A 57,671-nucleotide genomic window follows, 5' to 3' on the forward strand; every position below is an offset into this window, starting at 1 on the left:
AAGCGAAATTCTGCAGCGGGCAATTATTAAAGACGCTCGATGAACAACCACCATTCGCGAAGGTGGGTGTGAAATGAGACAGAGAACAGGAAAGGGCAGTTAGATTTTTCATAAGACAACCAGTAACGCAAATTCGTTGATCCATCGCAACGAAAATGTGCTCACCTGATCACATTAATAGTCACTATTAACGCCTACTGACAGTCAACGACATCGGCCACATTAAATGAGAACACCCAATCAAAAATAGCCCTTGGGCAGGCGAAAAAGCATGTTACGTCGAATTTGCAAATAACTTTCTACCTTGCCCTCTGAGAGGGCCTCTAAAAAGTCAATGGGTCTTCGCCTTCGGGGCACCCGCAGAGACCACGTTTCACCATTTGAGTGCAATGTGGCTCGCGCCTCCCTCTAACATTTCGCCCAATTCGCATGCTGACCGCACAACTCATTAACACCACAGTCGCCACTCCTAAACAGGCTTTGCTGGCAAATCTAGATGCCGTGCGAATCGAGCCTGGAAACGTGCTTCGATGCCTCGGGGGCGGCGGAAAAATCATCAGCTTGGCAGTAGCGGCAGACTTGCGAGGAGATTGCGTGGTCACCTTTGTCGATGGGCGCGGGCAGGAGCAGTCAGTTGCCGCCAGCTACGCATCACATGCGCAGCGCATACGGCTGCTAATGCCAACGGGAGGCGATGAACTACGCGTATCAAAAGTCACGGGCGAGGCCGAGCTTTGGATTGCCACACAAGCGCCGCTAGCACCCATCACCATTGACCCAGACGCAGACTTGCCCACCCGCCGCCAACATGCGTTCACCAGACTGCAAACGGATGCCGTGTGCCAGTTCAGTTGGATGGGCGGCTGCGTGCTCGACGGGCTAGCGCAGCTACAGCGGGCGGCTCCTCACGCAGGCTGGGCCGTAGCCATTGACGCGTGGTTGGCGCATTTTTTCCAAGGCGATGAATTGGTTTACCAAAACCCTCGCGGGCAAGAAGTGCACAACGCTTTTCATGGCGTCGAAAGCACCCTGCCCGTCTCCGTACTCGCGGCGCGCGATCCCTATTGCCCGGCAACTGACTGGGCACTCGCCAATTGGCGCGCCGACACACGAGCAGATGGCCTCATCGCCGACCACTGCGTGACAGCCGAAGGCAACTATACGGTTGCCTATCCACTGGCGGTGATCGGCGCGGGGCGAGGCGATACCGCCTTGATAGAATCTGCGCTCACCCAACTACGCGCACGCCGGAACGAGCTCTGCATCGACGGCGATCTCTATTTACGCAACCGCGAGGGTGCCCTCTCCTTCCGCAACTGGACGCGCGGCATCTGCTGGTATTTGCTCGGGCTGACCCGGTGCCTCGAAACGCTCGGCGTGGACAGCGATGCCGCTCTGGCCGCCCACGCCGCCGAGCGCGGGCAGTGGATCATCTCCCGCCAACGCTCCGACGGACTGTGGGACAACTTCCTCGACGAAGCCGGGCAAGGCTTTCCGCCGGACAGCTCTGGCTCCTCTGGCATCGCCACCGCGCTGATGGCCCTGCACCAACTCGGCCTACTTGGCGATGAAGCCCTCGCCTCCGCCGAACGCTGCTGGGATGGCCTGGGCAATTGCCTGGAGCCCGACGGCTGGCTCGGCTCCGTCGCCCCCAACAACAAACGCGGTGAAGCCGAGCAGCACACACACCGCCGCACGATTGAGCCCTTCGCCCTTGGCCTCTACGGCCAGCTCGCCGCTGCCTTGAAGGAATTTTAGTCATGATAAAAAAGCACCCTTACCTCTTTGTACTTCTAGCCTGCGCGCTGATGCTGATCGCGGGCGTCACGATCTGGATCGTAAGTGACGAGGAACCGCTGGACTACAGCAGCATGAACGTAGAAATCGGGCCTGAGGATGCGGCGATCAACGGCTACACCAAGCTGCGAGAAGTGACCGAAGGCATGGAGTGGGAAATGGGCAGATTGGAAGCAGATGATTGGGACGAATGGGTCGACATAAATCCATTCTATCCATATGAGAAGCCACTGACGGTGGACGAAATCCAGGTAATGCTTGCGACTAACCAAGCGAACATGGACGCCATCAGCGACGCCCTGTCGATGGAATTATTCCTCTTCGACCAAGAACCAACTTATGAAAGATTTATCCCTGAAAGCAAACATATCTTATCCTACATAGAAATGCGTGCGCTGCAGGCAAGGATTGTGGCAATCGACGGCAACCCGGCCGGAGCCCTCAATTCATTACTCGAAACGGCATTGAACGTTAAACAGTTCCAAAAGGCAAAGGGCGGCGTGGTTAACTTAGTCATCGCCACCGCCGCCCATAAGATAGTTAATAACGAGATTGCTTATCTCGTAAGCCATTATTCTCTGCCGGATTTGGTGCTACAAGAAGTCCTTGCTCGCTATCCACGAAACGAAGACTCGCAGACTAGTTTAACTTATGCGCTCCAGTGTGAATTTCAATTTTGCCTGAGTGTCTTAACTGCCATTGAAGGCGACGCTGATAATTTGGACTACGCAATTGGCACATCCAATGAATATCCCAGACCGTTACGCATGCTTGCCTATAAGCCCAACACCACTCGAAATTCCTTTTACCGATTGTATGAATTGTTGATCGCGCAATCGACGCTACCCATCGAGCAGCACGATTATAGTTTTTTCGATAACCTCGAGCACAAAGACTTATTCAAAATGCTAAGATCAGGCAATTTCGTCGGCGAAAGCATGCACCATATACTGATTCCTGCGATTCAGACCTTAACAAATTTATTGGCAAAACTCGATTTCCTCAGTGAGTGCACCTATCTGTATCTCGTCATTCGCCTTTACCAACTGGAGCATGGCACCCTGCCCCCAACGCTTGATGCGCTGGTGCCGGCCTACATTGACGCCGTGCCTCTAGACCCCTTCGACGGCAAACCAATCCGCTACAACCCCGCGCGGGCAATTATTTATTCGGTGGGAAATGACTTCATTGACGCAGGAGGCAGCAGCTATCCGTCGCGCTTCGATCATAACGCAGCCGATTTCATAGATCGTTACGATTCAAACGAAATTGCCGAATGGGACAACACTGAACCCACGTTCCATATTCGTTTTGACGTAGAGCCTGCCGCCGCTAGTCCTTCGGAGTAACGATGGGCAAGGAACGAATTTCGGCAGGTTTATTGATGTATGACGACTCGGGCGACGAGCTACGGGTGTTTATTACGCATCCTGGCGGGCCCTACTTTAAGAAGAAGGACGCGGGGCATTGGTCGATCCCCAAGGGCGAACCGGACCCCGGAGAAGACAATCTGCTGGAAGTCGCGCGGCGGGAGTTTGCCGAGGAAATCGGCCTGACGCCGCCGCCCATTGTCGATCAGCGGGTGATTTTTTGGCCATTGGACACGATTACGCAAAAAGGTGGCAAAGTCGTCCATGCGTGGGCATTTCGTGGGAAATGGCCAGCAGGGCGAGAAGTCGTCAGCAACCAGATTGAGATTGAATGGCCACCGAAATCCGGCAAAAAGATTTTTATCCCAGAGGTAGACCGAGCAGAAATGGTCACCGTGGAGAAGGCTCGGCGCATGCTGAAAGCGGCGCAAACGCCGTTTCTGGATCGACTGGTAGGTCTACTGGCGGTCCAATAAGGAGTTTGCCTCAATAATAATTAGCCGATGACCCAAAAATGGATTTGCCGCCGACGGCAAAAACCTGTGTCATCAACGCATGTATTTCGATTCGCCCCCTGACTCCATGAAATCACTGGCTAAATCTAGGGGGCGGACCTGGGTCAATTCACTCGGTTGAGCGCGAAAGCGCCAAGTGATAAGGACTTCTGCGCATTTCCTCCTTTACACGGCGCCCTGAAAGACGAAACTTCGGGGCTTGCCCACAATTTGAACGACGATAATCTACTTTATAGCTTGTGACATCCGCTGACGACTTTGTTCTCCAACTAATGCAGGACCGCGGCCTGGTGGACGCGGACGCCGTGGACCAGGCATTGGCCGAGGTCGGCGCCCAGGAAACCCCGCCCGACGACCTTGACGGTCAAGCCATTGAACACATTGTGGCCAGTGGTGCCTGCACTCATCTCCAGATCATCCAGGCCTTGGCCGAGGAGTTCAACATGGAGACGATCGACCTCAACGACATCCGCGTTTCCCACGAAGCGCTGGAGCTGGTTGATCGCGACATGGCCGCTCGCTACCACGTATTCCCGATCGAAGTAGACGGCAATACGCTGGAGCTGGCGACCTGCGATCCGCTGGACGTCGACTCGATCGACAGCCTCAGCCATGTGCTCAAGATGAGCGTCAATACGCGGCTGACCACTCCTGAATCCATTTCCAAAGCGATTGAGAACTATTACGACAGCCCCGAAGCTCAGGGCATGTCGGGCATGGACAATCTCTACCGCGATGTGCTGGAAGACGCCGACATCAAAGTCGAGCTGCCCACTGGCGACGAAGGCGACTCCGACGAAGAATCCGCCCCGATCATCCGCTACGTGCACATGATCATCACCGAGGCCATCAAGCGCCGCGGGTCGGACATTCATATGGAACCGCTGGAAAAGCGTTTCCGCGTCCGCTACCGCATTGACGGACGTTTGCAAGAGGTGGAAAACCCGCCCAAGCGCCTCCAGCCCGCCATTATTTCTCGCATTAAGCTGATGGCCAACGTCTCGATTGCGGAAAAGCGCGTCCCGCAGGACGGCCGCATTCAGATGAAGGCTCAGGGCAAGGAAATTGACTTACGCGTCTCCGTTCTGCCAACGGTTTACGGCGAGTCCATTGTCATGCGTATTCTTGACAAGGAAGGCCTGAACCTTGGTCTGCCGCAGTTGGGCTTTTTCTCGGACGACCAAGCGAATTTCGAGAAGATCATCGCCATGCCAGACGGCGTGTTCCTGGTCACTGGGCCAACTGGTTCCGGTAAGTCCACCACGCTTTATTCCGCGCTGAATTACGTGAACCACCCGGACCGCAAGATCATTACGGTGGAAGACCCGGTGGAATACCAGATGACGGGCATCAACCAAGTGCAAGTGCGCAAAGACGTGGGGATGACCTTCGCCGCCGCACTCCGCTCGATGCTCCGCCAAGCGCCCAACATCATCATGGTTGGGGAAATTCGTGACTTGGTGACGGCGGAAATCGCGATCAATGCATCGCTGACCGGTCACATGGTGTTCTCCACTCTGCACACCAACGACGCCCCCAGCTCGGTGACGCGTCTGGTGGATATCGGCGTGAAGCCTTTCTTGGTCTCGGCCGCGCTTCGTGGCGCGCTTGCCCAGCGTCTCGTGCGTCGCATTTGCCTCGGCTGTAAGAAGCCTTATCTGCCGGAAATCAGCGAGCTCAACGCCTTGGGCGTGCCGCAGGCACAGCTGGCCGACATTGAATTCTTCAAGGGCGAAGGCTGCGCCAAATGCACCAACACTGGCTGTAAAGGCCGCATGGGCATCTTCGAGTTCTTTGTCATCACCGAAGAAGTGCAGCAGATGATTTACGAAGGCCGTTCGCTCGTCGAGCTGCGTTCTAAGGCCCGCGAAGCTGGTATGCGCACCATGCGCGAAGACGGTTTCCGCAAGGTCGCTGCTGGCATGACCACCATTGAGGAAGTCCTCCACGTGACCGTGGGCGACATGAGCTAACCCTTATTCACCACCCGCCAACGCCAACCCAAACACGCCAAAAGACATGAGCTACGAAATGAATGAACTGCTCAACTTGATGTGCGATGAAGGCGCGTCAGACCTCCACATTCAGGTAGGCCAGCCCCCCACATTGCGCACTGGCGGCTCCATGGTCCCGGTTGACGGGCCAGACCTCGAACCGGAAGACACCGAGGAGCTAATGTCCGCCATCACCTCCGATGGCCATCAACAGAAGCTGAAGACGATCGGCGGCGCAGACTTTGGTTTTGCCTTTATGGACCGTGCGCGGTTCCGCGTATCCGTGCTGAAGGCCAAGGGTAACTACGGCATGGTGCTCCGGCAAATCCCCAACAAGCTCTTTGGGCTGCGAGAAATTGGTCTGCCAGACAAAGTGAAGGACCTCCTGACCCGCCCACGCGGGCTCATCCTCGTCACCGGACCAACGGGTTCCGGTAAGTCCACCACGCTGGCCTCGATGATCAACTGGATCAACGAAAACCAGGACGGGCACATCATCACCATTGAGGACCCGATTGAATATTTCCACCCGCACAAGCGTTGCATCGTGACGCAGCGCGAAGTCGGCATCGACGTGCCGAGCTTCGCAGACGCCATCCGCGGTGCACTTCGCCAAGACCCCGACATCATTCTGGTGGGGGAAATGCGTGACTTGGAAACGATCGAAGCAGCGGTCTCCGCCGCGGAAACCGGTCACCTCGTCTTCGGCACCCTGCACACCACCGGTGCCGCCCGCACGGTGGACCGTATCGTAGACGCCTTCCCGGCGGACACCAAGGACCAGATTCGCACGCAATTGGCCTCGTCCATCGTGGCAGTTATTTCGCAGGTGCTTTGCCGCAAGATCGGCGGGGGTCGCGTAGCTAGCTACGAGATCATGATCACCACCGATTCCATTTCCGCACTGATCCGCGAAAATAAAACCTACCGCATCAGCTCCGACATCCAGACGGGCGCAAACTTGGGTATGATCTCCCTAGACGCTCATCTGCTCAGCCTTTTCAACCGCGGGTTCATTACGGGCGAAACCTGCATCGAAAAATCACAGTTGCCCGATGAAATGCGCAATAAAGTCGCCTCCATGGCGGCACAGAAATCTTAATCAGCCCGCTTCGTTGCCCACCCATGTTTGAAGATCACAACGACACCATTTACGAAATCCTGCAAGAAAGCGACTTGATCGACAATGCGCAGCTGGATGACCTAAACCAAGCCCACATCAACACCGGCAAAGCGCTGGCCGAAGAGGCCATCGACTCCGAGTTAGTGGAACGACACGAACTCCTGCAGCTTGTGGCCGACTACCTCCAGTATGAATATCTGGAAAAGCCGCCCGAGCGCATTGACGAGGAGATCGTCCAGTCAGTCAAAGCCTCTGTCGCCCGTATGTACGCTGTGCTCCCGCTACGAGTGGACGACAGTTCGATCGACCTGCTGGCCAAGGATCCGTTCAACAACAACATCATTGATGACCTGACGTTCTCCCTCAGCAAAGACGTCAACCTCATCGTCACGGACCCCGATTTCATCGATAATCTGATCGTCCAGCACTACGGTAGCGAGGACGCCTCCATTGACGACCTACTCGACGAGATTCGTTCGTCCGAGGCCGAAATAAGCGCTTCTACAGACCTATCTGCCAGCGAACTGACCAATCTTGCCAACGAAACGCCCATTATTCGTTTCGTCAATCTGGTGCTCCAGCAAGCGATCCGCGACAAGGCGTCCGACATCCATTTCGAGCCCTTCGAGAAACAGTTTCGCATCCGCTACCGTATCGACGGTGCGCTCTACGAAATGGCCCCCCCCCCCTCCAATCTGGCAATTCCGGTCATTTCCCGTATCAAGGTGCTCTCCAGCCTGAACATCGCGGAGCGCCGTATTCCGCAGGATGGCCGCATTAAAATGACCATCGCGGGCCGCCCAGTGGACTTGCGCGTATCCACGCTGCCCACGCAGTTTGGCGAATCGGTGGTGCTTCGTGTGCTTGACAAGTCCGTGGTCAACCTCGACCTGGACAACCTGTCTATGCCGGAAGACATCCTGCATACCATCCGCTCGCTCGTGGCGCGCCCCAACGGCATCTTTATCGTCACTGGCCCCACCGGCTCGGGCAAAACAACTACGCTTTACTCCGCACTACGCGAGGTTAACCAGATCGACACCAAGATCCTCACAGCCGAAGATCCGGTGGAATATGAGATCGACGGCATCATGCAGGTGGCGATTAATCACGTCGTAGGCCTCAACTTTGCCGCCGCCCTACGCTCCTTCTTGCGCCAAGACCCGGACAAAATCATGGTCGGTGAGATTCGCGACCTGGAAACCGCCCAAATCGCGGTGCAAGCATCGCTCACGGGCCACGTGGTACTTTCTACGCTTCACACCAATGACGCTCCTGGCGCGGTAACGCGTATGATCGACATGGGCCTGGAGCCCTTCCTGATTTCCGCCTCGCTGGAAGGTGTGCTCGGGCAACGCCTCGTCCGCCGCATCTGCCCATCCTGCCGGATTGCCTACGAGCCAGACGGCGAGCTGATCGATATTCTCGGCATCGACCCGCTGGAAATCGCAGACAAGCAATTTTACTACGGCAAAGGCTGCTCCGAATGTAGCCAAACCGGCTATCGTGGACGCCAAGGTCTCTTCGAAATGATGGGCATCAGCGACACCATTCGCGACCTCATTACCCAGAAAGCTCCGACTCTTGTGCTCAAACAAAAAGCACTTGAGCAAGGTATGCGCACTCTGCGCGATGACGGCCTCCGCGCGATCTTCGATGGCGCAACCACCATCGAGGAAGTGTTAAAGTATACATAGAAACTCAATAGATTTAAATTGTCACTGGCACCAATCATTCACTACCTTGGCCTGCCTTATACATATCTGACCCGCTTACGACCCCATGGCAAAATTCAGCTACACAGCAATCGATCCCTCCGGTAAACAAAAATCCGGGGCCATTGACGCCGCCTCCGAAGAGGACGCGCAAAGCAAGCTTTCGGGCATGGGCCTGATGGTGAGCAAAATCAGCCAACAGGCTGATACCAGTAAAAAATCTCGTCGCGCCGCCTCTGCTGCCAATACAGGCGGCAAAAAATCAGGCGGCTTCCGCTTCGGCCCGATCATCAATCAGGAAAACCTGACGATTTTCACCCGTCAGATGGCTACATTGCTCCAAGCAGGCCTTCCGCTGTTGCGCAGTATTGAAGTCATGATCCGGCAGGAAAAGAACCCCGCTTTCAAGGATGTGTTGGTGCAAATCGCCGATAACGTCCGCTCGGGTAATAATTTTTCCGATGGCCTCGCCCAGCATCCAAAGATTTTCAAGCCACTCTTCATTAACATGATTAAGGCCGGTGAAGCTGGCGGCGTGCTCGACGTGGTGCTCACCCGTCTGGCCAAATTCATGGAAAAGGATCTGAAGACTCGCAAGAAGATCCAGTCTGCGATGATTTATCCAGCCGTTATTATCTCGGTGGCCATGATCATCGTGCTCGGTTTGCTGATGTTTATCGTGCCGAAGTTCCAGGAAATCTTTGAAACAATGCTTAAGGGCCAACCGATGCCTGCGTTGACCCGCTTTGTCATCGACGCTGGTAACGTGGTTAAGCCCACAGGCTTTATCGATGCCTTGATCAAGATCGTGGTCGCAGTCGGCCTGTTTTTCCTCGCCCGCTTCCTGATTAGCACCGGACCTGGCCAAAAAGCCAAAGATTGGCTGGCATTGAATACTCCTAAGGTTGGCGAACTCGTCAGCAAGGCGGCCATTTCTCGCTTCACCCGCACCTTCGGTACGCTGCTCTCCTCCGGCGTTCCAATCCTGCAAGCGCTTAACATTACCCGCGATGTCATCGGCAACAGCCGTATCGCCAGTGCGCTGGACCGCGTTCATGACCGTGTGCGTGATGGTGAAAGCTTGGCCACCCCGTTGGAACAACAGAAGATTTTCCCGACCATGGTCACCAGTATGATCGACGTTGGTGAAGAAACCGGTGAGCTCGCCGAAATGCTTAATCGAATCGCGGATAACTACGATGAAGACGTCGACAACGCGGTGAACAGTATCACCTCGATCATTGAGCCAATCATGATTATCTTCCTCGCCGTGATCGTCGGTACAATTGTTATCGCGCTCTTCCTACCAATTATCGGCATCATTCAGGGACTCACCTAATAGAGGTAGAGACAGTATTTTCTCCAATAAGGCCCGGTCTTCCGGGCCTTATTTTTTTGCTTAAGTCCGATCAAATCGATTGGGGATTCACCACTCGGTCCTAATCATCCGCTCTCCAATGGCTTACACCTGAAACCAGACGAAGATGGAGCTTGTCTCTCTTCAATTTAAAAGAAAAATTGAAGCCATGCTTGAGGCAAATGAGGACATTGAGCCAGTTGCCCCGAATTACGTGACTGACCAAACGATGGAGCAAACCATCACTTTGGGAAAGCTCGCTCGGGGAATTGCACACGACATCAATAATCTCGTAACGAGCATTCAAGGTAATGCTCAACTGGCCGAACGAGCCCTAACGAACCAGAATGAGCTGAAGAAATCCCTGAGTAACATCAAATTGGCTTCACGTCTCATTACAGAGCTGACCGGGCAGATTCAGACCTTTAGCCGCACTCATCAGATGCCTATTGCGGTCTTCAATCTGACCAAAGTCGTCAATGAAATCATTCTACTGATCCGCTCCACCCTGCCCCCCAGCATCCAATTAACCTCAGCCGTTTCTCATGAGCGCATCTACGTAAATGGCGCTTCAAGCCAGCTCGCGCAGGCCGTGATGAACCTATGCACCAACGCCCTGCAAGCTCTCGGACGCAAGGAGCGCGGCCAACTCAATATCGAGCTGGAAATCCAAAATGACCAAGCGCGCATTATCGTAGAAGACGATGGCCACGGCATTAGCTCCGATAAGCTTGATCGCATTTTCGACCCTTTCTACACGACCAAACATTTTGGTATGGGCAGCGGCCTCGGACTCGCAGTTGTCAAAAGCGTGATCGACTCTCATCAAGGCGATATCCAAGTCACCAGCACGCCAGACCACGGTACCCGCTTTGAAATCCTGATCCCCATTGCGCCTGAAGGCTCCGTAGAGGAAGTCACGCCAATGATTGAGCGACTCGCCAGCGCCTCAATGACCCGTAGTCAAACAGTCCTCCTAGTCGATGACGAGCCCACCATTCGCAGCCTTGGCGTAGACATCCTCCACTCCCTTGGCTACCGTGTTACCGTTGCTCGGGATGGGCGCGAAGCACTCGAGATTTTCCAACGACGCCCCGAATACTTTGACATCATCTTGAGCGACTCCCGCATGCCCGAGATGACCGGGCTTGAGCTGGCTGCCGAAATTCGGAAACTGCGCCCAGAGATGCCATTCATCCTGATCACGGCCTTCGATGACACCAAGGAAAACCCCTTGTTCAATCAGCTTTCGATCACCGACATCGTTCCCAAGCCATTCCGCATCGAGCAGCTTCAACGCAGCTTACGCCAAGCCATGCTAGGCGTAGAAAGTTGAGCCAAGAATAAAGCCCACTTGGGTGCCTTAATTTTTAATCTTCAACTTCGCTTCCAAAAGCCGCTTCATCGCGGCCAGCGTTTCATCACTGATGTGGTGCTCCAGTCCTTCCGCATCAGCGTGAGCCTGAGTTTCAGAAACTCCGATCGCCCGGAGAAAATCGACCACCAGATTGTGACGCACCGCAGAGGCAGCGGCCATTTTTCGGCCTTCATCGGTCAACTGTAATCCATCGCCGGAACGATCCAACAAACCTCGTTTCTCGAAGCGTTGTAGAGCACGCACGACCGATACATGCGTAACCCCAAAAATCTCCTGTAAGTCCGTGACCCTCGCGACTTGGCCGGCCTCAATCAGATCGTAGATTGCTTCCACGTAATCCTGAGCCAGTTCGTTGGAATGCTGCCGTCGCACACGCTGGTGTCGTCGGGCTGCCGTCTGGTTGTCATTACCCGTCGCCATCATCCTCACCAAACCGTAACGAAAATATGTTGACAAGCAAATAATGTAGCACAGGCTACATAACCAATGTAGCACAGGCTACATAACCAATGTAGCACGCGCTACATAAGCATGATTCTACCAAAACAACTTACCACTAAAACATTAACGCTCATGGCTTTCTTCATCTGTTCGGCGCTTTTGGCAACACCCGGCAGCAATGCCGACCCTGCCTACGATGAGCTGCGCCTGACCAATGACGCCTTTGGTGAAGATTGGATGAAAGCCGAAGGTGCCACGGGCTCTTGGGGTGGCTTACGGCCACAGCTCGAAGACCATGGACTCTCCCCTTTCGCCTCTGCAACGGGCCAATTCCTTGCCAATGTCGATGGCGGCTACGACGACGATTCGGCCTGGGAAATTCTCATCGACTTCGGTCTCGAAGTGGATTTGGAGAAGCTTGTCGGCTGGACCGGTGGCGCATTCTTTATCAACGCATTCTACTTCCATGGCAACGACTTGAGTGGGAACGGCATCGGAGATTTCAACGGCGTGAGCAACATCTACACGGGGACCGACGTCAACGTCTTCAATCTTTATGCATCGCAAAGCTTATTCGAGGGCAGGCTCTATCTGAAAGCCGGGCAAATTGCGGCAGACGATGACTTCATGGCGGCTGATACTGCGCTGATCTTTATCAATTCATGCTTTGGGCCCATCCTCACGGAATCCGGCAACATTGCCGCGCCAATCTACCCACTCGCCGCACCCGGGGCGCTGGTTAACTACGAACCGTTCGAGGGCTGGCAAGTTCTCGGTGCCGTTTACGCTGGCGATGCCGGGCCGAACCAGCCCAGCAATCATGGTTTTGAGTGGCGCACTGGCGGCAGCGCTGGCTGGGCTTGGTTTGGCGAGACTGGCGTTGATTATAATCTACTCGGACACGGCATTTTTAAACTCGGCGGTTTTTACGCCACGGGCGACTTTACGAATTTCTCCACGGGTGGGACGGAAGATGGACTCGGCGCGGTCTATGGCATCATTGACCATCAATTGCTCGATCCCAAGGGTGATCCCCTCGGCCTCAGCTTATTTTGCCGGGGGAGCTTCTCTCCCGACGAGTCACTGGCCACCGTCACTGCTTTCGTCGATGGAGGCTTTTCATTGCAAAGTATCTTTATTGCGTCCGATGCCTTTGGTGTCGCTGCCTCGCATGCTTGGTTTGGTAACGACTACCGAAACGCAAGTTTACTGGGAGGAACGCCGGTTACTGCCAGCGAAACAGTCGTCGAGGTCACCTACACGGCTGACCTCACCAGTTGGCTGTCCATGCAGCCCGACCTGCAATACATAATCAATCCGCACTACAGCGAAAGCGATGCCCTCATCATCGGTATCCGTTGTGCCATGAATCTTTAATCTCCATATAAGTATGTACCGGCAACTCATTCAAACAATAGTCCTTTTCATCGTGCTCATGGGTTCCCTGCACGTGCAGGCCGTGCCGAAAAAATATCCCTATCAGGCGGTCACCACTGTGGGCATGATTACCGACATCGTCCGAAATGTCGCAGGTGATAAAGCCGACGTCGAAGGCCTGATTGGCGAGGGCATCGACCCTCACCTCTACAAGCCCACCCGCAACGACCTGATTGCTCTCAAACGCGCGGACATTGTTTTCTACAACGGCCTTATGCTCGAAGGTAAGATGGCCGATGTCCTGATGAAAATTGCCCGCAGCAAACCCGTTTATGCTGTCACGGAAGGCATCGAAGACGAGGGTGACTATGTGCTGAACACTGAAGCCCAGCACTTTGACCCACATGTATGGATGGACGTGAGTGGCTGGATTCACGCTACACGAGTCGTCGCTGAGAGCCTTTCCGAATACGATCCGAAGAACGCGACTTTTTATCAGGAAAACGCTAACGCTTATATTACCCAGCTCAAGAAGCTCGACAACTATGCGCGGGAAGTCCTTGCAACGATCCCCGAAAACCAACGTATCCTTGTCACCGCACACGATGCCTTTAATTATATGGGACGCGCGTATGGCCTTCAGGTCAAGGGCATTCAGGGTCTCAGCACTGAGTCCGAAGCGGGCGTCCGCGACATCGAACATCTCGTGTCCTTTTTGGTGGAAAATAAAATCCCGGCGGTATTCGTCGAGACTTCGGTGTCCGATAAAAATGTCCGCGCCCTAGTCGAAGGAGCTGGTGCCCAAGGACATATGCTCGTCATTGGCGGCTCACTCTACTCTGACGCCATGGGCAAGACTGGTTCCTACGAAGGTACCTACATCGGCATGATCGACCACAATGTCACCATTATTTCCCGCGCCCTCGGCGGCTCTCCACCGGAAAATGGCATGCAAAACAAATTAGCAACCGCACACTAAGCGGCTCGATTAAACATCCGCCACTCCCGACCTGCTCCATATGAAAACTAAATCCTACAACAGTGCGAAAACACTGCCAGCGGATGACCATTCACCGCAGGCACCGCTGTCCATCCACGATCTGACCGTCGCCTACCACCGCAAGCCCGTGCTCTGGGACATTGATTTGGACATCCCCGAGGGCAAATTAGTGGGCATCGTCGGGCCCAATGGCGCGGGTAAAAGTACCCTGATCAAAGCCTGTCTCGACCTCATCCCGACGGCCTCCGGCCTAGTCCAAGTTTACGGCCAACCCTACAAGAAACAACGCGCCATGGTCGGCTACGTGCCACAGCGTGAAAGCGTCGACTGGGACTTCCCCGTCAGCGCATTGGATGTCGTGACAATGGGCCTTTATCGCGACATTGGCTGGTTCAAAACCGTTCGTAAAAAGCACAAAGAGATCGCCCGATCCGCCCTCGATCGAGTGGGCATTGCCCATCTTGCCGACCGCCAGATCAGCCAGCTTTCAGGCGGCCAGCAGCAGCGAGTATTCCTCGCCCGCGCCCTCGCGCAGGACGCTACGCTTTACTTTATGGACGAGCCCTTTGCTGCGGTTGACGCCGCCACGGAGCGCGCCATCGTCACCTTGCTCAAAGACTTAAAAAATCAAGGAAAGACCACGCTCGTCGTCCACCATGACCTCGCCACGGTCTCACAATATTTCGACTGGGTCATCCTGCTGAATATGCGCGTGGTCGCCGCTGGCCCAACGGAAGAAGTCTTCACCGCTGAGAATCTCCACCGCACCTACGGTGGTAAGCTGACGTTGCTCGCCGAAGCCGGACACGCCCTCAGCCAGATCAAACGGCCATGATCCCCCCCCCCTTAGCCGCACTCACCAGCCTGCACGACACCGGCGCGGACTGGCCGTCGTTGGATGTTGTCTGGCGCGTGCTTACCTTACAGGATTACAACACGCGGCTCGTCGTCATGAGCACAATGATCTTGGGCTTGGCCTCAGGTCTGGTCGGTTGTTTTTTACTGCTGCGCAAACGCTCGCTGATGGGTGACGCGCTGTCTCATGCGACTCTGCCGGGCATTGGCTTGGCGTTTATTGTGATGGCATCGATGGGCGGGACGGGCAAACACTTGGTCGGGCTCTTAGTGGGTGCCACGGTTACGGGCGTCATCGGCGTGATCATGGTGCTAGTCGTGCGTAACACGTCCCGCATCAAGGATGATGCCGCAATGGGCATCGTGCTGAGCGTATTTTTCGGTCTAGGCATGGTGGTGCTAAGCATGGTTCTCAGTATGCCAAGCGGCCATGCCGCGGGGCTGGAATCTTTCATCTACGGCAAAACAGCGTCGATGATCATGCAGGATTTCCTGCTCCTTTCAGGCGTGGCGGCAATCGCCCTGCTCTGCTCCCTGCTGCTCCTCAAAGAATTCACGTTGCTGTGTTTCGACGAAGGCTTCGGACGTAGTCAGGGCTGGCCGATTCATGGGCTGGACATAATCCTGCTCGGCCTAGTCGCGCTAGTCACCGTAGTTGGGCTGCAAGCCGTCGGACTAATCTTAATCATCGCGTTCCTTATTACCCCTGCTGCAGCGGCGCGTTTCTGGACGAATGACTTGCGAAATATGCTAATCTTATCCGCCCTCATTGGCGGGGTTAGTGGCTGGTGCGGCGCGTCGATCAGCGCCTTGTTGCCCCGGTTGCCAGCAGGAGCCGTCATCGTGCTCGTTGCGGCGGCTTTTTTCGTATTCAGCCTCTTTTTCGGCAAAACGCGAGGCGTGGTAAGGACCCGGCTGGCAATGTACCGCCTCAAGCGAAAAGTTGGCCGTCAACACCTACTGCGTGCGGTGTATGAGATCCAGGAGGCCGCTTGTGCCGAGACGGGCAAGCCACCAGCGAACATCGCCATTCCCTTCCGCGACCTCCTGCTTCATCGCTCATGGAGTCCCGCACATGTCCGCCAAGACCTGCGACGCGCCAAAAACGAGGACCATATCGACCAATTTGATGGCCAGTCTCTCCGCTTATCTGAATCAGGCTTTGGCGAAGCGGCGCGTATCACCCGAAACCATCGACTTTGGGAGATATTTCTGATCACCCATGCCGACATCGCCGCCAGCCATGTGGACCGCGACGCCGATTCCGTCGAACACGTTTTAAGTCCGGACATGGTCCGTGAACTTGAGCAACGTCTCGACCTGGACTCCATTCCGGAAAGCCCACACTATATTTCACCCCAAAAAGATCGCCCTCATGACATGGTTCGTTGACGACACTTGGATTGTCATTATCGGCGCGTTAACCGCCATCGCCTGCGCTCTGCCCGGCTGTTTCCTGGTGCTGCGGCAAATGAGCATGATGGGCGACGCAATTAGCCACGCCGTCCTCCCCGGCCTCGCAATCGCATTTCTCGTCACGGGTGAACGGGCAAGCTTCACGATGTTCATTGGCGCAGCGGTTGTTGGTGTGCTGACAGCGGTCTTCACTCAGTGGATCAGCAGCTTGGGAAAAGTTGATCGCGGGGCCTCCATGGGCATCGTGTTTACCACTCTGTTCGCGCTCGGCCTACTACTGATCGTGCAGGCGGCGGACCATGTAGACCTCGACCCCGGCTGCGTGCTTTATGGCGCAATCGAAATGACCACACTTGATGTCGCCTGGGAATTTCAACTCGGCGAGACTTGGATCGAAGTCCCCCGCGCCGCTATGGTGCTTGGCTCCGTTGCGCTGTTTAACCTGATCATCGTGGTTGCGTTCTTTAAGGAGCTGAAAATCAGCGCCTTCGATCCCGAACTGGCAACCACGCAAGGAATTAACGCCAACTTTATGCATTACCTGCTGATGACGCAGGTCGCGGTCACAACCGTGGCAGCGTTTGAGGTTGTGGGCAGTATTATTGTCATCGCAATGCTAGTAACGCCTGCCGCCACCGCACATTTGCTGACCGATCGGCTCGGCCTAATGCTGTTACTGAGCGCGATCATCGGCGCATTAGCAGCAGGGCTTGGCCATCTGCTCGCAATCGTGATTCCGCCACTGATCGGCTTCGACGGCACGACGACTTCAGGTATGATGGCCGTAACGACAGGGCTCCTCTTCGTCCTAGCCTGGCTCTTCGCGCCACGCTACGGCTGGATATCGCGTTTAGTCTCCCGCAAAGACGTCAAATCACCCTTTTCCGGTCCCCTCCCCTCTGATTGACGAACGCTCCGCTCGATCCAGAGATTGCCTCCCACACAAAGAAGCGCCGGAAATGCTTGGCGAGACGGACATTTTGCGACTCATTAGCGCCATGCGACTCGGACTTTTCGGCGGCAGCTTCGACCCCATCCATTATGGGCACCTACTGCTTGCCCAAGATGTGCTGGAGAACGCTCAGCTGGATCGGGTGGCGTTCATCCCAGCGGCCCAAGCCCCGCTTAAAGCCAGTGGAGCACCAGTTGCCAGTGCAGATGATCGCGTCGCGATGATCAATGCCGCCATCGCCGGACGACCGGAATTTTCCGTGCTACGGGACGAGATTAACCGCGGTGGGGTCAGCTACACCGTCGACACAGTGCGTCGCCTGAAGGCTCGCCAGCCAGACGACGAGCTGTTCTGGATTCTGGGGGGGGATCAAGTCGCCCAACTGCATGAATGGCGGGAAATTAACGAATTACTGGAGCTGGCGGGTTTCCTCTGCCTGCAAAGGCCAGACTTCACCCCTATTCCCCCAGATAATATCTCCGCCAAATCACTCCACTGGATATCGGCACGGCAAATAGATATTAGCTCAACCGAAATTCGAAAGCGCGCCGCCTCAGGAAGCCCCCTCGACTTTTTCTTGCCGCCAGCAGTGGCGCAGTTTATTACAAATAATCGACTCTATCGACGATAAAGATCACTCATGCCGACCACAAAAACGAAAACGAAGCCCAAACTGGCCACTCTCGCCCTGATGGCGATCTGCTGTGAAGCCCTAGATGACAAGAAAGCCCTTGATCTGAAGATCCTCGACGTAAGAGGTGTCTCCACCGTAACGGACTACCTTATCATCGCTTCAGGTAATTCCCAGCCACACCTTAAGGCCCTTCGTGGCTCAGTAGAACGTGCCCTCAAGAACGCCAAGGCTCATATTATTGGAGCTGAAAGCGGCGAGGCCAGTGGCTGGCAAGTCGTAGACGCCTTCGATTTTATGGTCCATCTTTTTACTCCAGAAATGCGCGAGAACTACCGCTTGGAGCAACTCTGGAAGGATGCGACCATTATTGAGCCTGCTGACCTGAAGCCTGCTTAAGTCTAATATCAGCAGGGTATTTACTAAAGCCGTAGAAAAAAAACCTGCTTCAAGATTCACTGAATTTTTCAGAGGGACACGTCGATTTTTGCCCTTGACGATTACTCGGTCAGCGTCATTTTTATGCGCTTTGTAAGGGGCCATAGCTCAGTTGGAAGAGCGCTTGCATGGCATGCAAGAGGTCGTCGGTTCGATCCCGTCTGGCTCCACCATTTCAATCTTCAGCTAAGGCAATGTGACCGTGTCCCGGCCTTCAAGAATTGATTTCTCCATTTGACCTTGGGAGCTCATCAGATTTGCCATGGTAATGTATATGCCTGCCGAAATTCTAGAGTATGCGTTGAGAATTTCATTGGAGCCTCCAGTGCTGGGTGTGATACGGAATCCATGCGCCATGTTGTTTCTGAAATCTGATTTTTAATGCGTCTTCGTCGCTTAATCACCAGCAAACTACTCATAGGAGTTGGGTGGCGAGGTTGAGGCCGATTCGGTGGCGGCGATTTGGGTTCGTAGCGGTAGGTCGAGCGATGGATGCCCAACCAGCGACAGACTTGTCTCCCGGAACACTGCAGCGCAGCAAGCACCTTGGCGGCGACGCTGTGCTGGCGCTCCGGGCTCAGACTTTTTTTTTCCAAGGCGATCTCCAGGGCCTTAATCTGAAAAAACTGATCGGCCACGATCTTCTTGAGCTGATCCGATTCCCTTTCTAGATCCTTTAAACGCTGGGCCTCCTTCACGCCCATGTTGCCATACTTTTCTTTCCAGCGATAATCAGTCTGCGTGCTCATGCCATGCCCTCGGCAGGCATCTTCAACTTTCATCCCTTCGCTGGCGCGAAGGATGCGGATAATCTGGTCGTGGCTACGACGTCCTCTTTTCATATGATTTCTCGGTATTAGATGACCGAAAATCTTCTCACTAGCAATGGGCCAGTTTCAGGGGGCCCTGCCACCTCGACATTCAAAATCAGCATGCTGCCGCTAACAGACAGCAGCAAGCGCGGCAGAGGCAGTCGTTTCGATCGAAATTGGTAGTGTCCCTGCAACACGCTTTCATGGCCACAAAACAACATTCGATGCGGCTGCGTTGTTTATATAGCGTTTTTCGTTTGGAATACTTACTGCTCTATTTCTTGCCAGGAATGACGGCTTTAATACCCGCATTGGTGAGAATTTAGCGGAACGCGTCGGTGCCGTAACCTTTCTCTGTGAGCATTGCTTTAGTCTATGCCCCGGCGATAACTTTTTCGGGCAATGTGCAATCGTTTCCTGGCCACCGGTGAGCAAAAGCTTGAAAGGTCGACCCAAAGTATCACATAATAGATGCATTATGGCGCTTGGGGATCCTTGATCAGTCGTTCAAAAATGGATTTCCATACGCCTCTTTGAGCCACCGACTCAAGTGTTTATGTACGTTCTTCCAGTTGCCATAGCGTTCAGGCAAGTCTTGCCCATGCACACCACTACGCAGAAATGAATGTCAATCGGGCCTAGCAACACTGAACTGTGCTGGCTATTTTTGGGGAACGAGGGGAGATTTTCCGAAAAACACATAACTAAATCATAACCGAATTTCATAAACTATTGATCATCATAGAACCGCGCAATCCTGATCGGCCACATCATTACTTTTTCGCCCTCCCAGTATGGAGGTCTTATTTTATAACTAAGACACTTGGCTTGAGCGAGTTTCGGCGATTTCAGAAAACAGGCACTTCTCAGCCGAAATCTACAGTGCGTGCTAATAACCGAGAGCAAGGCCTTCACGGCGCGGATCCGCCGCACCCTCCAGCCAGCCAGAATCGTTGATGCGAATCGCTTGCACGGAACCAACGGCCTGCGAATCTATAAGTTGATAGCCCATCCCCTCCAGCGATTCCTTTAATGCTTGATCACGGTAGAGTGGAGACTCGATTTCTGGATCTCGATTACGTGCGACAACACGTGGTGCGTTGATTGCCTCTTGTAGCTCCAGCTCTCGATCAAACACGTTAAGCAAAACATTGAGCGTGACCCCGATTATGCGACTGCCACCGGGTGAACCCAACGCCAAGACAGGCTTACCGTCGCGTAAAACAATTGTTGGTGACATACTTGATCGAGGACGTTTGCCACCTTGCGGCGCATTAGGTGTCAGTTCGCCATCGCTGTCCTTGGCGTGTGCATTAAAATCTGTCATCTCGTTGTTGAGTAAAAACCCGCGATTTTCCACAAGCAGACCACAGCCAAAATGCTGCTCCAGCGTCGAGGTAATCGATAAGATGTTCCGATTTTTATCCACAATCGTGAAATGTGTCGTGTAAGGACTTTCTTCGCGCGTAGCATTAGTGGTAGCAACGCCTTTGTAAGGATTTCCCGCACTCACTGGAGTGCTGAGCCCTTGATTTGGTTTTAATTCACCAATGCGCTTTTGAGCGTAACTCTTGGAAATTAACACATCTGTCGGAACAGACACAAAATCAGAATCCGCCATGAACGCATTACGATCTGCAAAAGCCAAGTTTTGCACGTCAATCAGAGTATGAAGCTGCTCCGCCGTCCACTCTCCATTAAACGCAGCCCCTTGGCTCTCAAGCATATTGAGCATCAAAGCCAAACTAGCGCCACCGCTGGATGGCATATCCATCCCGCAGATCGTATAGCCACGATAATTACTAACAACTGGTTCTCGGCGAATGGGTTTATAATCAGCAAGGTCTGCCATGGACATGGCACCCGGATTCTCTTTGCTCTCGTTAACCGTAGCAACGATGTCTTGCGCAATAGGTCCTTTGTAAAACACCGAAACACCTTCCCGACCAATCAATCTAAGCGTAGCTGCCAGTTCTGGGTTACGGCAAATGTCTCCAGCTTGGAGTGGACCACCGCCGGGACGACTAAAGAGTTTTTGTGTTTCCGGGAATTTCGAAAGCCGTCTCCAATGAGCTGCCAAATTGCGGGCAAAGGGCTCTGTTATAATAAAACCTGTTTCGGCAATTCTAGCAGCAGGCTCTACCGCTTCTGCCATGCTTATAGTGCCGTATTCGTCCAATAAATATGCCAGAGCGGCGAGCGTACCAGGTACACCAGCCGCACGACCACCGTCGATCCGAGAGGAAAACTTATCGACCTTGCCATTGATACCGACAAACAGATCAGGCTCGGCCGCATCAGGTGCCGTCTCCCGTCCATCAAGGGTAAAGACTTCCTCTTCTTTGGAATCGTAGGCCACGGCGAAAAGGCCGCCGCCAATACCACTAGCGTAAGGCTCCGTAACAGTCAGAACAAACTGCACTACGACTGCCGCATCGAAAGCATTTCCACCCTTACGCAGGACATCAAGCCCCGCCATTGTGGCCTCGAACGAAGAACTAGTAACCATTCCATTTTGCGCAAGAAAGGCACCGCTCGAACCGGGCCCAAAACGAACCCCGATCTCCCGTGAGACATCCGGGTCTGAAGGATCATACTTTGCGTTGCAAAGTATAGCGAAAAAGCAAGCGTACACCAGCGCCAGGCGAGAGAGAAAAGAAAAATTAAGTGACACGTAAGATCAACGAATGGGGTTTTTATCCGTTACGGAAATGCGATCAATCAAGAATTCTTCGCCAGATCCATCGAAGCGACCAGAGAAGCCAAGACGCAAATAATTACCATTACGGTCCGGGCTAATTTCACCAGATCCAAGCGGAATAAAAGGCCCATCGGCAAGGCGGTAGTGTAACTTAAAGCGATCTTTACCTTTGTCCAGCTCAAGCACAAAAGTAACCGGTTCAGATTGAGTGCTGGTAAAGGCCGGCATGCTGGCTGAATCTTCAGCACCCTTACCAAAACCTTCACCTGTGACGACCACTTGATCTTCAGCTGTCCGCTGGAGATTAATCTGAGCCGTCACAAAAGGACGACGTTCATGGGCCTTATCTACGAAGCCCACACGCATGGTTTCAGTTGCTTTACTACCGGTAAAATGCCAGCCCGCGATTTCAACAATGAGCCAAACATGATCAAGCCCGTGCGCGGTGATTGGCTCGATTTCGACGAAGGCGTTACTAACGTTTCCCGGCCGACGATTCAACCGGTAGTGGCCTTCTCCATCAGCAAACGAATCGCTAAAATCCGCAGACCATTCAGCGTTCTTCAAGCCTTGAGATTTAGATAGTGGCGTCCCACTCGGATCACTGAATTGCCACTCGTAAAGAGGCTCCACCTTGGAACCGCTAGCCGACGTAATTGCGGCCAGCAGTATCCAAATAGAGGCAAGAATTGATTTTGAAAATAGCATATATGATGATGCGAGATGCACCGATTAGATACTACGGCGACGTAAAACACCCAAAACCAATGCCATCAGAGCGAAGATCATCGCATACTGGGACGGCTCTGGCACAGCGGCAAAGTTTACATCATCAATCGCCAGACCTTGGTCTACACCAGTGCTATTACTGTCAAACCAACGGATGATGAGTGTCTCACCTTGCGACCAACCGATGTTGGAAACTATTTCCGGGCTGAAGACAGTTTGGTTTTCAGGTAACGTGCCATCAAGATCGCCCAAATCAGTGCCATCATAGATGCTGTCAAAATCCAACGCATCAATATCAGTCCATGTACCACTCGTTGCGTCAGTGGCACCGACTTGATAAGATACTATGAGCTGATTGTTCTGGCCGGAATCGCTGTCGTACCACTGCTCGCCAATATATCCGAGAGAGAAACTTATTAGTTCAATACCCGTGTTATTGACCAGCTCCAGATACATGATCATACTACCGCTATCGGTGGCAGGCTTCGTGCCTAGCGCGCCATTGATGGCACTGGCTGAAGTGCGCCACTGAAAGAGCTGAATGCCCGATGAATTTCCGCTGGTGATGCGATAGTCCGAGGGAGCCGAATCTGTGGCGAATTGATATACGGACCATCCGGAAAAAACAGAGTCATCAGTCCAGGTTTCCGTGCTCGCTCCAGAAGGAAGCCCCGCGTTAAAATCTTGGCTCAGCGTATCACCAGGCGTTGTATATGATTGAGAGGCGGAGAGTTGCGGCGCAAGTGCAGCACCTATCGTTAGTGCGAGGATATAGCCTCGAAACTTGGTTAGTGGTAGTGCTTCATTCTTCATGTCTATACTGGTTTTGAGTTTTGGTATTTAGAGACTGCGGCAAGGTTCGGCGAAGTCACCGGTGTAAAGTTGCTTGATGCATGATGGCAGGCTGAGCTCGCTCATGAGCCGCACGCCTGGCTTGGCGATAAGTAAGCGGGGAATGGCATTCACGAGTGCCGAAACGGTCGCGATGTCGCCAGCAACACCTTGGGTAATCGTCGCTTCGATTGGCGGTTCGGAATCCAAGCGAATGGTGTCATGGGGGTCTTTCGCACCTTGATACATTTTCAGGTCAAAATGGATAGGATAGCCCTCAACACTCTCAGCTTTAACAATCTGGTGCAAGCCGGCAGTCTGCCCGGCCTCGACGGTGAAATAATCGGTAACTATCGTCTCAGTGGCAACGACTGCATCGATCTCCTCGGTAATCGGACCAACCTCCCAGCCCAGCGCGTGGGCAACGAGCATCAGGGATTCCTGGAAGCCCGCATGGCCAGCTTTACCCGCTGCACCCAAGGCACGAAATTCATCTGGAGCCAAGCCGCTGCCGACTTTTTTCTGCAAAGGTCCACGTCGAGTAGAAGCATTAACTACACGTTCGCCGTAGACTCCAGTCACTTCAGCACACACGCCACTTAGGCAAATCGGCAGCACATCGAGCACGAAACCTGGATTCACCCCGGTACCCAATATCCGGCCACCAGTTGCTTCGCACATTGCGTTGACGCTCGCGGTCTCCTCCGGCGCACGAAGCGCAGGAAAAAGTAATTCTTCACAAGAGGATACAACCGCCACCCCGCGCTCAAGCATTGGCATACATTGCAGTAGCGAAGTCGCCGCCTTCGAGCCGGCGGTGTGAAGCACTGCATCTACGGACTGACCAGCTATAAGTTCTTCGAACGTTTCGTAAGCATAGGCATTCGCCAAGGCAGGCAGGCCAGTGATAGTGGCAAGATCCTTACCGACGATATTTGGAGAAATATCTATTGCGCCTACGATCTCAATCCAAGGCTTGCGAGCCATGAGCTTGAGACAAGAAATGCCGATTGGTCCGAGCCCAAATTGAGCAACTTTAATTTTCTGATTCATTACTATTGGTGGTTATTTGATGGAAATTCAAGACGAAGGGCTCTAACGCCTCACGGTCCAATCCAGTCCCCAAGCCGGATGCGTTCGGACCAACAAGCGTGCGTGTTCCTCGACGATACAGCAGTGGGTTAGTTGCTGGATTGACCGTTATAGCGCGACGTGGCACAGCACCGGTCATGTAATCCAAACGAGGCAGACAATAGCCGAGTTGATGGTTGGCCCAAGCACCTACATCACTCATTAGCACGCCACCCACATACACTTCCCAATCGGTTTTTTTTTCGTGTAGGTACTCCGCCATCCGCAGGGATTCCATAAGTCCTCCCGCTTTTTGAATTTTAATATTTATCTGATCGACCGCATCCAGTGCGACGAGCTTTCGAACATCCTCCAAGTCCCAAACACTTTCGTCTGCCATGATTAAAATTTCGAAAGGATCCTCCTGAGCCCATTGCCGCGTGTGTCTGGTGACTTCCGCCAGCGCCTCGAAATCGTCTTCTCGTGTTGGCTGTTCACAAATGAAGCGCCCCTGATAATTCGTTTCCCGCAGCATCTCACGAATCTGCCCGAGCGCTTCAAGCGCATGCGATGCATCTTTCCAACCTTGATTCACATCAACGAATATTTCCAGATCGGGACGCATGCCAACGATAGCTAAGGCCGTGGCGCGCAGCATCCCCAACTCCGCCTCTTCGTCACCACCAATCTTTAGTCGGACGCAGCGATGCTCAGCATGAGCCTTGGCAACAGCTTTCTGTGCGTCACTAGACGACAAGCCCAAGCTTTTGGTAACACCGGCAATACGAACGCTGTCGCGTCGTGTCTCCCCCAAAACCTCATGCAACGGCTTGTCATAAATATCTCCTAACAGAGCCAAGAGCGCCACGTCGAAACCGCAAAGCGTCGCACGCAACTCACGCCCTTTGGTCGGAGGCTTAGAGTAGCTAAGTCTATAAGCGTTCGCAAATTTCTTCAGCCCCGCCATCAGTTCAACAACGGTTGCTCGATCCGCCACGAGGTCATCTCCAGAGAAGCTTACGTCGATCAATAACTCAGCCATCTGCTGAGCTGCAGGCCAGGCATCGCTCATGGGTTCATTGGTCACATTCTTCCGAGGCAGCATATCGCCCACCCCCTCAGCCGCCTGACCATTTGCTGAACTAGCAGATAGCACAACGAAGATACCAGGCGTAACCGAGCTAGAGCCCTTGGCCGTACGAAACACCGAGGTACGCGGGATTTTATACTCAATCAGTTCAACTCCAGTGATCGTCCACGCGCTGGCGGAGACATGTACGCTCAACTGGGCGCACATCAAAAGCATAAGGAGAATCCTGGAAATTTTCATTTACCATCACTAAGCACATTCGATGCCATCAGCAGATAAGAAAAGCCAAACAAGCCATCCAATAAATTCGTAAAACACTATATAGAAGCATCTTATAAAAACAAAAACAAGATACCATTAATCGAATGCATTAACATAAACCCCTCAAAAAACTCCATCCAACAACAAACGTTGACATATCATCAACATTTCTGTGCTACTCACTTTCCGTGCTGCGCTTATGCATACGGTAGAACTGAGAGCGATCCATCCCCGCTATGCGGGCCGCCTGCGATAAATTTCCCTGTGCCTGATAAACTGCCTGAGTAAAGTACTGGCGTTCGAACTCTGCCCTTGCCTGCTGGTAGGGTATAATCTCGCCGAGTTCCCCTAGTGGTGTCCGCGTAGCCGTGTCGCGCACGTAATCAGGTAAGGCCTCAACATCAATAACCTGCTTACTAACCAAAATACTCAGCCGCTCAATCAAGTGCTCTAACTCTCGCACGTTACCGGGCCAAGGATATCCCGCCAGAACCCGGAGCGCAGCCTCAGAAATCCGCTTTGGCGGATTACCCGGCTGATTAAACCGCGTTAGAAAGAGATTGGCCAAAAGCAAAATATCACACGGTCGGCGGCGCAGCGGCGGCAGGGTAAGCGTCACCACATTCAAGCGAAAATACAGATCGGCCCGAAACAGCCCATCATTCACCAATGCGCGTAAATCCTGGTTTGTCGCGGCCACAATACGAGCGGTTGACACTTGCCGCTGGTCCCCCCCGACGCGGGTGTAGTCGCCATTCTGAAGTACGCGCAACATTTTCGACTGCATTTCCAGCGACATCTCACCTATCTCATCCAGAAACAACGTACCGCCGCTCGCCTGCTCAAACTTTCCCTTTCGCATCCCTTCAGCTCCGGTAAAGGAACCCTTCTCGTGACCAAACAGCTCGCTCTCCAGCAGATTCGGCTGAATGGCGGCGCAATTAACCTCGATAAAAGGCTGCGTTGAACGGCCGCTGTAGCGGTGAATCGTCTGTGCAATCAACTCCTTGCCAGTGCCCGTCTCGCCTAAGATCAGAATGCGACTATCAGTGTTCGCTGCGATATGTGCGAGCTCCAGCAGGCTAAGCATCTCCGGGTCAGCCGTGCAAATGCCATCCTGGAGGGAATGAATTGGGGCTGGCATCGCGTTCGCCATCTGGCGCTCCATCACACGCCGCAGCCTCGCCAGAAGCTCATCCGCAAGAATCGGACGTGAGATATAATCCGACGCCCCCAACCGTGTGGCCTCGGCCGGAGTAGACGCATCTCCGTAGGCAGAAATCATTACAATCGGCATCTGACAGCCACTGCTTTTAAGGCGCCGTATTACCTCAAATCCATCCATCTCCTTCATTACCAAGGTCACAACAACCAGATCCGGCTCCGATTTACGAATCATGCGTACTCCTCGCAGCGGACTGCTACAAGTCGTAACGCTGTATTCGCGTTTTAGCATGGATCGAATTTCAGAAAGCAGCGGCGGTTGATCATCGATAACAATTACGTTCAGCATGTTGCCATTTAGTCAACAATTGGGATTTTCAGTCAACAAAAAACATCAGTCAATTTTTATACAAATCCTTTATTGAAGGTCATTTTTAGACATACTGCTGTAAATAATTTAACATTGCCCTGTTTTTTTGAACATATAGCATAATAGACAACTGACACACATCCCGTGGCATGAGGGTTGCTGATATGGCACCTAATTCATTAAATAACATTATGCGAAAATCAGCCAAAAACGGTTTTACTCTGGTCGAGCTACTTTCAGCACTGGCTGTAATTGGAATCCTAGGTGCCATCCTCATTCCCGTCATCGGCAATGTCAGGTCATCCGCCAGCAAATCGAAGGATGGCAGCAACATGCGACAGCTCGCCCACACAATCCTGATCTACCACAGCGAGCACGGCATTCTACCCGGTCGAGTCAATCGAGCTGTGAAGAACCCGAAGAGTCTCACATCATCCAGTGAGCGTGAAAAATGGATATCCAGCTTGCTCGTCGACCAAGGGTATCTAACTGAAGACGAAGGGCTATGGTCACCAGCCGAGGATTACGGCATCGCTGAAGCCGACCACAATTACATCCTTAACAACACAATTCATTCAGACCCTGCCAACTTTTTTGGCCGCCGAAGCAACGACAGCTCAAAGGTCACACAACCTCGGAGCGTCATCCAATTACGCTCCAATGTAGCATCCAGCGGGCCGGACTACCAGGCCCTCCCCGACATCTGGATGATAACAAACTTAGATGGCGCAAACTACGGCATTACATCGACCGCTGGCAGCAACTACTCCGTAGAGGGGGAAGTCGAAACTCCATGGGAAGGCCGGAACTACGCATTTTTCGACGGGCACATTAGCTTTATCAAACCCGGCGACTACCCCTCAAGAGACTAAACTCGTGCATAAACCACCCCCCCCCCTTCGTCGTAGAGTTGTAATCTTCACCGCGTTCCTCCTAGCCAATTGCGGAATCGCATTTGCTTATGACGCAGCTGTCGTTTCCGGCAGCCCCGAATCCACCCAGATAGGATTGTCCGTCCTCGAGAATGGCGGTAATGCTGCCGATAGCGCAGTCGCGGTCTCATTGGCACTTGGCGTAGCCGAGCCATATGGCTCCGGTATCGGCGGTAAGATTGCTATCTTATACTATGACGCCAGCACTAGGGAAGTTAGCTTTATCGATGGGATGGTTGAGTCACCAAGCAAATTCCCAGTCAAAGAATTCATCACCCTGCCCAGCAAAGAACAGAAGCGCTCCTTTCGCTCAGTCTGTATCCCCGGCCTCGTTGCTGGGTTAGGAAAAATGCACAAAGATCACGGCAGCCAATCTTGGCAGAGCCTCGTGGCACCGTCAGCAAAGCTCGCACGTGAAGGCTTCATGATGACCGAGCACGACGAGGCGATTTTCAAGATTGCTCAGAGTGGCCTGAAACAAAACCCTGAAACGCGCCGCCTCTACCTCATTGATGACAAGGTGCCCTCCATCGGAGAACGACTCCCCAATCCCGATCTTGCCAACACACTTGATACGCTCGCCCAAGAAGGACCAGAAAGCTTCTACAGCGGCAGCATCGCCAAGACCATCGCCGAGGGATTTTCCAAAAATGCCGGCTGGATAACACTGAATGATCTTCGGCAGTACGAGGCTATTGAACGCCCTCCCCTGAGCATGGACTGGCAAGACTACAACGTCTTTAGCTCCCCCTCCCCCACAACTGGCGGCGCAACCGTCCTGCTGACCCTAAAGGCGCTTGAGGCAATGCCCACAAGCGGTGATTACTCGACGATCGAACGCTTCAACATGCTTGGCAACGCACTGGCTTGTGCCTACACCGACTACCAACAATTTGGCGACAGCCCCGAGTGGCGTAAGCGTCAGGCAGCAGTCTTTTCGAAGCGCAACTACAGCGAACTGCAGGACCTCATGCGTGAGCGAATCAAGGAGTCCATTCCGATGTCGCAGGGAGACACACCAGGCAGCGATGACGAGTCCAGCACAACGCATTTCATCGTGGTCGACAAAACAGGCAATATCGCCTGCATCACACAATCACTCGGACATCGCTTTGGTGCCTTTGTTATCGCCCCCGGAACTGGCTTCCTGCTCAACAACGGCATGAACAATTTCGCAAAAACCTCGACATCATCCATCAATTACATCGCTGAGAGCAAACGGCCGCGTAGTACCATTGCCCCCACAATCGTCCTCAAAAAAGGAAAGCCCGTATTGGCCATCGGTTCGCCTGCCGGCCAACGCATTCCCACCGGCATCGCACAAATCATTTCCGAAACACTTCTTTACGAACAGGATCTCCAAGAGGCAATCAATGCACCGCGATTCCATCTACGCCGGCCACTCAAAAGAAGCGAAGCAAGCAATTATGTAGAGATTGAAGCCGAGGCAGATGTCGACTTGGTGCATGGCCTACGCCAGCACGGGTGGGACGTCCACCTGCGCAGTTCCGAAAGCTACTATTTTGGTGGGGTAAATGCAGTCATCTTCACACCTTCTGGTGAGCTCGTTGCCGCCGCCGACCCTCGGCGCTCCAACAGTGCAGGATACGCTAAATAAAAGTAGCCTTTGCACGTACCCGAGACAAGGCTCGCTAGCCCAAAAGCACCCAAGCAAGAGTCCGTCCTAGCCTAGCCAGCGCATCGCGCAAGCCTTCGCTCAGGAACAGAATAGCGCGATAATCGTCCATCCGGTCCCAGCGATCAATGCCGCAACCGATGCGGGCACAATCTGGGTTTTCACATGGTCCATGAGATCGCAACCAGTAGCCATGCTGCTGAGCACAGTCGTATCAGAGATCGGCGAACATTGATCACCATAGACACTCCCGTTAATCACTGCCGCGAAGCAAATCGATAAATATAGCTGAGGGTGAGCCAACCCCGCTTCAAGCCCGGTCGCCCAAGCCAGAGGCATAACCAACGGCAGCGAAACCGCAAACGTTCCAAAGCTCGTTCCAGTGGAAAAAGCAATGAGCATCGTCAGCACCTGAAACAGTACTGGCAGCACCCAAAACGGTAACGACCCAGCAAAGACATCCATCAAATAGACACCACCACCAGTCTCGCGACTGATCCGCCCAATCACGATCGCCAAAAGCAAAACAACCGAACCATAGACCACGCCCTTGAGCCCTTCAGTCAGACCTCCAACTGCATTTTCCAGACTCATGCCGCGGATGAGCGTTATGAAAAATGCCACCAGCAAAGCACTCCCGAAAGCCCAGTGTACATTCGGCGAGCCAAGAAATATATGCGTGCCGACCGCAACACCGATAATCAATCCCAAGGGAATAAAAAATTCAAAAGCACTCGGACGATAGTCATCGGGCGTATCACTCCCCTCCAGCTCCTTTGCTAAAAGCGGTTGCGACCCGGCGCGATCAAGCTCACCAGTCTCCCGCGAACGAACAATTGCGCGCTTCATTGCAGGGCTAAGAAACGGAAGCTTGTCAAAGCATAGAAGCAGCGTGAAGAGCACTGCCAGTATCGCGTAAAAAGACAGAGGCACTGTCGCCATGAAAAAACCGATCCGATCAGACTCAGTCGCTAGAAAAGCAACACCCGGCAAGAAAATCAGGCTTTGCACGTAAAAGGGCCAAGCATTGAACGGCAAAAGAACTGCAATCGGAGATGCCGTTGAGTCCACAATGTAAGATAGCTCCTCGTGGCTGACTCGCTCCTTGTCAGCGACTGGCCGAACCGTTGTGCCTACCAGAACCGTGCTCAGCGTACCCCCCTGAAAGAAAAGCACCCCCAAAAACCAAGCCACCAAACGGGCACTAACTGGCCCCCGCACACAATGGCGCGTCATCAATTCAGCAAATGCCTGCGCCGCGCCGTTACGCGACCACAGCCCCATGATTCCACCCAAAAACCAGAGATATAAAATCAAAATACCTGCGCCACTCTTCGTTGCCAATGCCGGGATCAGTATCTGGCCAGTGACATCGTATTGATTCATCAGTAAGGCACCAGTCAGGATCCCACCACTAAGCGCAGTGATCGGCTCACGTGTAATAAAACACAGGGCCACCGCCATCACCGCAGGAAGAAATGACCAATACCCCCAATGCTTGCGCGGCACCAGCGAGAAATACTCCACCTGACCATCCGCATCCTCGACACGCACACACTCCTCCGTTTGTACCGGAACGCCAGTAAGCGTTTGCCCACGCAGCTCCCACAATTGCGAATCAGCTGCCGAAATCGCTTTCCCTGGATCAACAATTTCCACTCCAAGCGAAACTTCACTTACCTGCCAAGTCGGGGAAACCGAGCGGCCAACATAAAATGAAAGAGCGATCCCAAGCACAAAGATCCAACACCCTACAGAACGAAATAGTCGGCTCACCAGCCGATGGAGATTCATACTCGTCACAAAAGCAGTTCACAGACCATATGAGAATTTTCCGAGCAAAAAAAGCCGAAATATTCACTTTAATGAATTATTTTTCACATCAAAACCCAACGCATCCCTTTAATAAAAAGGCCATGTGCCATTTTATCAACATCCAAAAGCCTAATCATCTCCACCAACTATCACTTTTATCCACGCGTAAGATGCCCATTATCTTGTATGTAATGCCCCCCCCTCACACGTATATGCACCTATCGCAGTGATTCACGTTCGACCAACTCCCCCTGCAAACGAATAAGTGATGCGCTGCGCTGTCCGTTTTCTACACGCTTAAAAAGCAACTCCGCCGCACTCTCACCAATCAGCTTCGTCGGCTGACGAATGACTGTTACCCGCGGTGACACGCAACGCGCCCAAGCCGGGTCATCAAAACAGGCAAAACCAAACGCTTCCGGCAATTCTAGACCAGCAGCCTTCACTGCCTGATAAGCCCCTGTGGCGAGCAATGCGCTACTGCAAACGACCGCGTCTGGCGGACCCGATGCGCACAGCAACGACTCCATTGCTGAATAGCCTTCATTTTCAAAGGCTGGCGTTCGCAGCATCGAGTGCGGCTGCATACCATGTGCCTCCAGGGCTTTTCGAAATCCAGCCAGACGCTCCTCGGCCGTAAAACTAAGGTGGCCAAAAATTCCAGCAATGCGCTGATAGCCGCTGGCAATCACGCGTTCTGTTAGCCGAAGAGCAGCATCCTCATTATCAATCAGCACAGCGTCAAAGCTGCTATCCACCTGACGGTCAATGGTAACAATGGGGAGATTTGATTTCGCAAGACGCTCTAGTCTCTTTGCGACTTGGCGTGTCGGAGAAATAATCAATCCGGCGACTTTTTCCTGCTGCATCAGGTCTAGGTAACGCTGCTCTTGGGCACCATCTTCGTCGGTATTGCAGATGAAAACACTGTAGCCACGGCCTTGAGCAAACTTCTCCACCGAACGCGCAAGTTCGCTGAAAAACGGATTCTGAATGTCGGAAACGATCAGGCCAAGAATTCTTGATTGCTGCTCGCGCAGCCGCTGCGCCACACGGTTGGGCTGGTAATTGAGCTCGTCAATCGCGGCCTGAACACGGGCACGGGTGTCATCGCTCACGTAGCTCTTGTTCGCCATCATGCGCGAAACCGTAGCAGTGGATACCCCGGCAAGGTGGGCGACTTCCTTGATACTGGACATAAGGAGGGGGGGGAAGAAGAAGGAAAAAGGCAGCGAAAGAAAAATATGTATATCGTTTACATACAATGTCGATGTTTTTTGAACCGTAAACACCTTTATATCATCAATATAGTGAATTATGACCCCAAAATTAAACCAAACTAGAAATTCGAGTTGACATAATATGTAATCGATTACACAATCATTCTCATTCACTTTAACCGTAACCTCCCCCCCCCCTCCCCTATGCTCAATCTCACCCCTTCTGACATCCGACTTGGCCAGTCTTTCAAATTACGTGAGTCTGCCATCCGTGCAGTCGCGGACTTATTAGCTGAACGTGGTGCCGTCGATCCCCAGTATGTGAACAGTATGCTGGGCCGCGAGCAGACCGCCAATACCTACCTTGGTAACGGCGTTGCCATCCCCCATGGTCGCCCACAGGAAGCCAATCTCATTAAAGAAACCCGAGTCGCGTTGATCCAAGTGCCCGACGGTGTGCCTTGGAAAGGCGAAGAACGTGCACAACTTATTTTTGGCATTGCGGCGAAGAGCGATGAACATATCGGTCTCCTTGGTCGCCTAACTGCCATCACCTCCGACTCCGACCTTGCCAAGCGTCTCGCCCACACCACTGATCCCGCAGAAATTGTCCGCGCCCTCAACAACAGTGAGGCTGGTAACCAGCAAACTGCCGACGATGGCTTTGTGGGCCGCCGTGTAGTCGTCTCCTTCAATAACCCACGAGGCTTCCATCTGCGCCCGGCCAGCCAGATCGCCGAAGTCACAGAGCGTATGGACGGCAATATTTCCCTCGTTGCCAACGGGCGCGAAGCCGACGCTCGCAGCGCCATGAGCATTGTAGGCCTCGGCATCAGCGCTGGTAGCGATATCGAAATCCGCTCCGACTCTCCTTATGCCGACGACCACCTACGCCAGCTACAGCGCTTGGTCGAAATCATCAATGAGGAGCCTCAGGAAAACACCGAAGAGGCCGAGCCAAGCGTCCATTGGCAACCCACCGACGCTTCTAAGGAGCAAATACTCCACGGCACGATGGCGGCACCCGGCATCGCGGTGGGACCTATTTTCCTGTGGGACCAAGCCCGCGTCACAACTGCCACTCGGAAGCGCGGCGATGTGCATTCCGAGCAAGAGGCGCTCGCCGTGGCCATCGCAAGCGCCATTGAAACATTAGAGGAATTTGCCGCTGACCCAGCGATGAACAAAGTCCAACGCAACCTCTTTGGTGCCCATTCAACGATGCTCGGCGATGAAACGCTACGCAGCCAAGCGCTTAAAAAGATTGATGATAAAACGGATGCCCAGCAGGCCTGGGAAAGCGTCGTTGCCGAGCAGGTTTCCCACCTGGAATCGCTGAGCGATGCAAATCTCGCTCAACGTGGGATTGACCTGAAGGACGCCGGCAGCCGCGTAACCCGCATCCTGCTCGGCGCTGATCAGCAGACGTTAGCTAATCTACTTGAGCCCACAATTCTGATCGCTGGTGAGCTCGAACCCTCCGAAGCGGCCCAACTTACGAAGTCAAAAATTTGCGGAATTTGCCTACGAGAAGGCAGCCCCAACGCCCACTCGGCCATCGTTGCCCGTTCACTCGGCATTCCAATGGTGGTCGCAATGGGCGACTCGCTCGACCATGTCACTGAAAACGACAAGGTGATCCTTGATGCCTCTGGCAGCCGTCTGATTTTAAACCCGAGTGCTGAGGATCAAGAGTCCGCCTGCGTCATCCTAAAAACTCTGGACGCCCAACGCAAACGTGCGTGGACCGACCGCTTTCAGCCAGCCCTCACCCAAGACGGCCACCGTATGGAAGTCGTGGCGAACATCGCCCGTGTCGCGGAAGCCGAAGAAGCCTTGAAGGCTGGTGCCGAAGGCATTGGCCTCGTCCGCACGGAATTTCTCTTCCTCGACCGCGAACACGCACCCTCCGAAGACGAGCAATACGAATCCTACAAGGCGATGGTCAAAGCACTCAATGGCCTGCCTATGGTGCTCCGCACAATCGACATTGGCGGCGACAAGCCGGTGGATTATCTTGGTATGAGCGAGCGCGACTTGTCCTTCCTCGGCCTGCGCGGCATCCGCATCGGTCTGGCACGCCCCGACATTTTGCGCACGCAACTACGTGCTGTTTACCGCGCGGCTCAGCACGGCGAGATCAAGTTACTTTTTCCGATGATCGCTACGTCCAACGATTTTCGCCGTATCCGGAACATCTCCGAATCCGTGCGACAGGAAATTGATGGCCCGCGCATCGAGTTGGGTGTAATGATTGAAGTGCCCTCGGCAGTCATCATGGCTTCTGAGCTGGCCAAAGTCGCAGACTTTTTCTCCGTCGGCACGAACGACCTAACGCAATATGCCCTGGCCGTTGACCGCACTCATCCCCTCCTCGCCAAACGCGCAGATGGCCTGCACCCAGTAGTGCTCCGCTTAATCGACATGGCAACTAAGGCCGCCCACGCCGAGGGTAAATGGATCGGAGTTTGCGGCGGCATCGCTGCCGACACTCTCGGGGCTCAAATCCTAACCGGCCTCGGCATTGACGAGCTAAGCATGCCACCATCCGTTATTCCCGGGATCAAGGAAAAGCTCCGCAAATCCCATTTCAGCGAACTTCAACGACTAGCCAAGCGCGCACTCCAGCAAGAAGATGCCGTGGCCGTGCGCCTACTCCCCATCAAGTAACCTTCGACTAGCCTCACCATGACTATCCCGGATTTCATCACTGTCACGTTAAACCCTGCCATCGACCACACGGTCTTTGTCGAGGGAATCATCCCCGGCACAGTGCATCGCGCATCAGACTCCCAGCGCCAAGCTGGCGGCAAGGGTATCAATGTCGCCACAATGCTTGCTCTTGGCGGAGCCAAGGTTGCCGTCACTGGCTTTCTCGGTTCGGGCAATAGCACCATTTTCGAACGCCACTTTCGCAAACACCAGCTACAGGATCACTTTCTACGCGTTGAAGGTGAGACTCGCACCGGCATTAAGATTGTCGATACGGCCAACAACGACACCACAGACTTTAACTTGCCCGGCCCAGCTCCTACCGAGCTCCAACAACGCCGCCTACTCGACAAGCTACGCAAACTCGCAGCACCCGATCGTTGGTTTGTCATTGCCGGTAGCCTGCCCAAAGGTTTGAAACCAAGCTACATAGCCCAGATGATCGATGTGATCCATCAATGCAATTGTTACGTAGCTGTTGACTCCAGCGGTGAAGCACTAAAAGTCGCACTCGACGCTGGGGCCGATCTCGCCAAACCCAACCAAGCCGAGCTGGCTGAATACCTACAAACAGAGCTCCTTGGATTTCGCGCCGCAATGGGTGCCGCCCGCGAACTTCGACGCACGACGATTCCAAATCTCGTCGTTTCGCTTGGCGAAGAAGGTGCCCTGTTCCTCACTCCCCAAGCTGAGCTGATGGCCAGCGCCCCAAAAGCCAAGGTCGTTAGTACCGTAGGGGCTGGTGACTCTTTGTTAGCAGGATTCCTTCAGGGTCTGGTAGCCGGTGATACGCCAGCAAACTGCGCCCGCCAAGCCACTATCTACGCTTGGAATCGATTGGAGTCGCTGACGCCAAGTCTGCCAACTGAAGACGTGCAGCAGGCGCAAATGGCGATGATTAATGTGCAGACGCTCGCTGCGTTTGAAGTCGGCAAACACTAATTCTAAAAAAAAGCACTGCCCCCGCAAAACCTAACCTCAAGCCTTACCATGAAATCGATCCTTGTTATCCTACAATCCACCGCGAAATCCCCCATCGCTCGGCTTGCTCTCGGCGCGGTAGAGTCCGAGGCAGCACGCCGCAATTTAACTGTTACCGTCATCACCGATGAACGCAATCCGGCGGCTATTTTGAGGGGCCAAAGCGTCCAGCCCGACGCCGTCATCGTCGCTACCGCACATAAGCCCGAAGCTGCCGAGTTCGGATTGCCCTCGAGTACGGTAAGCCTCGCACATTTGTCCCGCGAAACCGCACAAGTTTTCAATCAGCTAGTCCCAGAAACAGCTGCTATCGGGGCACCGGCCTCGCAGACGAAGTTCCTCGTCGGCGTAACCTCTTGCCCTACCGGCATTGCACACACCTTCATGGCTGCCGAAGCGCTACTGCGTGCAGCCAAGGCGCTCGGCTATGAAATGAAGGTCGAGACACGTGGCTCTGTTGGTGCAAAAAACGAACTGACCGAAGAAGAAATTGCCCGCGCGGACGCCGTAGTCGTCGCCGCCGATGCCACCGTTGAAACAACCCGCTTTGCCGGTAAGCGCCTCCTCGAAACCGGTACCAAGGCCGCGATCAAAGACGGCGAAGGACTCATAAAAGAAGCACTCGCCCTGGAAGCCCCGACAGCCAGCTCCGCTAAAAGCGGATTGAAGTCACCACCCAGGAAATCACGCACTGGTGCCTATAAGCATCTGATGACAGGCGTCTCGCACATGTTGCCGCTCATCGTGGCGGGCGGCCTGCTCATCGCACTTTCATTTGCCATTGGCGGCGTCTATGCCGGTGATGAAGAAGGAACTTTGGGCTGGGCCCTGATGCAGATCGGCGGTGCCTCGGCCTTTGCGTTGTTCATTCCCGTGCTGGCGGGCTACATTGCATATTCCATTGCGGATCGTCCTGGGCTAACTCCCGGCCTGATCGGCGGCATGCTCGCAGTGCAGATTGGCTCCGGCTTTCTCGGTGGCTTGGCCGCTGGTTTCCTCGCTGGTTATCTCGCGCTCTGGCTCAACCGCACGATTCAGTTACCCGACAGTTTAGAGGGCCTAAAACCAGTACTTATCCTGCCGCTCCTCTCTTCCCTGATCGTTGGTCTGTCAATGATCTACGTGATCGGGCCGCCGGTAAAAGTCATCTTGGAAACGATGTCTGCCTGGCTCGGAAACATGCAGGAAGGCAGCGCGCTGACACTTGGCTTAATCCTCGGAGGCATGATGGCCTTCGACATGGGGGGGCCTGTCAATAAAGCCGCCTATACATTTTCCATTGGGCTGTTAGCCACCGAAATCTACGGGCCAATGGCAGCGGTTATGGCCGCTGGCATGGTTCCACCGCTGGCCTGCGCAATCGCGGCTAATATTGCTCGCGACCGCTTCACCAAAGAAGAGCGCGAAGCCTCCAAGGCCACCGCCGTGCTCGGCATTTCATTTATCACCGAAGGCGCTATTCCTTACGCTGCCGCAGACCCACTGCGCGTGATTCCTTGCACCGTTCTCGGCGCAGCAGTCACCGGAGCAATGTCGATGTATTTTGGCTGCGAACTGGTGGTGCCTCACGGCGGCGTATTCGTCCTCCTGATCCCAAACGCGATCAATCACGTTTTACCGTATCTCGGCGCAATCGTCGCTGGCACCGCTGTCTCCACGCTCGCACTTTGCATTGTAAAGCGCCCTGTCTCGACCAAGTCGGAATCCGTCGTTGGCTCGCCAACGGCTGCCTAAAAACTCTGAGGGGCGTGCTATACAATCCGCGCCCAGAAACTTTATCTTAAATACCAAATGCTTGCCCATATATGAAAACGATTACACATCCAATCTCGTCTCTAATATTCACCGCCTTGCTTGCCTCCCCCCTGGCAGCCTATGAGGACTACGATCCCTACCAATACCACGACCGCCTAACGGGCAACTGGGGCGGCTTGCGCTCTGATCTCAACGATAACGGCGTGGAAGTGTTCGCGTATTATAACGCGATCGTAGCATCCAACGTTCACGGCGGTATCACCAAAGATACCAACTATGCCGGTGACGCCTTTGCGGGCATTCAGTTCGACCTCGAAAAGATGTTCGATTTCCAAGGAACCACCTTCACGGTGTCAGGAATTTATCGCCACGGTAGTGATATCACGCCCGACATTGGCAGCCAATACAGTGTCATGCAACTCGTCGGTGGGCAGACCATTTTCTTCTACAACATGACATTGGAGAAGACCTTCCTCGACGATGATCTGTCGTTTAAATTTGGCCGTATGACTGCCACAGATGACTTCGTAGGCTCGCCCTTCTATAGCTACTCGCTGAACAACGCCGTCAACGGCCAGATCCGCGCTGTCCTCTTCGACGGCGTAATGACCTCTTACCCATTTCCAGTTTGGGGCGGCCGTGTGCGCTACAATATAGACGATGACAACACGGTCCGAGTGGGGGTCTTTCAACTGACCCAAGAAATGTTTGACCCAGATCGCCATGGCGTGGACTTCAGTATCGATGGCGACGACGGCGTTTCTATCTTTGCACAATACGACTGGACACCCGAACTCGACGGTAAACCGTTCCGCCTCTACGCTGGCATCAACCAAACCTTCGCGTTTGACATGCCAGAGTTTAATAGCGCCAACGTCACCGACCAATTTACCCGTTTTTACATGGGCTCAGATTACCAAGTCTACCGCGAGTCGCCCGACCGCGACGAAGGCCTGACGCTCTTTATGACATTCGCCTATACCGATCAGGAAGAGGTCGCCATTGTGCCAATCCAGTCCAGTGTTGGCGCTCACTATAAGGGCCTACTGCCGGAGCGGCCCGATGACCGCCTAGTCATGTTCTTCACCTACGGTCAGTTTAGTGATGACTACTCGGACCAGCTAGTCGCTGGCGGCGGCAGCAAAGTAACCAACGAAATGGTCTTTGAAACTGGCTACCGCATCGCTGTAACCGATGCTGCCTACATCCAGCCCGATCTTCAATACGTCATCAATCCAGGTGGCACCGGTAATATTGAAAATGCCGTCGTGCTCGGCATGCAATTCGGCGCAAGCTTTTGAAACAAGACAATCAGTTCGATCCCGATCAGTAGAGCACGCCGTGCAAAATGAGAGCAGGGTTTATCAACTGCACGAAACGCTGAAGGTCGGATGGGTTGCTAGTCGAATTGCAGCAAGACGCCCTGGAGCTAAAGCTCCATAGTCTCTTCGACATTGGGGAAAGGGGGAAATTAATTGGTAGCTACGTAAGGCGTGACCATTTTAGTCGGGTCGACGATGCGGTCGAATTCCTCCTCGCTAACAAAACCAAGTTTGAGCGAAGCATCCTTGAGCGTAAGATCGTTATCCATTGCGTAATGGGCGATTTTGGAGGCATTGTCATAACCAATGACGGGCGACAGCGCGGTGACGAGCATTAGAGAGCGGTCCACGTATTCGGCTATCTTCTTCAGATTTGGCTTCGTGCCCTCAACCAAGAATTTGCGGAAGTTGGTGCAGCCATCCGTGAGTATCGTAATCGAGTGCATGATGTTATAAATGATGAGCGGCTTGTAGGCATTCATCTCCAAGTAACCGCTAGCACCGCCAAAACCAACCGCCACATCGTTGGCCATCACCTGCACGGACAACATCGTAAGCGCCTCGGCTTGAGTCGGGTTGACCTTGCCCGGCATGATCGAAGAACCTGGTTCGTTTTCGGGGATAAACAGCTCGGAGAACCCCGCACGCGGACCGCAGGACATCAATCGGATATCGTTGCCAATCTTGTAAAGCGAAGTCGCGAGCGTGCGCATCGTCCCCGAAAATTGGATAAGCGCATCATGCCCCCCTTGGACAGTAAATTTGTTTGGCGCAGTGACGAACGGAAGACCCGTGAACTTGGCGATTTGTTCGGCGGACGAAGTGTCAAAACCGGGAGCTGAGTTAATACCCGTGCCAACGGCAGTACCGCCAAGTGAGAGCTGGTAGACGCCTTCCAACGCTTTTTCCAGCTGACCAATGCTGTTTGCCAGGGTGCCAGCGTAGCCAGACCATTCCTGGCCAAGCGTGAGTGGCGTGGCGTCTTGCATGTGAGTACGGCCGATTTTAACAATGTCCTTCCATTCATCTGCCTTGGCCGCAATGGCATCATGCAGTGCTTGCAATGAGGGTAGCAAACGTTCCTTGGCGTTGACCGCAGTGGCAATGTACATGGCCGAAGGAAATGAATCATTGGATGACTGCGCCATGTTGACGTCGTCATTCGGGTGGACTGGCTTTTTACTGCCCAGTGGCGTGCCAGCGATCTGGCAACAACGGTTGGAAATAACCTCGTTCACGTTCATGTTGAACTGCGTGCCACTACCAGTCATCCAGACGTGCAGCGGGAACATATCGTGATGCTGTCCGGCGAGAATTTCGTCGCACACTTGTGTGATCAGTTTGTGAGCCTCGTCGCTCAGGTGCCCAATCGCATTGTTGGCAGCCGCGGCACCTTTTTTCAAAGTAGCGTAAGCGGTGATCATTTCGTGAGGAATCAAATCCTTGCCGATGCTGAAATACTCCAGCGAACGTTGCGTTTGCGAACCCCAAAGTTTATCGGCGGGGACATCTACTTCTCCCAGACTATCGGTTTCTTTACGAGTATCAGTCATGGTAACCTTGTGCAATGTGGCGTTCATTCGCTATTAATATCTAAGCTTGCAGAAAATGAACCATTCCACTTTTCCAGACCAGTTACTAAATGCTAATCTAAGCTAAAGCGCTGGCACGGACTCTATTATAATATCAATTGCTACTTCTTATTCAAATCAAAACAAGCGTTATAATCATATTTCAATTTCCCCTGACTATTCAACGAGATATTTTCTCTTCCTTGAATTGCTCGACTCCATTGTTAACGGCGCAAAAAAAGCGAACGCCGTAACCGACGTTCGCTTTTGATGAAATGCAATTTCGATAAGTTGTGCAGCGCTATAAAACGGGGGCACTCTTAGCGTCAGATTCTTTCGAGGCGCGCTTGCTGCCAGCTTCCCATTCGTAGGTAGGCTTGGCGTATTCGTGCTCGGTAACATGCTTACGGTCTCCCTTGTGCCAGGCGTAAAAGACCGGGCTGGCAATAAAGATCGATGAGAACGTACCTGTGACAATGCCGATCAGGAAGACGAGTGCAAAGTCCGTCACCACGCCCACACCAAAGATGAACAACGCTAAGGCAGCGACGAAGGTCGTGATACTCGTCAGCAAGGTGCGGCTCAGGGTGCGGCTGATGGCCAGATTAATCACGTCAAAGAGCTTCATGGCGGGGTTCAACTCCAGTTCCTCACGGATACGGTCGAACACAACGATAGTGTCATTGATTGAGTAACCCACAATCATGAGGATCGCGGCAATCATCGGTGCGGTAAACTGGCCGCTACCAATGCCAAAGAATTGCCCAAGAATCACGAACAAACCAATCGACATCAGCACGTCGTGAATGGTCGCCACAATAGCGCCCACCCCATAACCGATCTCAAAACGCAAGGCCACATAAAGGAGGATGCCCAATAGAGCAACCGCGATAGACCAAACTGCGTTTACCACGATTTTGTGGCTAACCGATGCACCAATAATGCTCTCAGACACCTTGGTCAAATTGGCGTCGGGGAAAGCTTCAAGCAGGACATCCATCACTTGGTCCGTTCGACCGTCCATGTCATCCATCTGCACGCGCAAACGCTCAACGCCCTGCCCGATCTCAGACTGGAAAACAGGCTGAATTTCGCCCAAATCATTGGACGCAGCAATTTCAAGGATGCGTGTAATTTCCAGGTCGCCCCTAGCAGATTGCTCGAAGTCAAAGGTGACCTCCGCACCGCCCGTAAAGTCGGTGCCGCCAATGTGGTCCCAAGAAACGCCAACAGCGATAAGGCCAGCCAGCACAAGCATCCATGAGGCGACAAAGGCCGGGATCCGCTTGCCAAGGAAGTTAATCGACTTGATGCCCAAGCTGCGGTGCAGACTGAAGTTCGGAATCAAGTGCTTACCCAAACCAGTGTGAACGAAGATCTCCAATAGAGCGCGGCTAATGATCAGCGCTGCGAAGACCGATGCGCCAATACCGATGGCCAGCGTCAAACCGAAGCCCTTAACCGGGCCGGTGCCCAGCAGGAAGAGGATTGCCGCCGTAATCATCGTAGTCACGTTCGCGTCCACAATGGTCGATAAAGCCTTATCGTAACCACTAATGAGCGCAGTCTTGGCCTTTTTGCCTGACTGGAGCTCTTCGCGAATACGCTCAAAGATAAGGATGTTCGCGTCCACCGCCATACCCATGGTCAGCACGAGTGCGGCAACGCCAGGCAGCGAGATGGTAGCGCCGACGCCAGCGAGAACGCCGAGGACGATGACCAAACTCAGCAACACGGAGAACACCGCGATGACACCTGAGAACAGATAGTAAATCAGCATGAAGACCACCACTGCGATTGCACCATATAACGCTGCACTGACCGAGGCGCTCTGGGCGTCCTTCGCCAAGCTCGGGCCAATTTCCTGCTTCTGATCGATGCTGAGGTCAAATTCGAGCGGATTGTTCAGCGCACTCACCAACTGGCGGACTTCGGTTTCGGAATAGTCGCCGGTAATCTGGCCACGGTCGCTGATCACGCTTTGGACGGTCGCTGCGGATTCCAGCTTGCCGTCGAGAACGACTACGAGCAATTCGTTGCTACGTGTCTTTTCATTTTCATTCACGATACGCTCAGTCATGGCCTTCATGATCTTGGAGCCCTCGGAAGTCGTGCTAAAGCCAACCGCCAATGTGCCACCACGAGGATCCACATAGGCTTCCTTAATAATGTCGCCATGCGCTTCTGGAATCTTTTTCACCCAGAGCTTGGTAACGCTGGTTTCGCCCGTTTTGGGGTCGGTGCTCTCGTCGGCCATCACTTCAAACATCGCAGTCGGGCCATTAGGCTCGGCTGGATTGAGCGGCAGACTCTTGAGCGTTCCCACCTCGTCAGTGTTCGAGGGATAGGTATAGCGATGTGCCGTGCGGAAATCCATGCGAGCAGCCTGTACCAAGTCGATGACCAGCTCAGGATTCTGCCTTAGGTCGACGCCAGGTAATTGAACCTCAATACGACTTGGTGGCAGCGGGCGGATGACAGGCTCGGCAACGCCGAGGCCATTGATACGGCCCGAAATAATTTCCACGGCCTTCTCGAGGCGATCACCCTGCGCATTCGGGTCATTTTCGTCGATGCTCAGGATCAGTGAGACGCCCCCTGCCAAATCAAGGCCTTTGTGGAGCTTGCCCCTAGACTGACCGTATAGGTAGTCTAAAATAATTTGATTGCTGCGAACCAGGTTCGGTTCCCGCACCATCTTGATGTAGGGGAAGAACTGTTCGTGCAGGTTGATTTTCTTGTCATTAGCCAAGTCACGGAAGGCAGCAATGAACGAATAACCTTCGTTCACATTTGCGTCGGCTTCTTCGACCAGCTCACTGAACTCCGCTTGGTTGACGACCGGTTCTGCCACGACATATTCGCGGAAATCAGTGTCGTTAAGTGGGAACAGGCTGAGCACAGCCCAAGCCATGATGACAGCGGTAATGACGAGTTTCCAAATGATGGAAGTTTTCATGGGTAATACTTAATGTCCGAAGAATCGTTGGTCCTTGGGAGGGATAATTTGTTCGCAAAGAATTTTAAGCGGCGTCGGTTTTCTCCGACTCGCCCTTCTTCTTCACAACAACCTGGATGAATGGTTTGGCGATTTCTACCTTCGTGTTTTCCGCAATTTTGAGCACAAGGCGGTCGGCCTTGACGTTCACCACCGTACCGAAAACACCGCCTTTGGTCATGATTTCGTCGCCGTTCTTCAGCTCCGTAAGCATCTTATCATGAGCCTTTTGGGCCTTGCGTTGCGGGGCAATGGTCAAAAACCACATGCCAGCCATGAACAGCCCCAGATATATCCAGAGAAGCGAACCGCCGCCTGGCGCATCGTCGGCCTGGGCCAAGAACAGATAAGTTGAATCAAGAATGGTTGTTTCGAGCATGGTTTTTGCGGAAAATCGGGCACACAAACGGATGGGGCCTCGGAAAGCAAGCGTGAATCAGCGCGTATTCCCGTCAAGGGGATACTGAAAAACTACCGTTTTTCAGAATTTTTAGCCACACGAACCGACGAATGGAACTCTGACAACCAAGGTTGGAGCGCCAGACGGATCGCTTCGTCAATGGCAGTTGCGTCAATTTGGCCCGCTAGACGGGGGGATGTATAGAGCCCCGCACCAGCACGGGTCGCGTTCTCCATAAAGTCGATTCCTCCCCGCCCAAAATAGATTGCCTGACCAAAGCGATTGTAAACCCCAATAGCCAAAGATGCCGTTTCCACCTGTAATTGCTCACCAGATCCCGCATCGCCGTATATGATAAACGGGCGAGTAACTCCATCCCAAGACGCCTCGGCATAAGGCCGATCCAGCATCACTGATCGCACCATGACTTGCGGTATGACCAACACGTCAATGTCATCCGAATCCCGCAATTTCCAAATCAAATCGGTGATTGCCTGAGACATCTCTTGGGGCTTAGCCGACTGAATCTCCCGGAGCAACGAATGACCGTTAGCCGCTAAGAGTGCTTGAACATTCCCAGCCGATGCCACCGGAATCGCTGCTTGTTCGAGCCAACTGCGTAATTGTGCGTCTACCATCGGGTAAATAAAGGCCGACTCGCCCATCAGATAACTCATGTCTTTGGCTGGCAAGATTGCAACGCGGCCGGACTGTTTGCCCATCGGTGCCGATGTCTGTCCATTAGATGACGAATCTGTGCTTTCACAGCCCACCAAGGTTATCAGGGCCAAAGTAAAAATGCTCGCCATTTCCCGAAGATGCATGGCCCCAGTTCATGCCATTGTGCCTGCTTGAGCAACTCTATTTCCAAACAGACAGGATTTCGCACTCTGTGGTTAATCATCCTTGCGCCAAGGCGTATTTCATTGTACACAATAGACTTAAGCCGCTAATTTGAGCCCCTCCCCCCAAAAAAAACGACATCAAACTGCGGCTTTTTCCTCATCTTGTTCACCGCATAACCCTGATAAAACCTATGAGTTATCCCCTCTTCTGGTTCGCGCCGATTTCCGCCCTAATCGCCCTCTTCTTCGCTTGGCGTTTCTACGCCGGAATGATCAAACAACATCCTGGCAACGAGCGTATGGTCGAGATTGCCTCCTACGTGAGCGACGGTGCCCGTGCCTACCTCAAACAGCAGTACAAGGCCGTATTGATTGTTTTTACGGTCCTTTTTTTGGTTTTTGCACTACTGGCCCTCGTCTTTAAATTGATGAATGTCTGGTCGCCGTTGGCGTTCATTACTGGAGGATTTTTTTCCGGCCTCGCAGGCTTTTTCGGAATGAAAACCGCAACCGCAGCGGCCAGCCGAACGGCTGAAGCTGCTCGCCATTCCCTAGACCAAGGTTTACGCGTCGCCTTTCGCAGTGGCGCGGTAATGGGCCTCTCGGTCGTTGGCTTAGGCCTTCTCGCCATTTCAATGGGGTTTTTCATCCTTAGCAGCATTTACCCAATTAGCGGCCCAGATGGCCCGGATAACCTGCTCATCGTCACCACCACACTATTGCTCTACGGAATGGGCGCATCCCTACAGGCGTTGTTTGCTCGTGTGGGGGGGGGGATTTATACAAAAGCCGCGGACGTCGGCGCGGACCTCGTCGGCAAGGTCGAGAACAGCATCCCCGAGGACGACCCGCGCAACCCTGCCACCATTGCGGACAATGTGGGCGACTTCGTGGGCGATGTTGCTGGCATGGGCGCGGACCTCTTTGAATCCTACTGCGGCTCGATTCTGGCCACCGCCACACTCGGCGTTGCGGCGTTTCTAGGCATGCCAGACCTTCAAGTTAAGGCCGCCGTAGCCCCAATGCTTGTCGCCGGACTCGGCGCTTTGTTATCCGTTCTGGGCGTATTCCTAGTCCGCGTAAAAAGTGGGGCTGACCAAAAGGCGTTGCTGCATTCACTGGACCGCGGCATCAACACCAGTGCCCTGCTGGTGGCCATTGGCTCACTGGGGATGCTTTACGTGATCGGTTTACCCAATGTTCTTGGCATATGGGGAGCAGTTGTCACGGGGCTGGTTGTCGGCATCATCATCGGCAAAGCAACCGAATACTACACCTCGCACGCTCACCGGCCCACACAAAAAATCGCTGAAGCTGGCGCGACTGGCCCGGCTACGGTCATCATCTCAGGCATTGGCACCGGGATGATCTCCACCACAATCCCGGTCATCGTAGTCGCCGCAGGCATCATGATTAGCTTTTACTCCGCGAGCGGATTTGACTCCACCAATGTTGCCATGGGCCTGTATGGCATTGGTTTTGCAGCCGTTGGCATGCTCTCCACCTTGGGTATCACCCTGGCAACTGACGCCTACGGCCCCATCGCAGACAACGCTGGCGGCAACGCTGAAATGAGTGAGCTGCCCCCCGAAGTACGTGAACGCACAGACGCATTGGACGCCCTTGGCAACACCACCGCCGCCATCGGCAAAGGCTTTGCAATCGGCTCTGCCGCGCTCACTGCACTGGCCCTGCTGGCCTCTTACATGGAACAACTCAAGGCGGCGCTCCTAGAAGCGGGCGATATGTTGGTCTTCCCTGACCTGCGCGAAATCATGCCTGCCGACGCCAGCTACTGGGACTTCATCGACTTCTTTCAAATCGATCTACTCAACCCAACCGTGCTCGTTGGCATCTTCATCGGCTCATTGATGGCCTTCCTGTTCTGTGGGCTGACCATGAATGCGGTTGGCCGCGCAGCAGGAGAAATGGTCGCCGAGGTTCGCCGACAATTTAAGGAAAAGCCCGGCATCCTCTCCGGCACAGAAAAGCCTGATTACGCACGCTGCGTAGCGATCTCCACCGTAGGTGCGCAGAGAGAGATGAAACTACCTGCAATCCTGGCGGTCGCTGTGCCCGTGATCATGGGTATTCTCTTCGGACCAGCGGGGGTCGTTGGCCTGCTTGCCGGGGCTCTCGGCAGCGGCTTCGTGCTGGCAGTATTCATGGCCAACGCAGGTGGTGCCTGGGACAACGCCAAAAAATACGTGGAAGAAGGCAATCTAGGCGGCAAGAACTCAACGGCGCACAAGGCAACAGTTATCGGCGATACCGTAGGCGACCCCTTCAAGGACACCTCAGGCCCAAGCCTTAATATTCTAATCAAGCTCATGAGCATGGTCTCCATCGCGATGGCCGGCATCACCATCAGTTGTCAGGTATTGTAGCGAATTTGAAGGTGGATCGTTTTTTTCTTTAAGCGTGGCCAAGGAATGGTGAGGATTGGGGCGTCTTCTCTCTCCCAATTCTCCCACTTATCAGAATGACCATCGCCGATACCGACGATAGCCAACTCGAGCCTACGTCAACACACTCCCCAAAGCGGGCCACCCAAGACGCCATTTATTGTCGATACGCCAAAGCCGATCGACGCCTAATCATTGTCGCAGTAATTCTCATCGGACTCGTAAACTTCGGCTTTATCGTCGAAGAATGGGAAGTGCCGCGTGAATCATTGGACAATGGCCGCATCGTGATAATGCGCGCGTTACTCCTAGCTCTGTCCCTCGCCTTCGCCAGTTGGATACCCTTCATCCGGTCCACTCCCTTTCTCCAGAAAGCCATCCTGCTTTGGCAACTGGTGTCCAGCACACTATTTGTCTGGACTGACCACCTCCTACCGCTGACCGCCCATCAAAACTCATTGGCCGACCTAGCCTACCTGATTGCGATCTTCATTTTCATGCCCAACCGCCTGACTTACCAGTTCATCTCAGGCGCGTATTTTGCTACGATTCACGTGCTAATGCTTTTCAACCACGAGCACTTCAGTTCGCAGTGGTGGGAAGCAGCGTTGATCTTCCCAATCACGGTTATTTGCGGCATCTACCTCAGTTGGAGCGTTCACCATACGCGCATGGCAGAATTCCAACAATGGCGAGGCGAGTATGAGGCACGCATCAAATTACAAAGCGCGATAGATAAAATTAAAACCCTCCGTGGCCTCCTGCCCATTTGCGCCTACTGTAAAAAAGTCCGCGACGACAAAGGTTACTGGCACGAGGTCGAAAGCTTCATCCGTGATCATTCCCCGGCTGAATTCAGCCACAGCCTTTGCCCAGAATGCGGCCAAGAGCACTACCCCGGCATCCTCGGTGCCGAGGATTTCAACGACAGCCAAGGGGTCTAAGCTACGTCGCAAAAGTTACATTTCAGCGAGAATGCGACGCAGTTTGTAAATCTCCGCTTTCCGCTTTGACCTTTCGATATTAACCTTTAACGGTAGCGCCCCTTGAAACCAGCACCCGATAAGTCCACTTGGACCCCTCAGCAATCAGCCGAATATTACGGCCTCCCGCGTTGGGGCCAAGGCCATTTTTGCGCCGATGATGACGGCTTCGTATGCGTACGCCCACTGGGCGAAGACGGACCGAGTATCCGCATTGCCGATGTGCTCGCAGAAGCGGAGGCTGAACATGGCCTGCGCCCGCCGTTGACCATTCGCGTGCAAGACCTCCTCCGCCGCCGTGTGGAAATGCTCAACGAGGCATTCCGACGTGCCATTGAGCAGGAAGCCTATGCCGGTAATTACCGCGGCGTATTCCCCATCAAGGTCAACCAACTACGCGAAGTCGTGGAGGAAATCCTAGATGCTGGGCGGGCCTATGACTTCGGTTTGGAAGCCGGCAGCAAGCCAGAGTTGCTCATTGCTTTGTCCCAACTGGATCGCAAGGGCGACTTGCTCATCTGCAATGGTTACAAGGACATGGACTACATCCGCGCGGCCTTGCTTGGCGTGCGCTTGGGCCGTGAAGTGATCCTTGTCATTGAACAGTTTTCCGAAGTCGACGCCATCATCAAGGTTACGCGCGAAATGGGCGTGGAGCCCAACATCGGCTTCCGCGTCAAGCTCTCCGCCCCCGGCGAAGGCAAGTGGGCAACCTCGACTGGTGACAACGCCAAGTTCGGCCTAACCGCAGCAGAAATCGTGGCTGCCGCCAAAAAGCTCAAGCGAGCCAAGATGGGCCATTGCCTCAAACTGGTTCACTTCCACATTGGCTCGCAGGTACCCAACATTCTCACAATCAAAAAGGCAGTCTCCGAAGCAGCGCGTTTTTACTGCGAAATCTGCAAGATGGGCTTTGCGCTCAAGTATCTCGACGTCGGCGGTGGCCTCGGCATCGACTATGACGGCAGTCGCACAAACTTCGAGAGTTCGATGAATTATTCGATGGGCGAATATGCCCGCGACATCGTCTTTAACATCAAAAACGTCTGTGAACAGGCGGAAATCCCCGTCCCCGACATTATTTCGGAAAGTGGGCGTGCGCTCGTCGCCCCACATTCTATCCTCGTGATCGAGGCCGTGGACCGCATTGTTAAAATCCCCGAAGAAGCCGATAAGCTGACGACGAAAAAGAAGCCACATCCCCTACTCGCCGACCTGATTTACATCTTGGAAAACCGAGACAACCACGGCGCGCTGGAACGCTTTCATGACGCTCAGCAAAAGAAGGAAGAAGCGGCGAATCTCTTCTCTCTCGGCTACCTCGACCTAGCCACTCGCGCTAAGGCCGACACCCTTTTCTGGCAAATCTGCGCGAAAATCCAAGCCAGCCTCAAGGCCGAAGGTTATGTGCCGGAAGACCTAGAAAACCTTGGCGCTCTGTTGGCCGAGCAATACGTCTGCAACTTCTCGGTCTTCCAAAGCTTGCTCGACCACTGGGCACTTGATCAACTTTTTCCCATCGCTCCGCTACAGCGCCTGGGCGAAGAACCGACGATCGAAGCCACCCTCGTCGACATCACCTGTGACAGTGACGGCAAGGTCTCAGAATTCGTCGATCTGGAAGACGTGCGCCACAGTCTACGCCTACACCCTCTTGGCAAGGATCCCTATTTCCTGGGTATCTTTCTGGTGGGCGCGTATCAGGACATCATGGGTGACCTGCACAATCTCTTTGGGCGCGTCAACGAAGTCCATGTTTTCCTCGAAGAAGATGAAGAAGACGGCTTTTACATTGAGGAAACCATCCGTGGATTTTCCACCGATGAAGTCCTCAACTTTATTCAACATAAAGGCGCGGACCTGACCCGCGCGATGAAGAAGCAGATCGATACCGCAACGCGCAATGACATCGTGAAGCCCCGTGAAGGCGTCCGCCTGCTTAATCTCTATACGGACATGCTCGCGCAGAAGACCTACCTGCGCCCAGGCGATAACTCCAAACCGATAAAGAAGAAAAGTGGCGGCTAGCCAAGATACCTAATAGCTATTGGAGAAATAAATGCCATAGGACCTTCCTATGGTTAAGATACCAAGAAAGTATTAGCCAGAACCTGAGTACTCAGGCATAATCGACTCTGAACGGATGCAAACGCACCCTGTAGAGAAACCAACCAATGAAGGTCGATTATGAAACGCATGACTACTAGCGCCGGGAACCCCATTTCCGACAACCAGAATTCTTTGACCGCGGGGGCGCGTGGGCCACTGCTCATTCAGGATTATCAGCTCATTGAAAAGCTGGCGCATCAAAACCGGGAACGTATCCCCGAGCGCGTGGTGCATGCCAAGGGCTGGGGAGCATTCGGGACATTGACCGTCACCAACGACATCTCAAAATACACCCGCGCAAAAATTTTTTCCAAAGTCGGCAAGCAAACCGAAATGGTCGCCCGCTTCTCTACCGTCGCTGGTGAGCTCGGTGCCGCCGACCAAGAACGCGACGTCCGCGGCTTTGCGCTGAAATTTTATACGGAGGAAGGCAACTGGGACCTCGTCGGCAATAACACTCCAGTGTTCTTTGTCCGCGATCCCTACAAGTTCCCTGACTTCATCCACACGCAAAAACGACACCCGCGCACGAATCTGCGCTCGGGCACCGCGATGTGGGACTTCTGGTCTCTCTCCCCCGAGAGCCTGCACCAAGTCACGATCCTGATGAGCGACCGCGGCTGTCCCGTCTCGCCCATGCACATGAATGGCTACGGCTCGCATACATACAGTTTCTGGAATGACGCTGGCGAGCGCTACTGGGTGAAGTTCCACTTTAAGACACGTCAGGGCCATCAACACTACACCAACGCCGAGGCCGCAAAAGTCATTGGGCGCACACGTGAAAATTATCAGGAGGAACTCTTTGGCGCGATTGAAAACAAGGACTTCCCGCAGTGGGATGTCTTCGTGCAGATCATGCCTGAGATGGACGCCGAAAAGACGTCTTACAATCCCTTTGACCTGACCAAAGTCTGGCCGCATGGCGATTATCCGTTGATCGAACTCGGCGTGCTTGAGCTTAATCGCAACGCGCAGAATTACTTCACCGAAATCGAAATGGCGGCCTACTCGCCGTCAAATATCGTGCCTGGCATCAGTTTTTCGCCAGATAAAATGCTCCAGGCCCGCGTGTTCTCTTACGCCGACGCCCATCGCTATCGCCTCGGCACGCATTATGAGATGCTGCCCGTCAACCAGCCCAAGGCGGCGGTGAATCATTATCACAAGGACGGTGCGATGCGGTTCTTCGATAATTTCAACGAGAACCCCGACGCCTACTATGAGCCCAACAGCATGAACGGCCCGCAGGAAGACCCATCCGTTGCCGAGCCACCGTTGCGCATTTCCGGGGACGCCGATCGCTACGACCATCGCGAAGGCAACGACGATTATACCCAGCCGGGCAACCTCTTCCGCCTCTTCGATGACGGGCAGAAGCAGCGTCTGTTCAACAACATCGCCGAGGCCATGGCCGGCGTGCCCGAAGAAATCATCCAGCGACAGTTGGTGCATTTCCACCGCGCCGATCCCGCCTACGCAGAAGGCGTCGCCCGCGCTCTGGGAATTAAAAATCAGGCAGTAAAAGAAACCGGGGACAGCAAGTGAACGATAACAAACTCACTGAATCCGAAGAGGAACGCTATGCCGAGCTTCAGCGTATTGCGCTGGACCTCGCGCGCTGCGGGGATACCCAGCAGCTTGCCTCAATGGTCTATGCTGGGATTCCCGTCAACCTCTCTGATCAGAAAGGCCAAAGCCTGCTCATGCTTGCCAGCTATAACGGTAATCTGAAGACCACCAGAATGCTCCTCGACGAAGGTGCCGATGTCGACCGTCGCAATGAGCGGGGTCAAACTCCATTGGGCGGCGTTTGCTTCAAAGGTTATCTCGATATCGTCCAGCTACTCGTCGAGCGTGGAGCGGACATCCATGCCAACAATGGCGGCGGGATGACCCCTATTCGGCTCGCCGCAATGTTTGGCCGACAGGATGTAGTCAACTACCTGAAAAGCAAAGGAGCCAAGCTCTCGCCGCTAGATAAAATCATCGGTCTTCCGGCTTACATGGGATCACTTTTCAAAGGAAAAACCGCTTAGCTCATCTGTTTTCAATTTCCACACACACAAGCCACGCCCCCCACTGAACCCTCTCCCAGCTGAGAGGGTTCTTTTTTGTCCAAACGCTTTCCGGCATTGATCTAGAAGCCCGACGGCGTCATCGTAGATCTAAACCCAATGAACGATCAAAGCCCCTCCAACGACTGGCCAATAAAAGCCTATAATAACATCGATTTCCTCAACAGCTCCGACGCGCGGCACATTCGCATACTGGCCGAATTGGCGGAGCCCCAAAAACGCCTTCGCGAAATGGGCATCGAAAACACTATCGTGTTCTTCGGCTCGGCCCGCATCCCTGACAGCAACATCGCCCGCGAACGCTTGGCCGTGGCTGAGCAGGAGGCCGCCGAAGGCAAACCGGGCGACGAAGCCCTTGCCCAACGACTCCGTGTCGCTCGCCGACACGTGCGCGCCGCACCGTTTCACGATAAAGCCATTGAGCTGGCGCGTCTGCTCGCCGAGTGGTCCAAGACCATTGCCGAGCGGGAAAAGCGTTTCTACATTTGCACGGGCGGCGGTGATGGCATGATGCGGGCAGCCAACCATGGTGCTTATCTGGCCGACATGCCCTCGGTCGGTCTCGGCATCAGCCTACCCTTTGAGCCCGAGCTCAATCCCTACATTCCGCATAACCTCCAGTTCGAGTTTCATTACTTCATGATCCGCAAATACTGGTTCTCCTACTTGGCCAAGGCCATGGTGGTGACTCCCGGTGGTTTCGGCACGATGGATGAGCTTTTCGAGTTAATGACGCTCATCCAGACGCATAAGATTGAAAAGCACATGCCCATCGTCTTGCTCGGATCAGAATTCTGGAATGACATCATCAACTTCCAGTCCTTCGTCGATTGGGGGGTAATCAGCGAACAAGACCTTGGGCTATTCCGCATTATGGACGATGTTGAGGAAGCTCGCGACTGGATCGTCGAGGAGCTCACCACCCACTACCTGCGGCCTGTTTCTGACGATCCCGGCGTGTGAGCTAGCGAAAATCTGGTTGCCATCGGTGCCTGCGAGCAATTAGTTCAGCTTGCATGCCCAGTGAATCCCACTTACCGACGTCGCGACGCCACATTCCCAAGTGGCCGTTCTGGCTTGGTGACATCCTCTTGGTCGGAACCGGCCTGGCGCTTGCATTTCAGCAGGGTGGCCCGTTGCAACCCATGGCCATGGCTTGGGTCGTCATCTCGATTGCTGGTGGCGCTCTAATCGCCTGCGCACCCTATGCCATTGAGCACTGGGCCAACGCCGTTAGTGGCGGGGCGGGCGGTGATTGGGCCGACCTGCGCAACAAACTGCTCAAGCTGGAAGTTCGTCTAGCAGAAATCGAATTAAACAACGGGGCCGTACCGGAATCCGCCCGACTGGCCCAGAGCCGCTTTGCTGATTATGCGAATGATGAAGAGCTCGGCATTGGCGAAGTCATCAAGCAGCCCAAAGCTCCCGTGGAAACTCCTGAGCCAGCCAAACCGGCTCCATTTAAATTTGGCCCCACCGGAGCTGCCCTCGTTGGGGCTCGTGCTACGGAGGAATCCTCCGATGACTCCGACCTCGATCTTTACGACGCCGAACAACCCGACGAAGACCTGCCAACCAGTTTGGACGACATCGGCCCGGCAGAAAAACGTGAGCCCACCCACCTACGCAAGGCGCTCAACCAGGCTCGTAACGAACACGGATCACGCGCTGTGGCCCGCTTCATCCGTGGCGGAAAACGCTAAATAAGCGCCAGATGGCGGTGCCTAAGCATGAACCGTCAACCAGCCCGAGTAGCGTCGATTCGTTCGATAATTTCCGCCAGCGATTCCACCACTGGGGAACCTGTCATACGCAGCCGGTCCACGTCATTGTGGCCGTGAGCGATTAACAAACAGTCGGCACCAATCGCCTCCGCGACCTCGAAGTCGTGCACGGTATCGCCAATAAGCAACAGCTCATGAGGCTCGTGTGGGATGGAGGCAGCGTGAAGCTGCGCATTGCCGGTTTTGCCTTCGGCGTAGATGTTATCCAAGCCAATGAGTCGGTCAAAATAATCACTAAGCCCGTAATGAGCAACGATCTCGATGAGCTTAGGCTGACGATAAGCTGAGAGGATCACCTGCTCCACACCCGCCTCATGCCAGCGGGCCAACGCATCCACCACTCCCGGATAGAGCTGACATTCCGTACGCCGCAATTCGTAAGCATCGATGAACTCGTGGCTGATCACCGAGAAGGGATCCTGCTCCGAATCAAAGCCCAAAGTATCGTAATAACGCTGGACCGGAAACTGGAAATTCGCGCGATAAAAATCCATCTCGACTGTTTCAAGCCCCCGACGGGCAAGCAGGCTATTCATGATTTCGACGCAGAGCCAGCCATCATCCATCAATGTGCCATTCCAGTCCCAGATCACATGTTTGTAGGGCATGTCGCAAGATTCGTCAGCTTCAGGAAAATGTCAATGATGCGAGCAATACGACTCTACGCTTGCGGAAAGACAGCGGTAAGGTTTCATCAATAATTCAACGTGACAGATTACAACGCAGTCAATAATCCCGCAGCTCGCCTGACAGAGACCGACCAAGAGGCAATCTGGCGGCACCGCGCGCGCCATTATTCTCCCGAGTTTCAAGACGCCTTCGTCCGCTATATGCAAACGAGCGACCGCGCTTGCCTACGCACCTTGGCCGACGGTCTTCTGGTGCATCATATCGATGACGTCTCAGCGGAATGGATCGCCCAGCAAGGTGAAAACCTGAACCTGAAAACAGGTATTGCCTCGGACTCAATCACGCTGGCCGAAGTCGCCTTCGCGATTGAGGAGCTGTTCGAAGTCTCCATGAATAATCAGGATCTGGCCGAGATGGAAACCCTGCACGACCTCGCCAACTTCATTGAACGCAAACGCTCAGCCAAGTGACCGGCCACGTGAGCGCCGATGGATTCTCTGGACGCTCCTTTGGGTCGTTATAAGCCTCGCGGCTTGGCAACTTGCAGCGTCGGGGCTGGATTGGCGCTCGCTGGTAGACGCGGATAGCACCCTCGGCATACTCATTTTTGGCTTATTGATGATCATCCTGCCCGCCTTGGGATTTCCCATTTCACCTTTTTATATTTTTGCCGGCGCAGTCTTTAATCCGTGGCTAATTATCCCCGTGGGCTTGGTCGCTCTGTCGATCAATATGAGCGTCAGCTACGCCCTTGCCCGTCATGTATGGCGCGAGCCATTACAGAAAAAATTTGCCGCACGCTGGCCGAAGCTGTTCGCGATTGACGAGATTTCCGCGGCCCGCATCACGATCCTCGTCCGCGCAGTGCCGGGCGTGCCGTTCCCTGTGCAAAATTGCCTGCTGGGCGTGCTCGCCGTGCCCTTCTGGACTTATATCGCGCTATCAGTGCTCATCCAAGGCTGTTTCCTAACCGGCGTCGTGCTGACCACCCAAGGCGCACTCAACCAGAATGGCCAAACCGCGCTGTGGGGCGGGCTCATCATCGGCATCACGCTATTGAGCCTCCATCTGTTCTACAAACAGCGCACCATGCGGACTTGACTCAAATGCGCACCTCGACAACGTGAGCCAAGACTGATGACCAAACTCAAACACCGACTGAAAGATTTGATCATTGAGGCGTTGAACCTCGAAGATGTAGCCCCTGAAGATCTCGCCGATGACGAGGCGCTCATGGACTCCGGCCTCGGCCTCGATTCCATTGACGCGCTTGAGCTGGTCGTGCGTGTGGAAAAAGAGTTTTCGATCAAAATCAAAAACAGCGAAGAAGCGCGCGAGGCTCTCGGCAGCATCAACACGTTGGCCACGTTCATTCAGTCCCGCCAAGGCGAAGTCGCCTGAGACGGCGCGTTTTCTATGAACCCCCGCCCTGACGTTTTCCTACACGCCTGCGACTGCCGCACTGCGCTCGGAAACGCCCAAGATAGCTGGCAGTCCCTGATTGACGGACAAATCGCTTTGGCCCCCACCCCGCCGCTCTCCGGCTCGGATGACCGCGTGCCCTTGGCCCTCACCGGCCCACTAGCAGAGGTTTCCCCTCCCCGCTGGCTCGCAGCCAGTCTCGAACTGCTGGCAGAGTCCCCAAAGCGCCCTTGGGGCAGCGCACGTTATCCGATCGTCGTCACCAGCAGCAATTTTGGCATCGATCAGATGCTCGCCTTCCACCAAGACCCCGAAGCCGTAGAATGCAGCACACGCGCAACCGCTGTCAGCGCAGTGGAGGCTATTGCCGAGTCACTTGGCTGGGGGGCCAATCGGATCATTCTGTCCAACGCCTGCGTCTCAGCGCAGCTCGGCCTGATCCACGCCACTCGCCTGCTCGAAAACGACTTGGCCGACGAGGCGCTGGTGTTCTCCTTCGACTATCTGAGCCATTTCGTGGTCGGTGGTTTCCATTCTCTGAAGATCCTCAACGCCGACTTCCCCCAGCCCTACGCGGCGCGGAAAACGGGCTCTATTGGCTTGGGCGATGGTGCCGGTTTCGCCGTCCTGAGCCGCCAACCAACGCCCTATCGGCTCGCCGCCGCCACCACGCATTCTGAGTTTC

The 57,671-nt window shown here is 54.0% G+C and carries 47 protein-coding genes and 1 tRNA gene (1 of these 48 only partly in view); 33 read left to right on the plus strand and 15 right to left on the minus strand.

Annotation, left to right across the window (positions count from 1 at the left end; translation table 11 throughout):
* Nucleotides 1–429 precede the first annotated feature (429 nt).
* From IE065_RS00750 to IE065_RS00785, 8 genes are all read left to right on the plus strand, one after another.
* A complete protein-coding gene (locus IE065_RS00750) occupies nucleotides 430–1,758 on the plus strand; it encodes a glycoside hydrolase family 88 protein (protein ID WP_189510824.1) in 1,329 nt (442 codons plus the stop codon).
* 2 nt (nucleotides 1,759–1,760) lie between these two features.
* The gene (locus IE065_RS00755; protein WP_189510827.1) at nucleotides 1,761–3,146 is read left to right on the plus strand and encodes a hypothetical protein; all 1,386 of its coding nucleotides are present in this window, start codon (nucleotides 1,761–1,763) and stop codon (nucleotides 3,144–3,146) included.
* Between the two features lie 2 nt (nucleotides 3,147–3,148).
* A complete protein-coding gene (locus IE065_RS00760) occupies nucleotides 3,149–3,643 on the plus strand; it encodes an NUDIX hydrolase (protein WP_189510831.1) in 495 nt (164 codons plus the stop codon).
* Between the two features lie 278 nt (nucleotides 3,644–3,921).
* On the plus strand, nucleotides 3,922–5,655 hold the full coding sequence (locus IE065_RS00765; RefSeq protein ID WP_189510833.1) for a GspE/PulE family protein: 1,734 nt from the start codon (nucleotides 3,922–3,924) through the stop codon (nucleotides 5,653–5,655).
* 46 nt (nucleotides 5,656–5,701) lie between these two features.
* Nucleotides 5,702–6,778 (plus strand): type IV pilus twitching motility protein PilT, encoded by a 1,077-nt coding sequence (locus IE065_RS00770; RefSeq protein WP_189510836.1) that lies wholly within the window; start codon nucleotides 5,702–5,704, stop codon nucleotides 6,776–6,778.
* Between the two features lie 23 nt (nucleotides 6,779–6,801).
* Nucleotides 6,802–8,496: a GspE/PulE family protein gene (locus tag IE065_RS00775; protein ID WP_189510839.1), complete on the plus strand. Its 1,695-nt coding sequence runs from the start codon at nucleotides 6,802–6,804 to the stop codon at nucleotides 8,494–8,496.
* Between the two features lie 85 nt (nucleotides 8,497–8,581).
* Nucleotides 8,582–9,853, plus strand: a complete 1,272-nt coding sequence (locus IE065_RS00780; RefSeq protein ID WP_189510842.1) for a type II secretion system F family protein — start codon at nucleotides 8,582–8,584, stop codon at nucleotides 9,851–9,853.
* A gap of 187 nt (nucleotides 9,854–10,040) precedes the next feature.
* A complete protein-coding gene (locus IE065_RS00785; protein WP_189510845.1) occupies nucleotides 10,041–11,207 on the plus strand; it encodes a hybrid sensor histidine kinase/response regulator in 1,167 nt (388 codons plus the stop codon).
* 27 nt (nucleotides 11,208–11,234) lie between these two features.
* On the opposite strand, the gene IE065_RS00790 is transcribed toward IE065_RS00785, so the two are convergent.
* Complete coding sequence (locus tag IE065_RS00790; protein WP_189510848.1) at nucleotides 11,235–11,705, minus strand: metal-dependent transcriptional regulator; 471 nt, start codon at nucleotides 11,703–11,705, stop codon at nucleotides 11,235–11,237.
* 117 nt (nucleotides 11,706–11,822) lie between these two features.
* Between IE065_RS00790 and IE065_RS00795 the strand changes: the two genes are divergently transcribed.
* The 8 genes from IE065_RS00795 (at nucleotide 11,823) to IE065_RS00830 (ending at nucleotide 18,532) form a co-directional block, all read left to right on the plus strand.
* The gene (locus tag IE065_RS00795; RefSeq protein WP_189510851.1) at nucleotides 11,823–13,067 is read left to right on the plus strand and encodes a carbohydrate porin; all 1,245 of its coding nucleotides are present in this window, start codon (nucleotides 11,823–11,825) and stop codon (nucleotides 13,065–13,067) included.
* A gap of 58 nt (nucleotides 13,068–13,125) precedes the next feature.
* The gene (locus IE065_RS00800) at nucleotides 13,126–14,046 is read left to right on the plus strand and encodes a metal ABC transporter solute-binding protein, Zn/Mn family (RefSeq protein ID WP_229792030.1); all 921 of its coding nucleotides are present in this window, start codon (nucleotides 13,126–13,128) and stop codon (nucleotides 14,044–14,046) included.
* A gap of 40 nt (nucleotides 14,047–14,086) precedes the next feature.
* On the plus strand, nucleotides 14,087–14,902 hold the full coding sequence (locus tag IE065_RS00805; RefSeq protein ID WP_189510858.1) for a metal ABC transporter ATP-binding protein: 816 nt from the start codon (nucleotides 14,087–14,089) through the stop codon (nucleotides 14,900–14,902).
* A complete protein-coding gene (locus IE065_RS00810; protein WP_189510861.1) occupies nucleotides 14,899–16,314 on the plus strand; it encodes a metal ABC transporter permease in 1,416 nt (471 codons plus the stop codon). Before IE065_RS00805 ends, IE065_RS00810 begins: the two co-directional genes overlap by 4 nt.
* Entirely contained in the window at nucleotides 16,298–17,245 is a 948-nt protein-coding gene (locus IE065_RS00815) for a metal ABC transporter permease (protein ID WP_189510864.1), read from the plus strand. The genes IE065_RS00810 and IE065_RS00815 overlap by 17 nt, the downstream gene beginning before the upstream one ends.
* Nucleotides 17,246–17,336: 91 nt before the next feature.
* The gene (nadD, locus tag IE065_RS00820; protein ID WP_189510867.1) at nucleotides 17,337–17,921 is read left to right on the plus strand and encodes a nicotinate-nucleotide adenylyltransferase; all 585 of its coding nucleotides are present in this window, start codon (nucleotides 17,337–17,339) and stop codon (nucleotides 17,919–17,921) included.
* A gap of 9 nt (nucleotides 17,922–17,930) precedes the next feature.
* The gene (gene rsfS / locus IE065_RS00825; RefSeq protein WP_189510870.1) at nucleotides 17,931–18,320 is read left to right on the plus strand and encodes a ribosome silencing factor; all 390 of its coding nucleotides are present in this window, start codon (nucleotides 17,931–17,933) and stop codon (nucleotides 18,318–18,320) included.
* A gap of 136 nt (nucleotides 18,321–18,456) precedes the next feature.
* Nucleotides 18,457–18,532 (plus strand) — tRNA-Ala (locus tag IE065_RS00830).
* Nucleotides 18,533–18,610: 78 nt separating this feature from the next.
* Here IE065_RS00830 and IE065_RS00835 read toward each other — a convergent pair.
* The 7 genes from IE065_RS00835 to IE065_RS00865 form a co-directional block, all read right to left on the minus strand.
* Nucleotides 18,611–19,201, minus strand: a complete 591-nt coding sequence (locus IE065_RS00835) for a transposase (RefSeq protein WP_189510873.1) — start codon at nucleotides 19,199–19,201, stop codon at nucleotides 18,611–18,613.
* Between the two features lie 859 nt (nucleotides 19,202–20,060).
* Nucleotides 20,061–21,680 (minus strand): gamma-glutamyltransferase, encoded by a 1,620-nt coding sequence (gene ggt, locus IE065_RS00840; protein WP_189510878.1) that lies wholly within the window; start codon nucleotides 21,678–21,680, stop codon nucleotides 20,061–20,063.
* 171 nt (nucleotides 21,681–21,851) lie between these two features.
* Entirely contained in the window at nucleotides 21,852–22,580 is a 729-nt protein-coding gene (locus tag IE065_RS00845) for a hypothetical protein (RefSeq protein WP_189510881.1), read from the minus strand.
* A 24-nt stretch (nucleotides 22,581–22,604) separates the two neighbouring features.
* Nucleotides 22,605–23,414, minus strand: coding sequence for a PEP-CTERM sorting domain-containing protein (locus IE065_RS00850; RefSeq protein ID WP_189510884.1), 810 nt, complete (start codon nucleotides 23,412–23,414; stop codon nucleotides 22,605–22,607).
* Nucleotides 23,415–23,441: 27 nt separating this feature from the next.
* A complete protein-coding gene (locus IE065_RS00855) occupies nucleotides 23,442–24,485 on the minus strand; it encodes an NAD(P)H-dependent amine dehydrogenase family protein (protein WP_189510887.1) in 1,044 nt (347 codons plus the stop codon).
* Nucleotides 24,469–25,833, minus strand: coding sequence for a mandelate racemase/muconate lactonizing enzyme family protein (locus IE065_RS00860; RefSeq protein ID WP_189510889.1), 1,365 nt, complete (start codon nucleotides 25,831–25,833; stop codon nucleotides 24,469–24,471). Before IE065_RS00860 ends, IE065_RS00855 begins: the two co-directional genes overlap by 17 nt.
* A gap of 196 nt (nucleotides 25,834–26,029) precedes the next feature.
* On the minus strand, nucleotides 26,030–27,367 hold the full coding sequence (locus IE065_RS00865; RefSeq protein WP_189510891.1) for a sigma-54-dependent transcriptional regulator: 1,338 nt from the start codon (nucleotides 27,365–27,367) through the stop codon (nucleotides 26,030–26,032).
* Between the two features lie 212 nt (nucleotides 27,368–27,579).
* On the opposite strand from IE065_RS00865, the gene IE065_RS00870 reads away from it, so the two are divergent.
* On the plus strand, nucleotides 27,580–28,260 hold the full coding sequence (locus IE065_RS00870) for a type II secretion system protein (RefSeq protein ID WP_189510893.1): 681 nt from the start codon (nucleotides 27,580–27,582) through the stop codon (nucleotides 28,258–28,260).
* 4 nt (nucleotides 28,261–28,264) lie between these two features.
* Nucleotides 28,265–29,938 (plus strand): gamma-glutamyltransferase, encoded by a 1,674-nt coding sequence (ggt, locus tag IE065_RS00875; RefSeq protein WP_189510895.1) that lies wholly within the window; start codon nucleotides 28,265–28,267, stop codon nucleotides 29,936–29,938.
* A gap of 99 nt (nucleotides 29,939–30,037) precedes the next feature.
* Here ggt (IE065_RS00875) and IE065_RS00880 read toward each other — a convergent pair whose 3' ends face one another.
* Nucleotides 30,038–31,750, minus strand: a complete 1,713-nt coding sequence (locus tag IE065_RS00880) for a Na+/H+ antiporter NhaC family protein (RefSeq protein ID WP_189510897.1) — start codon at nucleotides 31,748–31,750, stop codon at nucleotides 30,038–30,040.
* Nucleotides 31,751–31,989: 239 nt separating this feature from the next.
* Entirely contained in the window at nucleotides 31,990–32,970 is a 981-nt protein-coding gene (locus IE065_RS00885; protein ID WP_189510899.1) for a LacI family DNA-binding transcriptional regulator, read from the minus strand.
* 225 nt (nucleotides 32,971–33,195) lie between these two features.
* Between IE065_RS00885 and ptsP the strand changes: the two genes are divergently transcribed.
* The 4 genes from ptsP to IE065_RS00905 all read left to right on the plus strand — a co-directional run bounded on the left by ptsP (nucleotide 33,196) and on the right by IE065_RS00905 (nucleotide 39,740).
* Entirely contained in the window at nucleotides 33,196–35,661 is a 2,466-nt protein-coding gene (gene ptsP / locus IE065_RS00890) for a phosphoenolpyruvate--protein phosphotransferase (protein WP_189510901.1), read from the plus strand.
* An 18-nt stretch (nucleotides 35,662–35,679) separates the two neighbouring features.
* On the plus strand, nucleotides 35,680–36,645 hold the full coding sequence (locus IE065_RS00895; protein WP_189510903.1) for a 1-phosphofructokinase family hexose kinase: 966 nt from the start codon (nucleotides 35,680–35,682) through the stop codon (nucleotides 36,643–36,645).
* Between the two features lie 48 nt (nucleotides 36,646–36,693).
* Complete coding sequence (locus IE065_RS00900) at nucleotides 36,694–38,418, plus strand: PTS fructose transporter subunit IIC (RefSeq protein WP_189510905.1); 1,725 nt, start codon at nucleotides 36,694–36,696, stop codon at nucleotides 38,416–38,418.
* 116 nt (nucleotides 38,419–38,534) lie between these two features.
* Nucleotides 38,535–39,740, plus strand: coding sequence for a carbohydrate porin (locus tag IE065_RS00905; protein WP_189510907.1), 1,206 nt, complete (start codon nucleotides 38,535–38,537; stop codon nucleotides 39,738–39,740).
* A 170-nt stretch (nucleotides 39,741–39,910) separates the two neighbouring features.
* On the opposite strand, the gene fumC is transcribed toward IE065_RS00905, so the two are convergent.
* From fumC to IE065_RS00925, 4 genes are all read right to left on the minus strand, one after another.
* Nucleotides 39,911–41,314, minus strand: a complete 1,404-nt coding sequence (gene fumC, locus IE065_RS00910) for a class II fumarate hydratase (RefSeq protein ID WP_189510909.1) — start codon at nucleotides 41,312–41,314, stop codon at nucleotides 39,911–39,913.
* 319 nt (nucleotides 41,315–41,633) lie between these two features.
* Entirely contained in the window at nucleotides 41,634–44,291 is a 2,658-nt protein-coding gene (gene secD / locus IE065_RS00915; RefSeq protein WP_189510911.1) for a protein translocase subunit SecD, read from the minus strand.
* A 64-nt stretch (nucleotides 44,292–44,355) separates the two neighbouring features.
* Nucleotides 44,356–44,709: a preprotein translocase subunit YajC gene (yajC, locus tag IE065_RS00920; RefSeq protein ID WP_189510913.1), complete on the minus strand. Its 354-nt coding sequence runs from the start codon at nucleotides 44,707–44,709 to the stop codon at nucleotides 44,356–44,358.
* A 92-nt stretch (nucleotides 44,710–44,801) separates the two neighbouring features.
* On the minus strand, nucleotides 44,802–45,539 hold the full coding sequence (locus tag IE065_RS00925) for a hypothetical protein (protein ID WP_194499993.1): 738 nt from the start codon (nucleotides 45,537–45,539) through the stop codon (nucleotides 44,802–44,804).
* 227 nt (nucleotides 45,540–45,766) lie between these two features.
* Between IE065_RS00925 and IE065_RS00930 the strand changes: the two genes are divergently transcribed.
* The 7 genes from IE065_RS00930 to IE065_RS00960 all read left to right on the plus strand — a co-directional run bounded on the left by IE065_RS00930 (nucleotide 45,767) and on the right by IE065_RS00960 (nucleotide 54,853).
* A complete protein-coding gene (locus tag IE065_RS00930) occupies nucleotides 45,767–47,962 on the plus strand; it encodes a sodium-translocating pyrophosphatase (protein ID WP_189510917.1) in 2,196 nt (731 codons plus the stop codon).
* A gap of 95 nt (nucleotides 47,963–48,057) precedes the next feature.
* Nucleotides 48,058–48,924, plus strand: a complete 867-nt coding sequence (locus IE065_RS00935; protein WP_189510919.1) for a hypothetical protein — start codon at nucleotides 48,058–48,060, stop codon at nucleotides 48,922–48,924.
* A gap of 102 nt (nucleotides 48,925–49,026) precedes the next feature.
* On the plus strand, nucleotides 49,027–50,991 hold the full coding sequence (gene speA, locus IE065_RS00940) for a biosynthetic arginine decarboxylase (protein WP_189510921.1): 1,965 nt from the start codon (nucleotides 49,027–49,029) through the stop codon (nucleotides 50,989–50,991).
* A gap of 159 nt (nucleotides 50,992–51,150) precedes the next feature.
* A complete protein-coding gene (locus IE065_RS00945) occupies nucleotides 51,151–52,620 on the plus strand; it encodes a catalase (RefSeq protein ID WP_189510923.1) in 1,470 nt (489 codons plus the stop codon).
* On the plus strand, nucleotides 52,617–53,111 hold the full coding sequence (locus tag IE065_RS00950) for an ankyrin repeat domain-containing protein (protein ID WP_229792031.1): 495 nt from the start codon (nucleotides 52,617–52,619) through the stop codon (nucleotides 53,109–53,111). Before IE065_RS00945 ends, IE065_RS00950 begins: the two co-directional genes overlap by 4 nt.
* 138 nt (nucleotides 53,112–53,249) lie before the next feature.
* Complete coding sequence (locus IE065_RS00955) at nucleotides 53,250–54,113, plus strand: LOG family protein (protein ID WP_189510925.1); 864 nt, start codon at nucleotides 53,250–53,252, stop codon at nucleotides 54,111–54,113.
* 53 nt (nucleotides 54,114–54,166) lie between these two features.
* Nucleotides 54,167–54,853 (plus strand): hypothetical protein, encoded by a 687-nt coding sequence (locus IE065_RS00960; RefSeq protein ID WP_189510927.1) that lies wholly within the window; start codon nucleotides 54,167–54,169, stop codon nucleotides 54,851–54,853.
* Between the two features lie 35 nt (nucleotides 54,854–54,888).
* Here the strand turns inward: IE065_RS00960 and IE065_RS00965 are convergent, their stop codons facing one another.
* The gene (locus tag IE065_RS00965; RefSeq protein ID WP_189510929.1) at nucleotides 54,889–55,542 is read right to left on the minus strand and encodes an HAD family hydrolase; all 654 of its coding nucleotides are present in this window, start codon (nucleotides 55,540–55,542) and stop codon (nucleotides 54,889–54,891) included.
* 99 nt (nucleotides 55,543–55,641) lie between these two features.
* Between IE065_RS00965 and IE065_RS00970 the strand changes: the two genes are divergently transcribed.
* The 4 genes in view from IE065_RS00970 to IE065_RS00985 are tightly spaced (at most 36 nt apart) and all read left to right on the plus strand, a layout consistent with a single transcriptional unit that may run on beyond the window.
* A complete protein-coding gene (locus tag IE065_RS00970; RefSeq protein WP_189510931.1) occupies nucleotides 55,642–56,034 on the plus strand; it encodes an acyl carrier protein in 393 nt (130 codons plus the stop codon).
* Nucleotides 56,009–56,665: a TVP38/TMEM64 family protein gene (locus IE065_RS00975; RefSeq protein ID WP_189510934.1), complete on the plus strand. Its 657-nt coding sequence runs from the start codon at nucleotides 56,009–56,011 to the stop codon at nucleotides 56,663–56,665. The genes IE065_RS00970 and IE065_RS00975 overlap by 26 nt, the downstream gene beginning before the upstream one ends.
* A 36-nt stretch (nucleotides 56,666–56,701) precedes the next feature.
* Nucleotides 56,702–56,965 (plus strand): phosphopantetheine-binding protein, encoded by a 264-nt coding sequence (locus IE065_RS00980; RefSeq protein WP_189510936.1) that lies wholly within the window; start codon nucleotides 56,702–56,704, stop codon nucleotides 56,963–56,965.
* 15 nt (nucleotides 56,966–56,980) lie between these two features.
* Nucleotides 56,981–57,671, plus strand: partial view of a beta-ketoacyl-[acyl-carrier-protein] synthase family protein gene (locus IE065_RS00985; RefSeq protein WP_189510938.1) — the 5' portion only. The gene runs 410 nt beyond the window's last position; the window shows 691 of its 1,101 coding nt (coding positions 1–691); its start codon is at nucleotides 56,981–56,983; its stop codon lies off the right edge, out of view.

This window comes from Cerasicoccus arenae (assembly GCF_014651635.1).
In the GTDB taxonomy this organism is placed as follows: Bacteria; Verrucomicrobiota; Verrucomicrobiia; order Opitutales; family Cerasicoccaceae; genus Cerasicoccus; species Cerasicoccus arenae.

Coding starts and splice junctions, on each gene's coding strand:
- IE065_RS00930 (WP_189510917.1), top strand. CDS start 45,767: ATGAGTTATCCCCTCTTCTGGTTCGCGCCGATTTCCGCCCTAATCGCC.
- IE065_RS00770 (WP_189510836.1), top strand. CDS start 5,702: ATGAGCTACGAAATGAATGAACTGCTCAACTTGATGTGCGATGAAGGC.
- fumC (WP_189510909.1), bottom strand. CDS start 41,314: ATGACTGATACTCGTAAAGAAACCGATAGTCTGGGAGAAGTAGATGTC.
- IE065_RS00870 (WP_189510893.1), top strand. CDS start 27,580: ATGCGAAAATCAGCCAAAAACGGTTTTACTCTGGTCGAGCTACTTTCA.
- IE065_RS00815 (WP_189510864.1), top strand. CDS start 16,298: ATGACATGGTTCGTTGACGACACTTGGATTGTCATTATCGGCGCGTTA.
- secD (WP_189510911.1), bottom strand. CDS start 44,291: ATGAAAACTTCCATCATTTGGAAACTCGTCATTACCGCTGTCATCATG.
- IE065_RS00805 (WP_189510858.1), top strand. CDS start 14,087: ATGAAAACTAAATCCTACAACAGTGCGAAAACACTGCCAGCGGATGAC.
- yajC (WP_189510913.1), bottom strand. CDS start 44,709: ATGCTCGAAACAACCATTCTTGATTCAACTTATCTGTTCTTGGCCCAG.
- IE065_RS00880 (WP_189510897.1), bottom strand. CDS start 31,750: ATGAATCTCCATCGGCTGGTGAGCCGACTATTTCGTTCTGTAGGGTGT.
- IE065_RS00900 (WP_189510905.1), top strand. CDS start 36,694: ATGAAATCGATCCTTGTTATCCTACAATCCACCGCGAAATCCCCCATC.
- ggt (WP_189510878.1), bottom strand. CDS start 21,680: ATGGTTACTAGTTCTTCGTTCGAGGCCACAATGGCGGGGCTTGATGTC.
- IE065_RS00810 (WP_189510861.1), top strand. CDS start 14,899: ATGATCCCCCCCCCCTTAGCCGCACTCACCAGCCTGCACGACACCGGC.
- IE065_RS00760 (WP_189510831.1), top strand. CDS start 3,149: ATGGGCAAGGAACGAATTTCGGCAGGTTTATTGATGTATGACGACTCG.
- IE065_RS00865 (WP_189510891.1), bottom strand. CDS start 27,367: ATGCTGAACGTAATTGTTATCGATGATCAACCGCCGCTGCTTTCTGAA.
- IE065_RS00935 (WP_189510919.1), top strand. CDS start 48,058: ATGACCATCGCCGATACCGACGATAGCCAACTCGAGCCTACGTCAACA.
- IE065_RS00800 (WP_229792030.1), top strand. CDS start 13,126: ATGGGTTCCCTGCACGTGCAGGCCGTGCCGAAAAAATATCCCTATCAG.
- IE065_RS00965 (WP_189510929.1), bottom strand. CDS start 55,542: ATGCCCTACAAACATGTGATCTGGGACTGGAATGGCACATTGATGGAT.
- ptsP (WP_189510901.1), top strand. CDS start 33,196: ATGCTCAATCTCACCCCTTCTGACATCCGACTTGGCCAGTCTTTCAAA.
- IE065_RS00855 (WP_189510887.1), bottom strand. CDS start 24,485: ATGAATCAGAAAATTAAAGTTGCTCAATTTGGGCTCGGACCAATCGGC.
- IE065_RS00925 (WP_194499993.1), bottom strand. CDS start 45,539: ATGGCGAGCATTTTTACTTTGGCCCTGATAACCTTGGTGGGCTGTGAA.
- rsfS (WP_189510870.1), top strand. CDS start 17,931: ATGCCGACCACAAAAACGAAAACGAAGCCCAAACTGGCCACTCTCGCC.
- IE065_RS00850 (WP_189510884.1), bottom strand. CDS start 23,414: ATGAAGAATGAAGCACTACCACTAACCAAGTTTCGAGGCTATATCCTC.
- IE065_RS00945 (WP_189510923.1), top strand. CDS start 51,151: ATGAAACGCATGACTACTAGCGCCGGGAACCCCATTTCCGACAACCAG.
- IE065_RS00980 (WP_189510936.1), top strand. CDS start 56,702: ATGACCAAACTCAAACACCGACTGAAAGATTTGATCATTGAGGCGTTG.
- IE065_RS00755 (WP_189510827.1), top strand. CDS start 1,761: ATGATAAAAAAGCACCCTTACCTCTTTGTACTTCTAGCCTGCGCGCTG.
- IE065_RS00960 (WP_189510927.1), top strand. CDS start 54,167: ATGCCCAGTGAATCCCACTTACCGACGTCGCGACGCCACATTCCCAAG.
- IE065_RS00785 (WP_189510845.1), top strand. CDS start 10,041: ATGCTTGAGGCAAATGAGGACATTGAGCCAGTTGCCCCGAATTACGTG.
- IE065_RS00795 (WP_189510851.1), top strand. CDS start 11,823: ATGGCTTTCTTCATCTGTTCGGCGCTTTTGGCAACACCCGGCAGCAAT.
- IE065_RS00885 (WP_189510899.1), bottom strand. CDS start 32,970: ATGTCCAGTATCAAGGAAGTCGCCCACCTTGCCGGGGTATCCACTGCT.
- IE065_RS00780 (WP_189510842.1), top strand. CDS start 8,582: ATGGCAAAATTCAGCTACACAGCAATCGATCCCTCCGGTAAACAAAAA.
- nadD (WP_189510867.1), top strand. CDS start 17,337: ATGCGACTCGGACTTTTCGGCGGCAGCTTCGACCCCATCCATTATGGG.
- IE065_RS00775 (WP_189510839.1), top strand. CDS start 6,802: ATGTTTGAAGATCACAACGACACCATTTACGAAATCCTGCAAGAAAGC.
- IE065_RS00845 (WP_189510881.1), bottom strand. CDS start 22,580: ATGCTATTTTCAAAATCAATTCTTGCCTCTATTTGGATACTGCTGGCC.
- IE065_RS00895 (WP_189510903.1), top strand. CDS start 35,680: ATGACTATCCCGGATTTCATCACTGTCACGTTAAACCCTGCCATCGAC.
- IE065_RS00750 (WP_189510824.1), top strand. CDS start 430: ATGCTGACCGCACAACTCATTAACACCACAGTCGCCACTCCTAAACAG.
- IE065_RS00955 (WP_189510925.1), top strand. CDS start 53,250: ATGAACGATCAAAGCCCCTCCAACGACTGGCCAATAAAAGCCTATAAT.
- IE065_RS00835 (WP_189510873.1), bottom strand. CDS start 19,201: ATGAAAAGAGGACGTCGTAGCCACGACCAGATTATCCGCATCCTTCGC.
- IE065_RS00860 (WP_189510889.1), bottom strand. CDS start 25,833: ATGAAAATTTCCAGGATTCTCCTTATGCTTTTGATGTGCGCCCAGTTG.